This window comes from Actinomadura nitritigenes (assembly GCF_017573545.1).
GTDB lineage: Bacteria > Actinomycetota > Actinomycetes > Streptosporangiales > Streptosporangiaceae > Spirillospora > Spirillospora nitritigenes.
On the sequence record NZ_JAGEOK010000011.1, the window covers coordinates 56,382 to 110,931 of the forward strand.

The 54,550-nt window shown below is 74.1% G+C and carries 56 protein-coding genes, 1 pseudogene and 1 riboswitch (2 of these 58 only partly in view); of the genes and pseudogenes, 36 read left to right on the top strand and 21 right to left on the bottom strand.

Annotation, left to right across the window (positions count from 1 at the left end; translation table 11 throughout):
- Positions 1-709 carry the 3' portion of a DNA-binding protein WhiA gene (gene whiA, locus J4557_RS18265; protein WP_151542670.1) on the top strand. 272 nt of this gene lie to the left of the window's left edge, so only the last 709 of its 981 coding nucleotides appear in the window; its start codon lies beyond the left edge, outside the window; it ends in the stop codon at positions 707-709.
- 202 nt (positions 710-911) lie between these two features.
- Here whiA and J4557_RS18270 read toward each other — a convergent pair whose 3' ends face one another.
- From J4557_RS18270 to J4557_RS18280, 3 genes are read right to left on the bottom strand one after another with little or no spacing between them, the layout of a single operon-like run.
- Positions 912-2,126 carry a hypothetical protein gene (locus J4557_RS18270; RefSeq protein WP_208267926.1) on the bottom strand — a complete coding sequence of 405 codons (1,215 nt, stop codon included), beginning with the start codon at positions 2,124-2,126 and terminating at the stop codon, positions 912-914.
- Positions 2,116-3,420 (bottom strand): hypothetical protein, encoded by a 1,305-nt coding sequence (locus J4557_RS18275; protein ID WP_208267927.1) that lies wholly within the window; start codon positions 3,418-3,420, stop codon positions 2,116-2,118. The genes J4557_RS18270 and J4557_RS18275 overlap by 11 nt, the downstream gene beginning before the upstream one ends.
- A complete protein-coding gene (locus J4557_RS18280) occupies positions 3,417-4,202 on the bottom strand; it encodes a hypothetical protein (protein ID WP_208267928.1) in 786 nt (261 codons plus the stop codon). Before J4557_RS18280 ends, J4557_RS18275 begins: the two co-directional genes overlap by 4 nt.
- 221 nt (positions 4,203-4,423) lie before the next feature.
- Here J4557_RS18280 and gap point away from each other — a divergent pair, with 221 nt between their 5' ends.
- From gap to J4557_RS18305, 5 genes are all read left to right on the top strand, one after another.
- Entirely contained in the window at positions 4,424-5,431 is a 1,008-nt protein-coding gene (gene gap / locus J4557_RS18285; RefSeq protein WP_208267929.1) for a type I glyceraldehyde-3-phosphate dehydrogenase, read from the top strand.
- Between the two features lie 84 nt (positions 5,432-5,515).
- On the top strand, positions 5,516-6,703 hold the full coding sequence (locus tag J4557_RS18290) for a phosphoglycerate kinase (RefSeq protein WP_243775973.1): 1,188 nt from the start codon (positions 5,516-5,518) through the stop codon (positions 6,701-6,703).
- Between the two features lie 3 nt (positions 6,704-6,706).
- The gene (gene tpiA, locus J4557_RS18295) at positions 6,707-7,501 is read left to right on the top strand and encodes a triose-phosphate isomerase (RefSeq protein ID WP_208267930.1); all 795 of its coding nucleotides are present in this window, start codon (positions 6,707-6,709) and stop codon (positions 7,499-7,501) included.
- A gap of 161 nt (positions 7,502-7,662) precedes the next feature.
- Complete coding sequence (gene secG / locus J4557_RS18300; RefSeq protein ID WP_173093730.1) at positions 7,663-7,905, top strand: preprotein translocase subunit SecG; 243 nt, start codon at positions 7,663-7,665, stop codon at positions 7,903-7,905.
- Positions 7,906-7,988: 83 nt separating this feature from the next.
- The gene (locus tag J4557_RS18305) at positions 7,989-8,363 is read left to right on the top strand and encodes an RNA polymerase-binding protein RbpA (protein ID WP_190856304.1); all 375 of its coding nucleotides are present in this window, start codon (positions 7,989-7,991) and stop codon (positions 8,361-8,363) included.
- Positions 8,364-8,480: 117 nt separating this feature from the next.
- Here the strand turns inward: J4557_RS18305 and J4557_RS18310 are convergent, their stop codons facing one another.
- Positions 8,481-10,157 (bottom strand): substrate-binding and VWA domain-containing protein, encoded by a 1,677-nt coding sequence (locus J4557_RS18310; RefSeq protein WP_208267931.1) that lies wholly within the window; start codon positions 10,155-10,157, stop codon positions 8,481-8,483.
- Between the two features lie 220 nt (positions 10,158-10,377).
- On the opposite strand from J4557_RS18310, the gene J4557_RS18315 reads away from it, so the two are divergent.
- From J4557_RS18315 to glyA, 3 genes and pseudogenes are all read left to right on the top strand, one after another.
- The gene (locus tag J4557_RS18315; protein WP_208267932.1) at positions 10,378-10,869 is read left to right on the top strand and encodes an Lrp/AsnC family transcriptional regulator; all 492 of its coding nucleotides are present in this window, start codon (positions 10,378-10,380) and stop codon (positions 10,867-10,869) included.
- A 109-nt stretch (positions 10,870-10,978) separates the two neighbouring features.
- Positions 10,979-11,845 (top strand): annotated as a pseudogene (locus tag J4557_RS52185) (DMT family transporter); the annotation flags it as partial.
- Between the two features lie 74 nt (positions 11,846-11,919).
- A riboswitch (ZMP/ZTP riboswitch) is annotated at positions 11,920-12,006 on the top strand.
- Positions 12,007-12,061: 55 nt separating this feature from the next.
- Entirely contained in the window at positions 12,062-13,333 is a 1,272-nt protein-coding gene (gene glyA, locus J4557_RS18325) for a serine hydroxymethyltransferase (protein ID WP_208267934.1), read from the top strand.
- On the opposite strand, the gene J4557_RS18330 is transcribed toward glyA, so the two are convergent.
- Together J4557_RS18330 and J4557_RS18335 are read right to left on the bottom strand one after the other, a co-directional pair.
- On the bottom strand, positions 13,334-14,128 hold the full coding sequence (locus J4557_RS18330; protein WP_208267935.1) for a class I SAM-dependent methyltransferase: 795 nt from the start codon (positions 14,126-14,128) through the stop codon (positions 13,334-13,336).
- Positions 14,112-15,182: a GNAT family N-acetyltransferase gene (locus tag J4557_RS18335; protein ID WP_208267936.1), complete on the bottom strand. Its 1,071-nt coding sequence runs from the start codon at positions 15,180-15,182 to the stop codon at positions 14,112-14,114. The genes J4557_RS18330 and J4557_RS18335 overlap by 17 nt, the downstream gene beginning before the upstream one ends.
- Positions 15,183-15,365: 183 nt before the next feature.
- Between J4557_RS18335 and J4557_RS18340 the strand changes: the two genes are divergently transcribed.
- From J4557_RS18340 to J4557_RS18350, 3 genes are read left to right on the top strand one after another with little or no spacing between them, the layout of a single operon-like run.
- Positions 15,366-16,076, top strand: coding sequence for a carboxymuconolactone decarboxylase family protein (locus J4557_RS18340; RefSeq protein WP_208267937.1), 711 nt, complete (start codon positions 15,366-15,368; stop codon positions 16,074-16,076).
- 7 nt (positions 16,077-16,083) lie between these two features.
- Complete coding sequence (locus J4557_RS18345; protein ID WP_208267938.1) at positions 16,084-16,671, top strand: GNAT family N-acetyltransferase; 588 nt, start codon at positions 16,084-16,086, stop codon at positions 16,669-16,671.
- A gap of 50 nt (positions 16,672-16,721) precedes the next feature.
- The gene (locus J4557_RS18350; protein ID WP_208267939.1) at positions 16,722-18,158 is read left to right on the top strand and encodes an NAD(P)/FAD-dependent oxidoreductase; all 1,437 of its coding nucleotides are present in this window, start codon (positions 16,722-16,724) and stop codon (positions 18,156-18,158) included.
- A gap of 4 nt (positions 18,159-18,162) precedes the next feature.
- Here J4557_RS18350 and J4557_RS18355 read toward each other — a convergent pair whose 3' ends face one another.
- Genes J4557_RS18355 through J4557_RS18365 form a run of 3 tightly spaced genes read right to left on the bottom strand, consistent with a single transcriptional unit; the run spans position 18,163 to position 20,292 of the window.
- Positions 18,163-18,945: an isocitrate lyase/PEP mutase family protein gene (locus tag J4557_RS18355; protein WP_208267940.1), complete on the bottom strand. Its 783-nt coding sequence runs from the start codon at positions 18,943-18,945 to the stop codon at positions 18,163-18,165.
- Positions 18,942-19,787 carry a cytochrome P450 gene (locus J4557_RS49665; RefSeq protein ID WP_243775974.1) on the bottom strand — a complete coding sequence of 282 codons (846 nt, stop codon included), beginning with the start codon at positions 19,785-19,787 and terminating at the stop codon, positions 18,942-18,944. Before J4557_RS49665 ends, J4557_RS18355 begins: the two co-directional genes overlap by 4 nt.
- A 10-nt stretch (positions 19,788-19,797) precedes the next feature.
- Positions 19,798-20,292, bottom strand: coding sequence for a MarR family winged helix-turn-helix transcriptional regulator (locus J4557_RS18365; RefSeq protein WP_208267941.1), 495 nt, complete (start codon positions 20,290-20,292; stop codon positions 19,798-19,800).
- A gap of 93 nt (positions 20,293-20,385) precedes the next feature.
- Between J4557_RS18365 and J4557_RS18370 the strand changes: the two genes are divergently transcribed.
- Entirely contained in the window at positions 20,386-21,474 is a 1,089-nt protein-coding gene (locus J4557_RS18370) for an amidohydrolase family protein (RefSeq protein WP_208267942.1), read from the top strand.
- A gap of 10 nt (positions 21,475-21,484) precedes the next feature.
- Here J4557_RS18370 and J4557_RS18375 read toward each other — a convergent pair whose 3' ends face one another.
- Complete coding sequence (locus tag J4557_RS18375; protein WP_208267943.1) at positions 21,485-22,216, bottom strand: aspartate/glutamate racemase family protein; 732 nt, start codon at positions 22,214-22,216, stop codon at positions 21,485-21,487.
- A gap of 97 nt (positions 22,217-22,313) precedes the next feature.
- Here J4557_RS18375 and J4557_RS18380 point away from each other — a divergent pair, with 97 nt between their 5' ends.
- On the top strand, positions 22,314-22,868 hold the full coding sequence (locus tag J4557_RS18380) for a helix-turn-helix domain-containing protein (protein ID WP_307799958.1): 555 nt from the start codon (positions 22,314-22,316) through the stop codon (positions 22,866-22,868).
- A gap of 7 nt (positions 22,869-22,875) precedes the next feature.
- On the opposite strand, the gene J4557_RS18385 is transcribed toward J4557_RS18380, so the two are convergent.
- Genes J4557_RS18385 through J4557_RS18400 form a run of 4 tightly spaced genes read right to left on the bottom strand, consistent with a single transcriptional unit; the run spans position 22,876 to position 27,183 of the window.
- Positions 22,876-24,297 carry an MmgE/PrpD family protein gene (locus J4557_RS18385; RefSeq protein ID WP_243775975.1) on the bottom strand — a complete coding sequence of 474 codons (1,422 nt, stop codon included), beginning with the start codon at positions 24,295-24,297 and terminating at the stop codon, positions 22,876-22,878.
- Positions 24,294-25,112, bottom strand: a complete 819-nt coding sequence (locus J4557_RS18390) for a cyclase family protein (protein ID WP_208267945.1) — start codon at positions 25,110-25,112, stop codon at positions 24,294-24,296. Before J4557_RS18390 ends, J4557_RS18385 begins: the two co-directional genes overlap by 4 nt.
- On the bottom strand, positions 25,109-25,999 hold the full coding sequence (locus tag J4557_RS18395; protein WP_208267946.1) for an HpcH/HpaI aldolase/citrate lyase family protein: 891 nt from the start codon (positions 25,997-25,999) through the stop codon (positions 25,109-25,111). Before J4557_RS18395 ends, J4557_RS18390 begins: the two co-directional genes overlap by 4 nt.
- On the bottom strand, positions 25,996-27,183 hold the full coding sequence (locus J4557_RS18400; protein WP_208267947.1) for a CaiB/BaiF CoA transferase family protein: 1,188 nt from the start codon (positions 27,181-27,183) through the stop codon (positions 25,996-25,998). Before J4557_RS18400 ends, J4557_RS18395 begins: the two co-directional genes overlap by 4 nt.
- Before the next feature lie 237 nt (positions 27,184-27,420).
- Here J4557_RS18400 and J4557_RS18405 point away from each other — a divergent pair, with 237 nt between their 5' ends.
- The 10 genes from J4557_RS18405 to J4557_RS51680 are packed head-to-tail and all read left to right on the top strand — an operon-like array spanning position 27,421 to position 37,814.
- Positions 27,421-28,674, top strand: a complete 1,254-nt coding sequence (locus J4557_RS18405; protein WP_208267948.1) for an ABC transporter substrate-binding protein — start codon at positions 27,421-27,423, stop codon at positions 28,672-28,674.
- On the top strand, positions 28,671-29,654 hold the full coding sequence (locus J4557_RS18410) for a branched-chain amino acid ABC transporter permease (RefSeq protein ID WP_208267949.1): 984 nt from the start codon (positions 28,671-28,673) through the stop codon (positions 29,652-29,654). The genes J4557_RS18405 and J4557_RS18410 overlap by 4 nt, the downstream gene beginning before the upstream one ends.
- Positions 29,651-30,712: a branched-chain amino acid ABC transporter permease gene (locus J4557_RS18415; RefSeq protein ID WP_208267950.1), complete on the top strand. Its 1,062-nt coding sequence runs from the start codon at positions 29,651-29,653 to the stop codon at positions 30,710-30,712. Before J4557_RS18410 ends, J4557_RS18415 begins: the two co-directional genes overlap by 4 nt.
- Positions 30,709-31,443 carry an ABC transporter ATP-binding protein gene (locus J4557_RS18420; RefSeq protein WP_208267951.1) on the top strand — a complete coding sequence of 245 codons (735 nt, stop codon included), beginning with the start codon at positions 30,709-30,711 and terminating at the stop codon, positions 31,441-31,443. The genes J4557_RS18415 and J4557_RS18420 overlap by 4 nt, the downstream gene beginning before the upstream one ends.
- Positions 31,430-32,131, top strand: a complete 702-nt coding sequence (locus J4557_RS18425) for an ABC transporter ATP-binding protein (protein WP_208267952.1) — start codon at positions 31,430-31,432, stop codon at positions 32,129-32,131. Before J4557_RS18420 ends, J4557_RS18425 begins: the two co-directional genes overlap by 14 nt.
- On the top strand, positions 32,128-33,489 hold the full coding sequence (locus J4557_RS51675; protein ID WP_208267953.1) for an MmgE/PrpD family protein: 1,362 nt from the start codon (positions 32,128-32,130) through the stop codon (positions 33,487-33,489). Before J4557_RS18425 ends, J4557_RS51675 begins: the two co-directional genes overlap by 4 nt.
- Positions 33,489-34,136: an aspartate/glutamate racemase family protein gene (locus J4557_RS18435; protein ID WP_208267954.1), complete on the top strand. Its 648-nt coding sequence runs from the start codon at positions 33,489-33,491 to the stop codon at positions 34,134-34,136. The genes J4557_RS51675 and J4557_RS18435 overlap by 1 nt, the downstream gene beginning before the upstream one ends.
- Positions 34,133-35,503, top strand: a complete 1,371-nt coding sequence (locus J4557_RS18440) for an FAD-dependent oxidoreductase (RefSeq protein WP_243775976.1) — start codon at positions 34,133-34,135, stop codon at positions 35,501-35,503. The genes J4557_RS18435 and J4557_RS18440 overlap by 4 nt, the downstream gene beginning before the upstream one ends.
- Positions 35,504-35,547: 44 nt before the next feature.
- Positions 35,548-37,017, top strand: coding sequence for a dihydroorotase (locus J4557_RS18445; protein WP_208267955.1), 1,470 nt, complete (start codon positions 35,548-35,550; stop codon positions 37,015-37,017).
- Between the two features lie 20 nt (positions 37,018-37,037).
- Entirely contained in the window at positions 37,038-37,814 is a 777-nt protein-coding gene (locus J4557_RS51680) for an IclR family transcriptional regulator (protein ID WP_208267956.1), read from the top strand.
- Here the strand turns inward: J4557_RS51680 and J4557_RS18455 are convergent.
- Positions 37,786-38,538, bottom strand: a complete 753-nt coding sequence (locus J4557_RS18455) for a metallophosphoesterase (protein ID WP_208267957.1) — start codon at positions 38,536-38,538, stop codon at positions 37,786-37,788. The genes J4557_RS51680 and J4557_RS18455 overlap by 29 nt on opposite strands.
- A 46-nt stretch (positions 38,539-38,584) precedes the next feature.
- On the opposite strand from J4557_RS18455, the gene pdxR reads away from it, so the two are divergent.
- Complete coding sequence (gene pdxR, locus J4557_RS18465; protein ID WP_243775977.1) at positions 38,585-40,126, top strand: MocR-like pyridoxine biosynthesis transcription factor PdxR; 1,542 nt, start codon at positions 38,585-38,587, stop codon at positions 40,124-40,126.
- Positions 40,127-40,189: 63 nt separating this feature from the next.
- Positions 40,190-41,251: a biotin synthase BioB gene (gene bioB / locus J4557_RS18470; RefSeq protein WP_208267958.1), complete on the top strand. Its 1,062-nt coding sequence runs from the start codon at positions 40,190-40,192 to the stop codon at positions 41,249-41,251.
- A gap of 18 nt (positions 41,252-41,269) precedes the next feature.
- Here bioB and J4557_RS18475 read toward each other — a convergent pair whose 3' ends face one another.
- On the bottom strand, positions 41,270-42,832 hold the full coding sequence (locus J4557_RS18475) for a GMC oxidoreductase (protein WP_208267959.1): 1,563 nt from the start codon (positions 42,830-42,832) through the stop codon (positions 41,270-41,272).
- A 160-nt stretch (positions 42,833-42,992) separates the two neighbouring features.
- Here J4557_RS18475 and J4557_RS18480 point away from each other — a divergent pair, with 160 nt between their 5' ends.
- Positions 42,993-43,952 (top strand): phosphotransferase family protein, encoded by a 960-nt coding sequence (locus J4557_RS18480; protein ID WP_208267960.1) that lies wholly within the window; start codon positions 42,993-42,995, stop codon positions 43,950-43,952.
- Positions 43,953-43,970: 18 nt separating this feature from the next.
- Here J4557_RS18480 and J4557_RS18485 read toward each other — a convergent pair whose 3' ends face one another.
- Positions 43,971-44,846, bottom strand: coding sequence for an SDR family NAD(P)-dependent oxidoreductase (locus tag J4557_RS18485; RefSeq protein WP_243775978.1), 876 nt, complete (start codon positions 44,844-44,846; stop codon positions 43,971-43,973).
- An 89-nt stretch (positions 44,847-44,935) separates the two neighbouring features.
- Here J4557_RS18485 and J4557_RS50960 point away from each other — a divergent pair, with 89 nt between their 5' ends.
- On the top strand, positions 44,936-45,526 hold the full coding sequence (locus J4557_RS50960; RefSeq protein ID WP_208267961.1) for a TetR family transcriptional regulator: 591 nt from the start codon (positions 44,936-44,938) through the stop codon (positions 45,524-45,526).
- Positions 45,527-45,538: 12 nt separating this feature from the next.
- On the opposite strand, the gene J4557_RS18495 is transcribed toward J4557_RS50960, so the two are convergent.
- A complete protein-coding gene (locus J4557_RS18495; RefSeq protein ID WP_307799962.1) occupies positions 45,539-46,192 on the bottom strand; it encodes an ATP-binding protein in 654 nt (217 codons plus the stop codon).
- 26 nt (positions 46,193-46,218) lie between these two features.
- On the opposite strand from J4557_RS18495, the gene J4557_RS18500 reads away from it, so the two are divergent.
- From J4557_RS18500 to J4557_RS49680, 3 genes are read left to right on the top strand one after another with little or no spacing between them, the layout of a single operon-like run.
- Positions 46,219-47,079: a helix-turn-helix domain-containing protein gene (locus J4557_RS18500; RefSeq protein ID WP_208267963.1), complete on the top strand. Its 861-nt coding sequence runs from the start codon at positions 46,219-46,221 to the stop codon at positions 47,077-47,079.
- A complete protein-coding gene (locus J4557_RS18505; RefSeq protein WP_208267964.1) occupies positions 47,076-47,288 on the top strand; it encodes a DUF397 domain-containing protein in 213 nt (70 codons plus the stop codon). Before J4557_RS18500 ends, J4557_RS18505 begins: the two co-directional genes overlap by 4 nt.
- Entirely contained in the window at positions 47,285-47,491 is a 207-nt protein-coding gene (locus tag J4557_RS49680) for a DUF397 domain-containing protein (RefSeq protein ID WP_208267965.1), read from the top strand. The genes J4557_RS18505 and J4557_RS49680 overlap by 4 nt, the downstream gene beginning before the upstream one ends.
- 35 nt (positions 47,492-47,526) lie before the next feature.
- Here the strand turns inward: J4557_RS49680 and J4557_RS18515 are convergent, their stop codons facing one another.
- Positions 47,527-48,600 (bottom strand): LacI family DNA-binding transcriptional regulator, encoded by a 1,074-nt coding sequence (locus J4557_RS18515; RefSeq protein WP_208267966.1) that lies wholly within the window; start codon positions 48,598-48,600, stop codon positions 47,527-47,529.
- Between the two features lie 37 nt (positions 48,601-48,637).
- Here J4557_RS18515 and J4557_RS18520 point away from each other — a divergent pair, with 37 nt between their 5' ends.
- Positions 48,638-49,828 (top strand): MFS transporter, encoded by a 1,191-nt coding sequence (locus tag J4557_RS18520; RefSeq protein ID WP_208267967.1) that lies wholly within the window; start codon positions 48,638-48,640, stop codon positions 49,826-49,828.
- Positions 49,829-49,879: 51 nt separating this feature from the next.
- Here the strand turns inward: J4557_RS18520 and J4557_RS18525 are convergent, their stop codons facing one another.
- Positions 49,880-50,473 (bottom strand): TetR/AcrR family transcriptional regulator, encoded by a 594-nt coding sequence (locus J4557_RS18525; RefSeq protein WP_208267968.1) that lies wholly within the window; start codon positions 50,471-50,473, stop codon positions 49,880-49,882.
- A 50-nt stretch (positions 50,474-50,523) separates the two neighbouring features.
- Between J4557_RS18525 and J4557_RS18530 the strand changes: the two genes are divergently transcribed.
- From J4557_RS18530 to J4557_RS18545, 4 genes are all read left to right on the top strand, one after another.
- Complete coding sequence (locus tag J4557_RS18530; RefSeq protein ID WP_208267969.1) at positions 50,524-51,354, top strand: class I SAM-dependent methyltransferase; 831 nt, start codon at positions 50,524-50,526, stop codon at positions 51,352-51,354.
- A gap of 328 nt (positions 51,355-51,682) precedes the next feature.
- Positions 51,683-52,540, top strand: a complete 858-nt coding sequence (locus tag J4557_RS18535; RefSeq protein ID WP_208267970.1) for a hypothetical protein — start codon at positions 51,683-51,685, stop codon at positions 52,538-52,540.
- A 78-nt stretch (positions 52,541-52,618) separates the two neighbouring features.
- The gene (locus J4557_RS18540) at positions 52,619-53,173 is read left to right on the top strand and encodes a PadR family transcriptional regulator (RefSeq protein WP_208267971.1); all 555 of its coding nucleotides are present in this window, start codon (positions 52,619-52,621) and stop codon (positions 53,171-53,173) included.
- Entirely contained in the window at positions 53,173-53,943 is a 771-nt protein-coding gene (locus J4557_RS18545; RefSeq protein WP_208267972.1) for an SGNH/GDSL hydrolase family protein, read from the top strand. Before J4557_RS18540 ends, J4557_RS18545 begins: the two co-directional genes overlap by 1 nt.
- A gap of 2 nt (positions 53,944-53,945) precedes the next feature.
- Here J4557_RS18545 and J4557_RS18550 read toward each other — a convergent pair whose 3' ends face one another.
- On the bottom strand, positions 53,946-54,550 hold the 3' portion of the coding sequence (locus tag J4557_RS18550; protein WP_208267973.1) for a TetR/AcrR family transcriptional regulator. Its footprint extends 22 nt past the window's final position; 605 of the gene's 627 nt are visible here — the last part of the coding sequence; the start codon falls outside the window, past its right edge; it ends in the stop codon at positions 53,946-53,948.

Sequence of the window (54,550 nt, forward strand, 5' to 3'; positions counted from 1 at the left end):
CCGGGACGGCGAGTCGCTCGCCCGGCAGACCGGCCTCATCGACAACAACGGGCGCCCCGTCCGCGGCCTGCCCCGGCACGTCGTCGCCGGCGCCGCCTGCGACGCCGAGTCCGCCTGGCGCGGCGCGTTCCTCGCGCACGGCTCGCTCACCGAGCCCGGCCGCTCCATGTCCCTCGAGGTGACCTGCCCCGGCCCGGAGGCCGCGCTCGCCCTCGTCGGCGCCGCCCGCCGCCTGAAGATCCACGCCAAGGCCCGCGAGGTCCGTGGCGTCGACCGGGTCGTCGTCCGCGACGGCGACGCGATCAGCGCGCTGCTCACCCGGCTTGGCGCGCACGGCGCCGTGCTCGCCTGGGAGGAGCGCCGGATGCGCCGCGAGGTCCGCGCCACCGCCAACCGGCTCGCCAACTTCGACGACGCCAACCTGCGCCGCTCCGCCCGCGCCGCCGTGGCCGCGGGCGCCCGCGTCGCCCGCGCCCTGGAGATCCTCGGCGACGACGCCCCCGAGCACCTCGTCAACGCGGGCCGCCTCCGCCTGGAGCACAAGCAGGCCTCCCTGGAGGAGCTCGGCCAGCTCGCCGACCCGCCCCTCACCAAGGACGCCATCGCCGGCCGTATAAGGCGTCTGCTCGCCATGGCCGACAAGCGCGCCGGCGACCAGGGCATCCCCGGCACCGAGGCCAACCTCACGGCCGACATGCTGGCGCCGTGATTCCCAGGGGGGCGACCCCCTGGAACCCCCGTCACGACGGATAAGGCTTTTCCCGCTCCGCTGGCGCTCCGCGGGAAAAGCCTTATCCGTCGGCGGGCAGGCCCGCTCCGCTCGCCAGGGCTCGCTCCGCGTGCATGCCCGTGGCCGGTGGCTGGGGTCCGGTCTTTCGGACGGGTGTTCAGCCGGGTCTTTCGCGGAGGTGTCACCTCTTGTTGAGGTCGCCTCTGAGGATGCGGTGGATCAGGTCGTCGCGGAGCTGGCCGTAGCCGGTCTCGGCCCAGACGCTGCGGGCCGGGTCGGCCTCGAAGTAGGGGACGTCCCGGCCGTCGCGGCGGTCCATGAGCATGTCGGGGGTCTCGCGGGCGCGGGCGGCGCGCGCGCAGGCGCGGCAGGCGTGCACGTGGAGGCGGCGGCGGGAGCCGAGCGGCCGCCAGTCGACCTCGTCGGGTCCGTCGCCGTGCAGCGGGTTGAAGAAGCACAGCGGGCTCGGCGGCACCTCGCCCTTGCCCTCGGAGAGCGCACGGGCGGAGGCGAGGGCGTCGCGGCCCTGGTCGAGCAGGACGAGCACGCCGGCGAGGTCCGGGACGCCCTTGGCACCGTCGAGCGTCTTCGCCGCGGCCTGGTAGGCGTCGAGGGCCCGGGTCATGAGGGCCCCGGCGCGCTCGCCGTCGGGGGCCGTCGAGCCGTCCAGCAGCTCGCCGAAGGCGATGACCTCGCGGGACGCCTGCTCGCGCAGTTGGTCCTCGCTCGCCTTGCCGGCGGTGGCGAACACGGTGCGCGGCAGCAGCAGGCCCTCGCCGGCGGTGCGTCGCACGGCGGCCATGCGGCGGCGCCGCCACAGCAGGACGCCCGCGACGGCGGCGACCGCGACGCCGGCACCGCCCGCGGCGAGCGGCAGCGCGAGGCCGGCGCCGCCGTCGTCCTTCGCCGGTCTCGGGGCGGACGACTTCAGGTGCGCCTGGTACTTGCGGTCGATCTCCGCGGACTCCTGCTGGTAGACCTTCGTCGCGGTGCCGGAGGCGATCAGGTCGGTCAAGCGGGTGAGCCGCGCCGCGAGGGACGCGCCGTCCAGCGAGTCGTCCCAGTTCACGGCCCAGGCGGCGTCGTCGGCGGCGTGGTCGCCGCCCCACTCGTGGCCCATCAGCTCGTCGGTGGACTCGTGGAAGGTGACGAAGATCCCGTCGCGTCCGAGGCGGCTGTGCACGACGGTCGCGAGCTGCTTGTCGTCGTTCCACGTGCCGCCCTGGACCAGCGGCACCAGCACGATGAAGGTCGGTACCGGCATCTTCTTCAGCCGGGCCGCCAGGCGCCGCCGGTCCGCGGCGGGCAGCGCCGACGCGTACGACGGGTCGACGTAGATCGGGAAGCGGCGCAGCGCGGCGGCGATGCGCGCGCCGGGGGAGGGCTTACTCGACACCGAGGTACTCCATCACGCGTTTGACGAGGTCGTTTCCGCGGGACCCCCACGCCGCGTCCCGCCACACCCCGGGGACCGCGTAGTGCGGCGCGAGGCCGTCCGGGCCCTGGACGCGCAGGACCCGGTCGGCGATCTCCTTGCCGGAAGCGCCGGAGCAGGGCCCGCACAGCGGCTGCCGGCGGGGCTTTCCGCCGGCGGGGTCTCCGGGCAGCGGGACGGTCTTGCGGCGGGTGGAGTCGCCGTGCAGGGGGTTCAGGAAGCACGGGGGCGGCGGGGCGGTCATCTGCCCGGCGAGCGCGCGCCGCCCCTGCCGGGCCAGGACGATCACGCCGACGAGGTCGAGGGCGTGGCCGGGGTCGTCGTGGACGTCGTCGTAGAGGATCTGGGCGGCGTCGAACGCGGCCAGGGCGAAGGCGCGGCCCCGGTTGCCGGACGCGTCGGGCAGCCGGTCGCGCAGCCGGTCCAGCTCGGCGGACGCGGTGCGCCGCAGCCACCGGTCCGAGGGCCTGGCCGGCGCGCCGGGATGCTCCTCGGCCTGCGCCGCCAGGCCCGTGACGGCACCCCGGGTCCCGCCGCGGCGGAACCAGCGGCGGCCGGCTGCGGCCGAGCCGATCCCGGCCCAGTACAGCGCGACCGCCGACAGCGGGCCCACGATGAAGAATCCCCGCAGGAAGTGGTCCTTCACCGTGGGGTCGTCGGGCACCAGCGGATGGCGGTCCTCCTGCCCGAACGGCACCGGGGGGCTGAGGAGCGCGGGCGACGAGGTGGGCGGCGCGGCGGGCGCGGCGGCCCAGGCGTCCACCCGCTTGACCAGCCGGTCGGCGAGGCCGCTGAACGGCCGGTGGATGTCGGGCGGCTCGTAGTCGGGGAGGTCGTCCTGCGCCACGATGTCCAGGTCGATCTCGCGCGGCACGTTCCAGCCCTGGCCGAGCATGTAGCCGTCGCCGTCCACCATCAGGTAGAGGCCGTCGCGGTGCGTGACGCCGTGCAGGGCGGACAGGAAGGCGTCGTCCTTGCCCTGCGACTCCGATTCGGTCGGGTTGGGGGCCACGATGACCAGGATCGGGACCGCGACCCGCTTGGCGGCGGCGCGGATCGCCGTGCCGACGCGGGCGCGGTCGGCGGCGCCGAGCGCGACGTCCACGTCCGGGTCGACGAAGAGCGGGTCCTTGGCCAGCGCGGCCGCGACCCGGTCGAGGCGGTGGCCCGAGTAGCGCGGGTCCGGGGCCGCCGACGCGGCGGCGGGCCACAGCGCGAGGGCGGCCGCCGTGAGGGCGAGGACGCCGCGCCTCATCGCTTCCCTCCCCGCCCGGCGGGCCGCTTCCCGCGGACCTGTGCGCCCCGGCCCTGTGCTCCGCCGAGCGCCGGCCGCCTGCCGCGCCGTATCCGGCGCCCCACCAGCAGGCCCAGGACGATCAGCCCGCCGAGCCCGGCGCCGACGCCGAACGCGGTGCCGTTCTCGACCGCGGCCCGGTGGTTGCCGCGGTCGTAGGCGTCCAGTTCCCGCCGCGTCGCGGACTCGGGCCTCGGCGACGGATGGAGGGCGCGCTCCTTCGCCCGGCCGGAGAGGGCGATCTCCACGAACCGGTCGAGGACGCTCAGCAGGCCCGCCTCGTAGGGCAGCTCCGACGTCGCGGCCTGGTAGGCGTGCTCGACGTCGATCCGGCGCGTCCCGCCGAACTGCTGCACGTCGCCGAGGCCGCCGCCGGGATCGACGACGAGGTAGACGCCGTCCTTGCCGAGCCGGTCGTGGAGCACGGGCACCATCGCCTCCAGGTCGGACGGGGCCTGCGAGTCGTCCTCGCGGTACCGGGCGGGCAGCGTCACCACGACGTAGACGGGCACGCCGAGCCTCCCGACCAGCGCCTTGATCTTCCCGGCGGTGCCGGGCGGCAGCAGCCGGGGCACCTGGTCGGTGACGTAGACGGGGTCGCGCCTGAGCGCGTCGGTGATGGCGCCGATCCGCGTCCGCACCGCGGGCGGTTTCGCCGGACGGACGGGCCCGGCCCACGCCGGTGCGGCGATGCAGCAGGCGAGCAGCCCACCGATGACAAGGACGAACCACCCGCGCCGCATGGCGGGAGTCTACTGATGATCGTCCCGGCCGGGCCGGTCGGCGGCGGCCCGGCGGACGGTCCCCCGGACGGGGGAGGGCGGGTCACCCGCAAATCCACCGCCGCCGGTGTCGGGCTACCCGCGGGTCATTGGATAGGGTCGACAGCGGGGGAAGACCCCGGTAGACCGCAGTTGACAGCCTGGTGACACCGGGCGACACGACGTACGAGGAGAGCCGTTCCGTGACCATCCGAGTAGGCATCAACGGGTTCGGCCGGATCGGCCGCAACTTCTACCGCGCCGTCAAGGCGAGCGGAGCCGACATCGAGATCGTGGCGGTCAACGACCTGACCGACAACGCCACGCTCGCCCAGCTGCTCAAGTACGACAGCATCCTCGGCCGCTTCCCCGAGGACGTGCGCGCCACCGCGGACGAGATCGTCGTCGGCGGCAAGGCGATCAAGGCCTTCGAGGAGCGCGACCCCGCGAACCTCAAGTGGAGTGACGTCGGCGCCGACATCGTGGTGGAGTCCACCGGCTTCTTCACCGACGCCACCAAGGCCAAGGTGCACGCCGACAACGGCGCCAAGAAGGTCATCATCTCGGCTCCGGCCAAGAACGAGGACCTCACCGTCGTGCTGGGCGTCAACGAGGACAAGTACGACCCGGCGAACCACACCGTGATCTCCAACGCGTCCTGCACCACCAACTGCCTGGCCCCGCTGGCGAAGGTGCTGCACGACAACTTCGTCATCGAGAAGGGCCTGATGACGACGATCCACGCCTACACCCAGGACCAGAACCTGCAGGACGCGCCGCACAAGGACCTGCGCCGCGCCCGTGCCGCCGCGCTGAACGTGGTGCCGACCTCCACCGGCGCCGCCAAGGCCATCGGCCTGGTGCTGCCGGAGCTGAACGGAAAGCTGGACGGCTACGCGCTGCGCGTGCCGGTGCCGACCGGCTCGGCCACGGACCTCACCGCGACCCTGTCCCGCGAGGTCAGCGCCGAGGAGGTCAACGAGGCGTTCCGGAAGGCCGCCGAGGAGGGCCCGCTGAAGGGCTACCTCACCTACACCGAGGACCCGATCGTCTCCAGCGACATCGTGACCGACCCGTCGTCCTGCATCTTCGACTCCGGGCTGACCAAGGTCATCGGCGACCAGGTCAAGGTCGTCGGCTGGTACGACAACGAGTGGGGCTACTCCAACCGCCTCGTCGACCTCGTCAAGCTCGTCGGCTCGCAGCTCTGACCGAGACGAGAGTCCCGTTCCCGCCGTGGCCGCGCCGTGCGCGCGGCCACGGCGGGGCCGTATCCGGAAGGACACCGCATCCCGATGCGCACCATTGACGATCTGGACGTCGCCGGCCGGAAGGTGCTGGTCCGCGCGGATCTGAACGTCCCGCTGCAGGACGGCAGGATCACCGACGACGGGCGGATCCGGGCCAGCCTGCCCACGATCGAGACGCTGATGGCCAAGGGCGCCAAGGTCATCGTCTGCGCCCACCTCGGCCGCCCGAAGGGCGAGGTCAAGCCCGAGTTCTCGCTCGCGCCCGTCGCGGGCCGGCTCGGCGAGCTGCTCGGCGTCCGCGTGGTGTTCGCCGACGACGTGGTCGGCGCGTCCGCGCACGCCGCGGTCGGCGGGCTCGGCGACGGCGACGTGGCGCTGCTGGAGAACCTGCGCTTCGAGCCGGGCGAGACCAGCAAGGACGACGCCGAGCGCGGCGCGTTCGCCGACAAGCTGGCCGCCCACGCCGACGTCTACGTCGGCGACGGGTTCGGTGCCGTGCACCGCAAGCACGCGAGCGTCTACGACGTGCCGAAGCGGCTCCCGCACGCCGCCGGCGACCTGATCGCCACCGAGGTCTCGGTGCTGGAGAAGCTCACCGAGCGGGTCGAGCGGCCCTACGCGGTGGTCCTCGGCGGCTCCAAGGTCTCCGACAAGCTCGGCGTGATCGACAACCTGCTCGGCAAGGCCGACCGCATCCTGATCGGCGGCGGCATGGTCTTCACCTTCCTCAAGGCGCAGGGCCACGAGGTCGGCAAGAGCCTCCTCGAAGAGGACCAGCTGGACACCGTCCGCGAGTACCTGCGGCGGGCCGAGGAGACCGGCGTCGAGTTCGTGCTGCCGGTGGACGTCGTCGCCGCGACCGCGTTCGCCGCGGACGCCGACCACGACGTGGTCGCCGCCGACGCGATCCCCGCCGACCGGCTCGGCCTCGACATCGGCCCCGAGTCCGGCAAGCTGTTCGCCGCGCGCCTCGCCGGCGCGAAGACGGTGTTCTGGAACGGCCCGATGGGCGTCTTCGAGATGGAGCCCTACGCGAACGGCACCCGCGCCGTCGCGCAGGGCCTGATCGACTCGGGCGCGTTCACCGTCGTCGGCGGCGGGGACTCCGCCGCGGCCGTCCGGCAGCTCGGCTTCGACGAGGCCGCCTTCTCGCACATCTCGACCGGCGGCGGCGCCAGCCTCGAATACCTCGAGGGCAAGACGCTGCCCGGCCTGCAGGCACTGGAGGACTGACCGATGGCCGCCGCGACCCCCGCCCGCAAGCCGCTGATGGCGGGCAACTGGAAGATGAACAAGAACCACCTGGACGCGCTGCTGCTCGTCCAGAAGATGGCGTTCGCGCTGAAGGAGCCCGACTTCGAGGCCGTCGACGTCGTCGTGTGCCCGCCGTTCACCGACCTGCGCACGGTGCAGACGGTGATCGCGGCCGACAACTACGCCATCCAGTACGGCGCCCAGGACGTCTCGCAGCACGCCTCGGGCGCCTACACCGGCGAGATCGCGGCGTCGATGCTGGCGAAGCTGGGCTGCTCCTACGTGATCGTGGGGCACTCCGAGCGGCGCGAGTACCACGCCGAGGACGACGCGCTCGTCAACGCCAAGGCCAAGGCGGTCCTCGGCGCGGACATGAGCCCGATCGTCTGCATCGGCGAGGGCCTGCACGTCCGGCGGGCCGGCGAGCACGTCGCGCACTGCATGACGCAGCTGGACGGCGCGCTGGAGAAGATCCCCGCCGAGCAGGTCCGCCGCACGGTGATCGCCTACGAGCCGGTCTGGGCGATCGGCACCGGCGAGGTCGCCACGCCGCAGGACGCGCAGGAGGTCTGCGGGGCGATCCGCACCCGGCTCGCCGAGCTGTACGACGGCGGAGTGGCCGACCAGGTGCGTATCCTGTACGGCGGCTCGGTGAAGGGCGACAACATCGCCAGGCTGATGGCGCAGGCCGACGTGGACGGCGCGTTGGTCGGTGGTGCCAGCCTGGACCCGGGCGAGTTCGTCAAGATCTGCCGGTACCGGGATCTCCCGGCCTGATCAAAACTGATCAATTCCGCGTGACATGGGGGTTCTTGCCGAACCAGCCGGTAGTTCGTCGTACCCTTCGTAGCTGACGGGTAAACCGCCCGGCTCGATCCTCCGTCCCTACAGACGAGGCCCCGCACCGCGGGGCCGGCCAGAGAAGGCGCTGAAGAACTGTGATCATCGCAACGTCCATCGTGCTCATCGTCACGAGCCTGCTGATGGTGGTCCTCGTCCTGATGCACAAGGGCAAGGGCGGGGGACTGTCCGACATGTTCGGCGGCGGCATCTCGTCGTCGCTCGGCGGCTCGTCGGTGGTGGAGCGCAACCTGGACCGGCTGACGATCGGCGTCGGGGTGGTCTGGTTCGCCTCGATCATCGTGCTCGGGCTGCTGTTCAAGCACAAGGGCGTCGGCTGAGCCGCCCCGTCCAACACGTTCGAGCGCCGCGCCGTCCTCGGAGGTCCCCTGGCGGCGGCGGCACACAAAGCGAGGAGTAGTCCGTGGGTAGTGGCAACGCGATTCGGGGCAGCCGCGTCGGGGCCGGTCCAATGGGAGAGGCGGAGCGCGGCGACGCCGCCCCCCGCGTCTGGGTGACCTTCTACTGCGCCAACCGGCACGAGACCCGCCCCAGCTTCGCGACGGACGTCGCGGTCCCGGAGACGTGGGACTGCCCGCGCTGCGGGTTCCCGGCCGGGCAGGACGCGGAGAACCCGCCGGCGCCGCCGAAGACCGAGCCCTACAAGACGCATCTGGCGTACGTGAAGGAGCGGCGCAGCGACGAGGACGGCGAGGCCATCCTCGAGGAGGCGCTCGCCAAGCTGCGCGAGAAGCGCGCCGCGGTGAAGAGGGCCCTGGAGGCCGCCGGCCGGAGCTGACCCTCCGCCCGCATCGCATCGAGCCATGGCCCGGTCCCCGGCGAGGGGGCCGGGCCGTGGTCTTTCCACGCGGCGGCCGGACGGGGCCTGGACGGCCCTCAGCGGGACGGGGCGCCCTCAGCAGGCCGGGGCGCAGAGCCGCCGCGCGGTGGCCTCGCCGAAGATCCGCAGGATGTCCTGCGGGGCGCGGGCGGTGTAGACGCTGCCGCCGGTGGCGTCGGCGAGCCGCCGCAGCTCGGCGGTGTCGACGTCGGGGCCGAAGCCGATCACGATGATCTGCACCGGGCGGGTCTCGTCGCGCCCGGCGCGCAGCGCGGCGACGGTGCGGTCCAGGGTCGGCCCGCCGGGGTCCTCGTCGCGGCCGTCGGTGAACACCAGCACCGTGTTGACCATCTCCGGCCGGTAGGTGCGCCGCATGTACCGGACGGCGTCGAGGACCGTGTCGTACAGGCCGGTCGCGCCGTCCGGCTTCGGGCGCAGCCCCGCCAGCGCGCTGAGGATGCGCCGGCGCCGCGTGACCGACCCGATCCGCCCGCCGAGCGGGCCCATGGGGACGGTCTGCCGCCAGTCGCGGTCGCCGTCCAGCCGGGTGGAGAAGATCCACTGGCCGAGGTCGGTGTCGTCGGGCTGCAGGGCGAGCCCCTCCTGGGACGCCTGCGCGATCGCCTGGAGCCGCGTCAGCCGGGACCCGGGCACCGGCAGCGCCATCGACCCCGAGACGTCGATCACCGAGAGCATCCGGGAGCCCAGCGTCAGCCGGGCCCACTCCTGCGCCGTCCGCCGGACCAGGGCGGGGCCGGGTTCGGCGAGGACGGCGGGCGGGGAGGCGGCCAGGCCGGCCGTCCGGGCGAAGGCGCCCGGCGCGCGCCCGGCGGGATCGCGGAAGCCCGCCGCCCGGAAGCGGCCGAGGGCCTCCCCGCCGCGCAGCGCGCGCTCGAACAGCCGCGTGCCGGGCCGGTCGTCGATGATCGTGAACGGATAGTCCAGGGACAGGGTTCCGTCCTGCGGGTAGACGGCCTGGACGGCGGCGGCGGGGTCCTTCCGGTTGTGCTCCCACACCGCCTGCTCGGGGACGGCCAGGACGGGCGCCGGACGCGCCGCGGTCCCGGCGAGCGCGCCGAACTCGCCGGCGACGTCCGGTGCGGTGCTCTCGCGCACCGACCGCGCGAACGCCGCGAACGAGGCGTCCCCCTCGCGTTCCCGTGCGATCAGCAGGGACGCGATCCCGGCCCCGGTGCGGGACGGGTCGGCCAGGGTGAGCCGGACGGCCCGGGAGCGCCGCTCGTCGGGCTCCGCCGCGTCCAGCAGGCCCTTCCAGGTGCCGGGCGTCCCGGAGGCCCGCGAGCGCGGGACGGCGGCGACCAGCGGTGAGCGCGCCAGCGGGCCGCCCACCGCGCGCGGCGGCCGCGCGAGCATCCGCAGCCACAGCGAGGAGTCGGGCACCCACACGTCCGGGCGGCGCACGCCCGCGCCGGCGGGGATCTGCCCGGACAGCAGCGCCGCCACGCCCGCCGGACCCGCCGCCCGCACGGTGACCCGGACGCACTTCCCGCGCGCCCGGTGGTCCGCGCCGTTGAAGGCGCCGGCGGCGGCCGAGACGGCCGGCGCCAGCTCCGGCGCGACGGCCGCGTCGACGGTCGTCACACCGCCGGAGCACGCCGTGATCGCCGAGAGCGCGTACACCGACGTGCCGAGCACCGCCGCGATCGCCATGCACACGACCGCCACGGCCCGGCGCGCGCGCCGGGTCCGCCGCCGCGCGCGCCGTCCCGTTTCCCGATGCGCCCCGCTCACGATGACCTCGACTCCCCGTGGGGCTGCCCGTGCCGCCCGCTGTGGGCCGCCAATTGTCGGCGCCCGGCCGGACCGGAGGCATCGGCGAAATCACCGGTCCCTCCCGTCCCGCGCTGGAGCCCGGCGGGCAACGCCGAATATTCTTCGGATGTCAGCGCGCCGCGGCGCATCTTCCGCGCGGGAGTTCGGGACGCGGCGGCGAGTTCGGGAGGGGAGTCCCATGGACGCGGTCGACCAGGCGATCCTGCGGCGGTTGCAGCGGGACGGGCGGCAGACCAACAGGGAACTGGCCGAGGCGGTCGGCATCGCTCCGTCCACGGCGCTGGAGCGGACGCGTGCGCTGCGCTCGCGCGGGGTCATCACCGGCTTCCACGCGGCGGTCGACTTCGAGGGGCTCGGCCGCGGCGTGCAGGCGCTGATCTCGATCCGGATCCGTCCGCAGTCGCGCGAGGCGATCGAGTCGGCGCGCGACAGCATGGCCGCGATGCCCGAGGCCGTGGGCGTCTTCGTCGTGACGGGCAACGAGGACCTGTTCGTCCACGTGGCGGTGCCCAGCACGACGTACCTGCGGGACTTCGTGCTCGACCGGCTCGCCCGCCGCAAGGAGTTCGTGGACGTCCGCACCCTCGTGGTGTACGACTACGTCCAGCCGAAGGAGCAGGGCGAACTTCCGGTGGCCGACGGCCGGATCGGGCGAATGCCGTACGCCTGAGACCGCGTTGGCCGCTTCGAAAGCGAAGAACCGGCGGGTCATGGCCTCAGATCCGAACGTATGACGGTTGAGCACGCCGACAACCGCATGCCTGCCTAGCTTCGGAGGCATGGACCGACGAAACAACCCGTCCGCCGTGCTGCTGGTGCTGGCCGCCGGAGTCCTGTGGGGGACGGTGGGCCCGGCGCAGGTGCTGGCGGGCTCCGCCGCGAACCCGGTCGCGGTCGGCGGCGCGCGGATCCTCTCCGGCGGGGTGATCCTCGCCGCGCTGGTGCTCGCGGCCGATCCGCGGGCGTTCCGGACGCTGTCACGGCGCACGTGGCCGCCGGTGGCCGCCGCGTCCGCCGCCACCGGGGTCTTCCAGGCGTCGTTCTTCAGCGCGGTCGGCCGGACGGGCGCCGCGGTCGCGACCGCCGTGGTGTTCGGGCTCGCGCCCGTCTCGACGGGGCTGTGCGAGCGGCTGGTGCTCCGGACGCGGCTCGGCGGGCGCTGGTGGGCGGGGACGGCCTGCGCGATCGGCGGCGTCGCGCTGCTGACGGCGCCGGGCCCCGACGCCCGCGTCGACCTGCTCGGCGTCGGGCTCAGCCTGGTCGCCGGGACGTGCTTCGGCGTCTACACGGTGTCGGCGAAGGTCCTGACCGGCCGGAGCGGGCCGGGCGGCGGCGCCACGGGGATGGCGGCGGCGGTGTCGGTGACGCTGCTGGCCGGCGGGTCGGTGCTGCTGCCCTGGACGCTCGCGGACCTGCCCGCGCTCGCCGCGCCGCGGTCGGCGGCCCTGGTGGCGTGGCTCGGCGTCGCCGCGACCGCCGCCGCCTACATGTTCTTCGTCACCGGCCTGAACCGGGTGAGCGCCGCGACGGCCGGGACGCTGAGCCTCGCGGAGCCGCTGGTGGCGGCCGTGCTGGCCGTGGCGGTCCTGGGGGAGCGGATGTCGGGGCGCGTCGCGGCCGGGGCTGTGCTGCTGCTCGGCGGGCTGGTCGTGGTGTCGCTTCCCGCGCGGACCCGCCCGGACCGCCGGACCCGGCGGGAGCCGGAGGCGGCTCGCTATGATGGGGCGAACGCGACTGGCGCAGTCAAGGTGGAGACGACCACCGGGGAGCGAAACTAGTCCGCACACCGCGCGCCTGGGTGTACGGGTCCCCTGGCCGGGGCGCCCGCAGCGCGTTCCGGCGCGAGCAGCGCGGAGGTAGTCGTGCACGAGCCCGCCGTCCCCCATCTGCAGGCCGAGGACCCCGAGATCGCCGGGCTGGTCGAGGCGGAGGCCCGCCGCCAGTTCGAGAAGATCCGGCTGATCGCCTCGGAGAACTACGTGTCGCCGGCGGTGCTGGAGGCCACCGGCTCCGTCCTGACCAACAAGTACTCCGAGGGGTACGCCGGCAAGCGGTACTACGAGGGCCAGCAGAACGTCGACCCGATCGAGCTGGCCGCCGTCGCCCGGGCCGAGGAGCTGTTCGGCGTCGAGCACGCCAACGTCCAGCCGTACTCCGGTTCGCCCGCGAACCTCGCCGTCTACATGGCGTTCCTCGACCCCGGCGACCCGGTCATGGGCCTGTCGCTGCCGATGGGCGGCCACCTGACGCACGGCTGGTCGGTGTCGGCGACGGGCAGGTGGTTCACGCCCGTCCGGTACGAGGTCCGCGCCGACACCGGGCGCGTCGACATGGACGAGGTCCGCGACCTCGCGCTCAAGGAGCGGCCGAAGCTGATCTGGTGCGGCGGGACGGCGGTGCCCCGCACCATCGACTTCCCGGCGTTCGCGGAGATCGCCCGCGAGGTCGGGGCGGTGCTGGCCGCCGACATCGCGCACATCGCCGGCCTGGTCGCCGGCGGCGCGCACCCCTCCCCGGTGGGCCACGCCGACGTGATCACCACGACCACGCACAAGACGCTGCGCGGCCCGCGCGGCGCGATGATCATGTCGACGGCCGAGCACGCGAAGGCGGTCGACAAGGCCGTGTTCCCCGGCCTGCAGGGCGGCCCGCACAACCACACCACCGCCGCGATCGCCGTCGCGCTGAAGGAGGCCGCGGCGCCGGACTTCTCCCGGTACGCCCACCAGGTCGTGGCGAACGCGAAGGCGCTCGCGGCGGCGCTGCTGGAGCGCGGCTACGACCTGATCTCCGGCGGCACCGACAACCACCTGATCCTCATCGACCTGACGAACAAGGGCGTCGCGGGCAAGCCCGCCGCGCAGGCCCTCGACCGCGCCGGCATCGAGCTGAACTACAACGCGGTCCCGTTCGACCCGCGCAAGCCGTTCGACCCGTCGGGGCTGCGGCTCGGCACCGGCGCGATCACCACCCGCGGGCTGGACGAGGCGCGGATGCCGCGGATCGCGGCCTGGATCGACGAGGTCGTGCGCGCCGCCGCCCGGGGGGACGAGACGGCCGTCGAGCGGATCGCGGGCGAGGTCCGCGAGATGCTGGCCGGCTACCCGATGCCGGGGTGGGCGCCCACCCCGTGATCAGGACGCGCGCAGGATCGTGATCATGCGCCAGGCCTCGGGATCGGTGAGGGCCACCGCGTCCGCGCCGGTCCCGAAGTCGCCGTACCGGGCGGCGACGTCCAGCCCGCCCGCGAGCCGGATCGCCGCGTCCAGCTCGGTCGCGGTCCAGAACCGGTAGGGGACGACGTCCTCGATGACGCGGGTCGCGCCGTCCGCCTCGATCGTCATCGTCACGCGGTCGTCGGCGATCTGGGTGACGGGATCGAGCCGGTCGGTGGGCTCGCCCCACCGGACGGTGGCGCGCACGCCGTCGCGCTCGACCGTCCAGCCGGTGCTGACGCTCGGGTCGTCCGAGAGCCGGTCGCGCGGGTGCGACATCTCGATCACGTACAGCCCGCCGGGCGCCAGGTGCGCGGCGACCCGGCGCAGGTGCGCGACGAACGCGTCCAGCGTCATCAGGTGGGACGTGGAGTCCAGCATGGTCAGCACCAGGTCGAACCGGCGGCCGAGGTCGAACGCCGTCATGTCGTCCCGGACGACCTCGACCGCGACCCCGGCGCGCCCGGCCTCGCGCGCCGCGTACGCGCACATCGCCGGACTGAGGTCCAGCGCGGTCGCGGTCAGGCCGCGGCGGGCCAGCTCGCGGGCGTGCTCGGCGGGCCCGGCGGCCAGCTCCAGCACCGTCCGGACCGGGCCCGCCGCGCCCGGGCGGTGCTCGGCGCACCAGCCGAGCAGCACGCCGGTCTCGGCGCCCACGTCGCGGAACGAGCAGGCCAGCTCGTAGGCCCAGGGGTCGTCATAGATGCCGGTCACCCCGCCATCCTGCCAGCGCGCCGGGGGCGGGGCGGCCGTCCGCCCGCAGCCTGATCTCCACGATGGACGGCTCCTCGGTGCGCCGGGTCCGCCCGCCGAGCGAGGTCAGCAGGCGCCGCATCCGCACGTTCTCGCTCAGCGCGGTCGCGCGCAGCTCCACCAGGCCGCGCTCGCGGGCCAGCGTCAGCAGCAGCTCGGCGAGCGCGCGGCCGAGGCCGCGGCCCTGCCAGCCGTCCTCGACCAGGAACGCCAGCTCCGCGACGCCCGGATCGAGCACGTGGATCAGGTGCGCGAGCGCGAGCAGCGACCCGTCCGGGCCCTCGGCGACGAGTGTCAGGCCGTGCGCCGGGTCGCAGAACCGCTCGATCGCCCGCGGCGGCGGGTACGGCTTCGGGCTGAAGTAGCGCATCCGGCGGCTGTCCAGCGAGCATCGCTCGTGCAGCGCGCGGATCGCGCCGGCGTCGCGGCGCTCGATCGGCCGGACGGTGACGTGCGTCCCGTCGCGCAGCGGCAGCCGGCGGGACGCCGGGCGCGGCGGCTCGGCGGGCAGCGCCGCGCGGACGAGGGCGTCGGCGCGCGCCGCCTCCGTCGCGGTGAACGGCAGGCCGTACCGCCGGAGCCGGACGGCCCGCCCGTGCCCCAGCGGGACGGTCAGGACGTGCTCGTCGCCCGCGTCCGCGTGGTCGGAGGGACGCGCCCAGGCGGACTCGTCGGCCCGCAGCAGCTCGGCGAGGACCTCCGGGACCGCGTGCGGCTCGGCGCGCAGCCGGGAGGCCAGCACCAGCGCCCGCGTCGGCTCGTCCACGAGCTCGTGCGGCCGGGCCGGGCGGACGGCCGTGCGCGCGCCGCCCGCCGCGGCGAGCGCCTCGGCCAGCTCCCGCGGCCCGGCGGCGCCGGACGGGACGTCCACGAGGAACTCGTCGACCACGCCGCAGGTGTCCACCTGGACGGACAGGGAGAGGATGTTGGCGCCGCGGCCGGCCAGCGCGGCGGTCAGCAGGGCCAGCCGGCCCGGCCGGTCCTCGATCTCGGTGCGGATGCGGAACAGCGGCATGGAACGTTCCCTTCGCGGGCCGCCGGCCGGGTCGCGTGCGATCCGGGTCCGGCCGGTGTCCGGTGCGGACGTGGCCACTCTGGTCCACGGCTGTTACGCGGGCGCTACGTCATCGTGAGCGCGCGGTTTCACATTCCGGACGAGGGCTTGAGAGGCCCGACGCGACGGCCTAGCGTGCGGTGAGTGATCGACCCCGTGAGCGGTGAGCACGTCAACGACCCACCCCGGCACGGGCCGCTCGCGGCCCGCCTGCCCCTGCTGTCCCCCGACTCGCTCGGCGCCGAGCAGCAGGCCGTGTACCAGGCCCTGACCGGCGGTCCCCGCGCGGCCGGCGGCGACGACCCTCCGGGCTCCCGGGCGAAGGCCCGTGCGCTGGGGTTCATGGACGGCGAGGGCCGCCTCCTCGGACCGTTCAACGCGATGCTGTACAGCCCGGCCGTCGGGATGCCGCTGCAGGACCTCGGCGCCGCCCTGCGGTTCCGCACCGCCTTCACCAAGCGCGAGCGGGAGATCGCGACCCTCGTCGTCGCCGCGCACCTGCGCTCGGACTACGAGTGGTACGCGCACGAGCGGCTCGGCCGCCGCGCGGGCCTGCGCGAGGACGAGCTGGACGCGCTGCGCGAGGGCCGCGCGCCGATGCTCGCCGACGCCCGCGAACGCCTCGTCCACGAGGCCGCCCGGCAGCTCGTCGCCGAGAACGACCTCGCCGACGCCGTCTACACCGAGGCGGTCGCGACCCTCGGCCGGCCCGCCCTCGTCGAGCTCGTCACGCTCGTCGGCTACTACGCGGCGCTGGCGACGCAGCTGCGGGTGTTCCGGGTCGGCGTGCCCGACGGGGAGCCCGCCCCGCACTGGCCCGAGCCCGCCGCCGGCGGCCGGGCGCCCGACGAGTGAGGCCGCGATGACCGAGACGCTGCTGACGAGACGGCTCGCCCTGCACCCCATCGGCATGCCCGACCACCACGCGCTGCTCACGCACTGGACCGGCCCGGTCGTCCGCCGGCACCTGTTCGACGGCGCGTCGATCTCGCCCGTCCAGGTCACCGAGATCATCGAGACCAGCGAGCGGGACTTCGCCACCGAGGGCTACGGCCTGTGGGCGCTGCGGCCCCTCCGCCGGGGGCTCGCGCCCGCGGAGCCGCGGCCGGGCGCGCCGCTGATCGGGGTGGCCGGGCTGCGCGGCCACGAGGGCCCGTTCGACCGGGGGGTGGACGTGGAGATCCTCTACAGCCTCGAACCGGACCGGTGGGGGCAGGGGCTGGCGGCCGAGGCGTCCCGCGCGGTGCTGGACTACGCGTTCGGGGTGGTCGGGCTGCGCCGGGTCACCGCCGAGTTCGACCCCGACAGCGCGGTGTCCGCCGAGGTCGCCGCGAGCCTCGGGATGCGGCCGTGGCGCGGCGGCGCGGACGGCCCCGACGGCGTGTCCTACTATGCCGCCGACCGGTCCGGATGGCTCGGATCCCGTCGTGGGATCGACGCTGTGCCATAGAATCCGTTGCCCCCTACCATTCGGACTGTCGGATACAGCAGTATGAGCGGATGAGCTCCTCGTCCGGCCGGGCGCCGCTGGCGCCCGGCTTCGCCAACGGCGGCGTCTCCCACTGGTACCGGCGGACCGGCCGTCCCGAACCGGGCCCCCGGCTGCCCGGCCCGCGCGCCGCCGACGTCTGCGTGGTCGGCGCCGGCTACACCGGCCTCTGGACGGCCTACTACCTCAAGCGCGCCCGCCCCGAGCTGGAGATCGTCGTGCTGGAGCGCGAGTTCGCCGGGTTCGGGGCGTCCGGCCGCAACGGCGGCTGGGTGCTGGGGGAGATCGCCGGATCGCGGGAGCGGTACGCCGCCCGGCACGGGCGCTTCGCCGCCGTCGCGCTGCAGCACGCGATGTTCGACGCGGTCGACGAGGTGATCCGGGTCGCCGCCGCGGAGGGTATCGACGCCGACCTGGTCAAGAGCGGGGTGCTGCACGTCGCCCGCAACGCGGCGCAGCGGGCCCGGCTCGCCGCGATGGTCGCCGCGTCCCGCGACTGGGGCTGGACGGAGGAGGACCTCGTCCCGCTGCCCGCCGCCGAGCGCGACGAGCGGCTGCGCGTCGCGGGCGCGACGGCCGCCGCGTGGAGCCCGCACTGCGCCCGCGTGCAGCCCGCCAAGCTCGTCCGGGGCCTGGCGGAGGCGGTCCGCGGCCTCGGCGTCCACGTCTACGAGCGGACGCCGGTGGTCCGGATCGTGCCGCGGCGCGGCGCGGTCCCGGCCGCCGCCGTCACCCCGAACGGCACCGTGACCGCCGAGTACGTGCTGCGGGCGACCGAGGGGTTCACCGCCGAGGTCGGCGGCCACCACCGCGACTGGCTGCCGATGAACAGCTCCATGATCGTCACGACGCCGCTGCCGCCCGCCGTGTGGGACGCGATCGGCTGGGACCGCCGCGAGCTGCTCGGCGACCTCGCGCACTACTACATGTACGCGCAGCGGACCGCCGACGACCGCATCGCGTTCGGCGGCCGCGGCCGGCCGTACCGCTACGCGTCCCGGGTGGACGACGGCGGCCGGACGGAGCCCGCGACCGTCGCCGAGCTGTGGTCGATGCTCGCCGCGATGTTCCCGGCGGCCGCCGGGCACGGGCGGGTCGCGCACGCCTGGTCCGGCGTCCTCGGCGTGCCCCGCGACTGGTGCTCGACCGTCGTGGTGGACCACGCGTCCGGGCTCGGGCACGCGGGCGGCTACACCGGCCACGGCGTCGCCACGGCGAACCTCGCCGGGCGGACGCTGCGCGACCTCGTGCTGCGCGAGGACACCGAGCTGACCGCGCTGCCGTGGGTGGACCGGCGCGTCCGCCGCTGGGAGCCGGAGCCGCTGCGCTGGCTCGGCGTCCACGCGATGTACGCGCTCTACCGGGCCGCGGACGCCCGCGAGTCCGCGACCTCGTCGCCGCGGACGTCCGCGCTGGCCCGCCTCGCCGACGCGATCACGGGCCACTGACGCCTCAGCGTGCGACCAGGGCCTGGACGTCGCCGTAGGAGAAGGCGGGGGCCTCGGCGGTGGCGCCGGTGACGTCCAGGGCGGACGCGACCGCGGCCTGGAGCGCCTTGCGGAACAGCAGCGATCCCGTGCTGACCCGGCGGACGCCCAGGTCGGCGAGCCGCGCGACATCGGTCCTGCCCGGCGTGAAGAGCACGTTCAGCGGCACGTCGACCGCGTCGACGACGGCGCGGACGTCGTCGTCGGCGGTGATGCCGGGGACGAACACGCCGTCCGCGCCCGCCTCGGCGAACGCCCGCACCCGGCGCAGCGTCTCGTCCATGTCGGGTTTGCCCTCGGCCAGCCAGAACGTGTCGGTACGGGCGTTCAGGAACACCTGCGGCGCGGCCCGCTTGACCGCCGCGATGAGCGCGGTCTGGTGGTCGAGCGGGGCGAGCGTCCCGTCGGAGCGGCCGTCCTCCAGGTTCACGCCGGCGATCCCGTACGAGGCCAGTTCCGTCGCGAGCCCGGCCACGTCGGAGACCCCCGCGGAGAAGCCGCCCTCGATGTCGACGGTGACCGGGACGGGCAGCCGGGCGAGGCTCCGCGCCAGCGCGACGGTCTCGTCCCGCGCGTCGCCGGTCGCGTCGCTCTTCCCGGCCGCGGCGGCGACGCCGAGACTGGTCGTCCCGACGGCGGGGAACCCCGCCTCCGCCAGCGCCGCCCCGCTCGCGAAGTCCCACGCGTTGGGCAGGAGGAGCGGGCCGTCGCCGTGGTGCAGGTCCCGGAACGTCTGCGGATGGTTCATCGGACGGACTCCAGGTCGTTGAGGGCCTCGACCGCGCCCGCCGCCAGCTGCACGGCGTGGTCGGCGGCCGGGCAGGGCCGGCGGCCGGTCCCGAAGGTCAGGTGACGGGATTCCCCGCGCCCCGGATCGAAACGGTCCGGCTCGGCGAACACCGCCGGGTCCCGGTTGGCCGCGCGCAGGTCGAGGGTGACGGTGGCGCCCTCGGAGATCTCGCGTCCGCCGAAGGCGAGGGCCGTGCGGGTGACGCGGCGCATCGCCGGGACGGGCGGGTCGAAGCGCAGCGTCTCGGCGATGACGGCCTCCATCGGGAACCCGCGCGCCTCGGGGCGCCGCGACGCCGGGAGGACCGCGCGGACGAGCCCGGCGGTGGCCTCGTACGCCTGCATGTAGACGGCGATGCGGTTGGCGACCTCCTCGTCCGGACCCGGTCCGAGCAGCCGGGCGAGGGCCGCGACGGCCGCGTCCGCGCCGTCCCGCCCGGCCCCGGTCAGGTAGCCGGACGCGGCGGCGGGCAGGGCGGCGGTGAGCGCGTCCAGGTCCGTGACGCCGAGCGCCTCGCCGAGCGCGGAGATCGGCGCGAGGTCCGGCGCCTCTCCGGCCAGGATCCGCTCGCGCGTGCGCCGCCGCAGGCGGGCCGGGTCGGCCTCGTCCAGGGACCGTGCCACGACGGCCAGCCGCCGGCCGTGCTCGGCGCCCTCGCTGAACCGGCAGACGGCGCCACGCAGCCAGGTCAGCGACCCGCGCGGCGCCCCGCCTTCCGCAGCGGGAACGACGAAGCGCTCGTCGGCGAGGATGGTGCTCACCTCGGCGTGCCGGGTGATGACCAGGTCGGTGTTCGCCATGCCCCCGAATCTAGGGAGGGATCGTTTCGCCACCGGTCGAAATGTCGCCGGCGCGGTCGGCGATCCCGGTGAGGAGCTCGACGAGCCGGGCGCGGTCGCCGGGGGCGAGGACGCCGAAGAGGCGGGCGCCGACGGCGGCGGCCGTCTCCGCGGACGCCCGGGCGCGCCGCCGTCCCTCGTCCGTCAGCTCGATCGCGTAGGCGCGGCGGTCGTGGGCGGCGCGCTCGCGCCTGGCGAGGCCGGCGTGCTCCAGCTCGTCCATGATCCGGACGACGGCGGACTTGTCCAGACCGAGCAGAGCGCCGAGGCGCCGCTGGCTGGTGGGCCCGAGCCGGTCGAGCGCGGCCAGCACCGCGTGGTGCTTGGTCTCGATGCCGAGCGGCCGCAGCTCGCCGCCCAGGGCGCCGCGCGCGGCGCGGTGGGCCGAGGCGAGCAGCAGGCCGAGCGCGGTGTCGTCGGTGCGCGGGTCGCCGAGCGGGGCCCGGTCCGGAGGTTCGGTCTGCACATCCGCGATTTTAGTCGCCGACGATATGGTCTCAATTGAGACGTTCTTACATGCTTCTATTTGGGCGGCTCCGGCGGGAGCAGGGAGAGACGCATGCGTGCGGAGGACGGCCGGCTGACCGGAGGGCCGAGCAGGCGGCGGGTGATGACGGCGGCGGCGGCGACGGCCGCCGCCCTCACGGGAGCGGGGACGGGCACGGCCTCCGCCCGTCCCGGCGGGGGCGGCCGGCGGGAGGGACGGATCGACACCCATCACCACGCGCTGCCTCCGGACATGAGGGAGTGGGCCGTCGAGCACGGGCTTCTGCCACGCGAGGGCGGCCCCGACTGGGGCCGGTGGGATCTGAACGAGACCCTCGACACCATGGACGCCCTGGGGATCGCGGCGGGCGTCGCGTCGGCGCCCGCGCCGTCCGAGGCGTTCCGCGACCGCGCGCTCGCCGTCTCGGGCACGCGGGTGTTCAACGAGTCGCTGGCCGGTCTCGTGCGGGACCACCCTGCCCGGTTCGGCTTCTTCGCCTACCTGCCCCTGCTCCACGTCGACGTCGCGATCCAGGAGGCGGCCTACGCGCTGGACGAGCTGGGTGCCGACGGCGTCCTGCTGATGGCCAACGCGGGCGGGCGCTACCTGGGCGACCCCGCGTTCGAACCGCTGTTCGCCGAGCTGGACCGGCGCGGCGCGGTCGCGTTCGTCCACCCGGCGGGGCTCGCGGACGTGCGTCCCGTCCCGGGCGTCGAGGAGTGGATCGCCGACTTCATGCTCGACACGACCCGCACCGCCCTCAGCCTCGTCAACGCGGGCACCCTGGACCGGCACAGGCGCCTGTCGGTGATCCTCGCCCATGCCGGCGGCTTCCTGCCCTATCTGGGCGGACGCGTCGAGCACGCGGGCCGTCAAGGCGAGGGGCCGAACCCCGCGGCGTTCCGGCGGGCGGTGCGGCGCTTCCACTACGACACCGCCATGCCGATGTCGCCCTACGCGACGCCGTCCCTGCTGGCCGCAGCGGGCGCCGGGCGCCTGCTGTTCGGCACCGACTGGCCGCAGGTCACCCGTCCCGAGGTGGACAGGACGACGGCGCTGCTCGACCGCGACCCGTCCCTGGATCGGCAGGCGCACGCCGCCGTGAACCGGGAGAACGCTCTCCGGCTGTTCCCGGCGCTGGCCCGCCGGCTCAGGCGGTGACGGCGGGCCCTCAGGCGGTGGTGGTCGGACCGCCGCGCCAGGACGGCATCGGGCGGCGGCCCGCCGCGACCTCGAACGCGGCGCGGGCGAGCAGCCGCGTCGAGTCCAGCGTCGGCAGCGGCGACGCCTCCGGGGTGACCAATAGCGGGATCTCGGTGCAGACCAGGGCGACGGCGTCGCAGCCGCGCTCGGCGAGCCGCTCGATGATCCGCGCGTAGGCGCGGCGGGACTCCTCGGTCACGACGCCGTTCACCAGCTCGCCGAAGATGATCTCGTGCACGCGGTCGCGGTCGGCGGCGTCCGGCACCTCGGCCGCGATGCCGCGGGCGGCGAGTTCGCGCGGGTAGACCGGGCCGTCCATGGTGTAGCGGGTGCCGAGGACGCCGACGCGGGTCCGGCCGTCGCGGGCGGCCCGGTCGGCGACGACCTCGGCGATGTGCAGACCGGGAAGCGCCAGGTCGTCGCCGGGACGCTCCAGCGCCATGTGGGCGGTGTTGTCCGGGCAGGCGAAGAACGTCGCCCCGGCGGCGGCCAAGCGCCGGACGCTCTCGGCGAGGACGGCGCGGACGGCGTCGTGGTTGCCCGCCTCCCAGTACGGCATGCTGCGCGCGAGCGCGATCAGGTCGAGGGTGACGTCGGGATGGTCGTCGGGGCCCAGCTCGCGGAAGCCCTCGTGGCAGAAGGCGCGGAAGCACAGCGCGGCGCCCTCCGCGCTGTGGGCGAGGATGCCGAGATGCTCCATGACCGCTCCAGTCCGTTATGGCGAACAACTGTCCATTAGAATGAACAACCATCGTCGCGTTCGTCAAACTGAACACTCGGACGTCTGGAGCGAACACGTGGGCAACCTCGACCTGATCGCGCTGATCGCCGCCTCGATCCGGCGGGAGCGCGCCCGCGCCGGGCTGACCCAGAGCGGGCTGGCCCGGCGCGCCGGCATCGCCAAGTCGACGCTGTCCCAGCTGGAGGCGGGCACCGGCAACCCGAGCGTCGAGACGCTGTGGGCGCTCGGCGGCGCGCTCGGCGTGCCCTTCAGCCGCCTCGTCGACCCGCCCCGGGCGGGCGTGCGGGTCGTCCGCGCCGGCGAAGGGCCCGCCACCCGCTCGGAGCAGGCGGACTACACGGCGACCCTGCTGGCGTCCTGCCCGCCCCACGCCCGCCGCGACGTCTACCGCGTCGCGGCGGAACCGGGGGAGCCGCACCTGTCCGACCCGCACCTGCCCGGCACGACCGAGCACGTGATCCTCAGCACCGGCCGCGCCCTGGCCGGCCCCGCCGACGATCCGGTCGAGCTGGCGCCGGGCGACTACGTCGCCTACCCCGGCGACGCCCCCCACGTCTTCCGCGCCCTGGCCCCTGGCACGACCGCCACCTTCATCATGGAGCACACCTGACGGAGGATCAGACGAGGAGGGCGGTCAGGGTGCGGAGGTCGGCGAGGTCGGCGAGGCCGTAGACCAGGTCGGTGATCCGCTCGGCCTGGTCGGGGGAGACGCGGCGGGCCGCGTTGAGGCGGAACTTGGTCGCCAGCTCCTCCGCCGACAGCGGGTTGCCGGGGCCGCCGCGGTTGGCGTCGACGCGCTCCTCCAGGACGGCCCCGTCGCGGGTCGTCACGCGCAGCACGGCCGGGAACTGGTGCGGGAAGATCTCGTCGCAGCGGGCGTCGGGCACGCACCGGACCTTCGCGGCCAGCGCGAGCCGCTCCGGGTCGGCGGCGGCCGCGTCGGTGAAGTCCTCGTGGAAGACGCCGAGCCCGCCGCCGCCGAGCAGCGCCGCCGCGACCGTGTACGGGCCGGAGAACGCGGCGTGGTACCCCGACTCAGGACGGATCTTGTCCTCGCGGGGCTCGCCGATCGTGCGGAGCACCGCCGTGGGCGCGCCCAGTTCGATGCCTTCGATGTCGGACGGGTCGAGCCCCCGCGCGCGGAGCCGCAGCGCGGCGTCGATGCCGGCGTGGGTGAAGTGGTTGCACGGGTACGGCTTGAAGAAGATCCCGGGCAGTTCCCAGTGCTCGCCGAGCCGGTCGGTGAGGGCGTCCAGGTCGACCTGGTCGCCGCACCACGCCTGAAGGAACCCGAACCGTCCCTCGAACACGGTCGGCGGGCCGGTGATGCCGGTGCGGGCGAGGCCGGCGGCGGTGACGGCGGCGTGCGCGGCCCAGCCGCAGTGGATCCGCTTGACGGTGCCGCCGGTCCGGTTGGCCTCCAGGATCCCGGAGCCCATGCTGGCGGCGATGCCCATCGCGTCGGCGATCCCGCCGGCGTCCAGCCCCGAGAGCATCGCGGCGGACGCCGCCGCCCCGACGGCGCCGCAGATCGCGGTGGCGTGCTGCCCGCGCTCGAAGAACACCGAGTTCCCCAGCTCCCGGTCGTATCCGGCCATGCCGAGCCGGACGGTGATCTCCACGCCGACGCCCACCGCGTCCAGCAGCGCCGCGCCGGTGGCGCCGCGCGCCTCGGCGACCGCGAGCGCGGCGGGCACGACCGACGCGGACGGGTGCAGTACCGACGGCAGGTGCGTGTCGTCGAAGTCCAGGGAGTGGGCGAGGGTGCCGTTGAGCAGGGCGGCGCTGGGCTCGGGCAGCCGGGTGCCGGTGCCGATCGCGGTGGCGCGTCCCGCGCCGCCCCACTCGGCGACCAGGGCGCCGACCGCGCGGGCCGGTGCCTCGCCGGTCGCGCCGAGGCTGTTGCCGAGGGCGTCCAGGACGCGGCGCGCGGCGTCGGCGCGCAGGTCGGCGGGCAGCCCGTCCGCGCGCACCGACGCGGCGAGCGCGGCGAGCCGCTGCACGGGGGTGGGCGCGGTCATGCCGACACCGCCGGTCATGCCGACACCGCCGCGAGCGGGCGGACGGGGGAGCCGGTGCCGCCCTTGATCCGCAGCGGGGCGAGCAGGAACGCGAACTCGTGCAGCCCGGACTCGGCGAGCGCCTCCAGGTTCAGGTGCTCCATGATGAAGATCCCCGACTCGACCAGCAGGATCCGGTGCACGGGCAGCACCGCGTGGCCCGCGCCCGCCGGGATCTGCTCGTAGGCGGTGGTGTCGGCGCCGGTCGCGACGATCCCGCGGTCCGCCAGCCAGCGGGCCGCCTCCGGTGTCGCGCCGGGCACGCCCGTCTCCTTGCCGAGGTAGGCGGTGGTGTCGCCGAAGTTGCGGGACCAGCCGGTGCGGACCAGCGCGACGTCGCCCTCGCCTGGCTCGGCCCCGGTGCGCTTCGCGGCCAGGTCCAGGTCCTCGGCGGTGACCCCGTAACCGGGCGGCAGCGTCGGGACGCCGTGCACGGCGGCGACGTCCAGCAGGACGCCGCGGCGCAGCAGGCCCGGCAGGTTCTCGGCCCCGTGGCTGGTGAACGCCCCGCCGCGCTGCGCCTCGGCGGCGTCGATCCCGCCGTGCAGCTCGCCGTCGTGGCTGACGTGCGACAGCGCGTCGATGTGGGTGCCGACGTGCCCGCCGGTCACGATGATCTCGTTGGCGGCCGAGCCGCCGTCCGCGCGCTCCATGTCGCCGTGCCGGCGGATCAGCGTCATCCGGAACCCGGGGTGGTTGGGGGAGCACGGCATGCCGGTGAAGAACGGCTGGCCGAGCTCGATCAGCCGGACGCCGCGGGCGACCGCCGCGAGCAGCGGATCCTGGGTGGTCATGACGGGGAGCCTTCCTTCTCTGGTGCATCGGGGCGGTGGGCGGACGCGGCGACGGCGAGGATCCAGGAGGCGCGCTCGACGACCGCCTTGTCCACGAACCGGCCGGCGGAGTCGATCCACGCGGCCTGCCGCTCACCGGCGGAGCCGTCGCGCCCGGTGAGACGGTCCATGAGGTCGCGCGCCCAGGCGACGTCGCCGGGATCGGGCGCGCACGCCGCGTGCACGACGGGGATCTGCGCGGGGTGGATCACCGACCGGCCGAAGAAGCCGGCCCGGTGCCCCGCGGCGGTGTCGGCGCGCAGGCCGTCCAGGTCGCGGACGGCGGTCCACACGCTCTGCGGCGGGGACGGGAGCCCGGCGGCGCGCGCGGCGACGACCACCCGCGAGCGCGGCCATGCCAGCGCGTCGCCGCCGGTCACCCGCAGGTCGGCGGACAGGTCGGCCTCGCCGAGCGAGATCCCCGCGACCAGCGGGTGCGCGGTGGCGAGGGTCAGGGCGTTCTCCACGCCGAGCGCCGACTCCAGGACGGGGAACACCGGCACGCCGAGCGCGTCGGCGACGCGGCGCAGCGTGTCCGGGTCCTCGCACTTGGGGATCCGGACCCCGGCGAGCGCGCCGGGCGCGGAGGCCAGCAGCCCGATGTCGGCGGTGCCGTCCGGGGTGCCGGGCGCGTTGATCCGCACGTAGGTCGGGCGCCGTCCGGTCCGTCCCTCGGCGAGCACGCCCGCGACGGTGCGGCGGGCGGTCTCCTTGGAGCCCGGGGCGACGGCGTCCTCCAGGTCGAGGACGACCGCGTCCGCGGCGGAGTCCAGGGCCTTGCCGATGCGGTCGGGACGGTCGCCGGGGACGTACAGCCAGGTCCGGTGCGGATGCTCCGGCCCGGTCACTTGACCACCCCCTTGGCGCGCAGCTCGTCCAGCTCCGCCTCGCCTACCCCGTAGCGGCCGAGGATCTCGGCGGTGTGCGCGCCGAGCGGTGGCCCGGCCGAGTCGATGTGCCCGGGCGTCCGCGAGAGCCGGAACAGCACGTTCTGCATCTTCACCGGGCCCAGTTCGTCGTCGGGGACGGTGGCGATGGTGCCGAGCGCGGCGAACTGCGGGTCGGTCATGACGTCGGCGGCGGTGTAGATCGGCGCGACGGCGGCCTCGGCCTCCTCGAACGCCTTCACGACCTCGTCGCGGTCGCGCTGCGCGATCCACGAGCCGACGGCCTCGTCGAGCTCGTCGGCGTGCTCGGCGCGCTCGGCGCCGGTGGCGAACCACGGCTCGTCGATGAACTCGGGCCGGCCGACCAGCCGCATCACCCGCTCGGCGATGGACTGGGCGCTGGTGGAGATCGCGACCCAGCCGCCGTCGCGGGTCCGGTAGGTGTTGCGCGGCGCGTTGTTGTGCGACCGGTTGCCGGTGCGGGCCTGCAGCTCGCCGAGCTGGTCGTAGGTGATGATCTGCGGGCCGAGCAGGGTGAGGATCGGCTCGATGATCGCCAGGTCGACGACCTGGCCCTCGCCGGTCGCCTCCCGCGCGCGCAGCGCCGTCATCACCGCGAACGCGGTGGTCAGCGCGGCGATCCCGTCGGCGAGGCCGAACGGCGGCAGGGTCGGCGGCCCGTCCGGCTCGCCGGTGATCGCGGCGAACCCGCTCATCGCCTCGGCGAGCGTGCCGAAGCCCGGCCGCCGCGAGTACGGGCCGGTCTGCCCGAATCCGGTGACCCGGGCCAGCACCAGCCGCGGGTTGATCCTCTTGAGCTCGTCGTAGCCGAGGCCCCAGCGCTCCAGCGTGCCCGGCCGGAAGTTCTCGATCACCACGTCGGCGTCGGCGGCGAGCCGGCGGAAGATCTCCTGGCCCTCGGGCGAGCCGAGGTAGAGGGTGATCGCCTTCTTGTTGCGGCCGAGCATCTTCCACCACAGCCCGACGCCGTCGCGGCGGGCGCCGTGGCTGCGCACCGGGTCGCCCTTCGGGTGCTCGATCTTGACGACCTCGGCCCCGAAGTCGCCGAGCAGCGTGGCCGCCAGCGGTCCGGCGAACAGCGTGGCCGCGTCGAGCACGCGGACTCCGGACAGGGCGTCGGGCATGGGCGGTACCGCCTTCGGTTCTGATCGTTTCTCTTAGCGGAACAATGTTAAGTCCATGTTCCGGCGCCGTGCCGGCTCCGGATGTCTTCAAGTTGGCACCGGCTGTCGAGTTCCGTCAAGTTCCACCTAGATATTGACCAGGTCACGTGATGGATGCCACGATGACGCATCAGTGGCCCGGTGTTCCTCTAAGCGGAACGATCGTCAAGGGTGGCGCCGGGCAGGCAGGAGAGGTGAATGTCGGCTCGAAAGCTCGCCGCCGGGCTCGGCGCGTGCGCGGCCCTGCTGGCCGCCACCGCCGGCTGCGGCGGCTCGGCGCCCTCGGGCGCCGCCGGGGCCGCGGCCGGCCGCGACAGCGGCCCGGTGAGGATCGGCGCCCTGCACCCGGTCAGCGGCGCGAACGCGGTCGACGGCCAGCAGATGCGGCGCGGCGCCCAGATGGCGGTCGACGCCATCAACGCCGCCGGAGGCATCACGTCCCTCGGCGGCCGCAAGGTGAAGCTGGAGACCGGCGACACCCAGGGCAAGGCGGAGGTCGGCCAGAGCGAGGCGCAGCGGCTGATCTCCGAGGGCGCGGTCGGCCTCGTCGGCACCTACCAGAGCGCGGTCAGCACGAACGTGTCCGTGGTCGCCGAACGCAACCGCGTCCCCTTCGTCATGGACGTCACCGCGTCGGACGCGATCTTCTCGCACGGCTACCGGTACTCGTTCCGGGTGCAGCCGGGCAGCGCGGCGATCGCGGACGCGGCGGCCCGCTACCTCAAGGAGGTCTCGGAGAAGGCGGGCAGGCCCGTCAGGAAGGTGGCGTTCCTGCATGAGCAGACCGACTTCGGCAGCGGCGCCGCCGAGGCGTTCGCCAAGGCCGCGAAGAGGCTCGGCATCCAGGTCGGCCCGAACATCAGCTACGACGCGGTGACCGCGTCCGACCTCACCGCGCAGATCACCCAGGTCAAGGCGTCCGGCGCGGACGTGCTGGCCGTCGCCGGCTACTACCGCGACGGGCTCCTCGCCGCCAAGGCGATCAACGCGGTCAAGCCGAACCTGAACGCGGTGTGGGGCGTGTCGGACGGCGCGTTCGACCAGCCGAAGTTCGTCAGCGACGTCGGCGCGCTCGGCGAGCGGTACTTCAGCACCAACTACCACTACGACGCGAAGAACCCCGCGACGGTGAAGCTGCGCGCCGAGTACCAGAAGCGGTACGGCGCGCCGATGCGGACCGGCGCCGTCCTTGCCTACGACGCGGTCCAGGTGATCGCGCAGGGCGTGGAGCGGGCGGCGAGCACCGACCCGGAGAAGGTCCGCGCCGCGATCGCCGGATCGCAGGTCCAGCCGCTGACGGTCGGCACCGGGCCGATCGCCTTCGCGCCCAACGGCGACGACAAGAACGCGCTGCCCGTCCTGATGCAGGTGCAGAACGGGCAGATCAAGCAGGTCTATCCCCAGGACAAGGCCGAATCCCAGCCCAACTACTCGGTGACGTGGCGGCCATGAGCGACACAACTGCGAACCTCAGAGCGGCGGCCCTGCGCGGCCCCGTCCTCAAGCGCGCCGCCCTCACCGGCGGCCTGGTCGCGATCGCCATCGCGGTCGCGCTGATCCGGTCCGGCAGCGGCCTGGTCGTCTGGCAGTCGGTGGTGACCGGCCTGCTGACCGGCGGGCTGTACGGGCTGATCGCGATGGGCCTCACGCTGATCTTCGGCGTGCTGGACATCGTCAACTTCGCGCACGGCGCGCTGCTGGCCGTCGCGATGTTCATCGCCTTCGGGGTGGTGCAGGGCACGGGCCTGCACCCCTACCTCACCCTCCTCATCGCGGTGCCCGCGCTGTTCCTCATCGGCGCGGTCGTGCACCGCGGCCTGCTCGGCGGCTCGGGCGGCGCGACGCTGGAGAACCAGCTGCTGATCACCCTCGGGCTGTCGCTGCTGCTGGAGAACGGGCTGCTGATGTTCTTCGGCGCCGAGCCGAAGACCGTCCCGCTGCCCGGCGACTTCCAGTTCTCGCTGTTCGGCGCGGTGGTGACCGGCGGCCGGCTGTACGCCTTCATCGGCGCGATCCTGATCGGCGCGGTGCTGTTCCACCTGCTGCGCCGCACCCGGTTCGGCACCGCCATCCGCGCGGTCGCCGCGAACGGGCAGGGCGCCGAGCTGGTCGGCGTGAACGTCCGCCGCGTCCACACCCTCACGTTCGCGATCGGCACCGCCTGCGCCGGCGCCGCCGCCGTGCTGGCGGCGCCGCTGGTCACCGTCACGCCGACGCTCGGCGACCAGTTCAACATCACCGCGTTCGTGGTGGTGGTGCTCGGCGGCATGGGCAACGTCGCGGGCGCGCTGGTCGGCGGACTGCTGATCGGCCTGGTCGAGCAGCTCACCACCATCTACATGGGCGGGCAGAGCTCGCTGCTCGGGGTGTTCGTCGTGTTCCTGGTCGTGCTGTTCCTGCGGCCCGAGGGCCTCTTCGGGAGGAAGTCATGAGCAGCGGCATCACCATCGCCGGCGGCCGCGAGACGGGCGGCGCGCTCCGCCCGGTCAAGGCGCCGCCGCTGCGCCCGCAGAACCGGCAGCTGGCCGTCCTCGCGGTGCTGCTGGTCGTCGCGATCCCACTGCCGCTGGTACTGCCGCCCGCGATGGGCGCGGTCGCGGTCCGCATCCTGATCTTCCTGCTGATGGCCATCGGCTGGAACGTGATGAGCGGGTTCGGCGGGATGTTCAGCTTCGGGCACGCGGCGTTCTTCGGCCTCGGCGCCTACACCAGCGCGTACCTGCTGGTGAAGCACGACGTGTCGCCGTGGATCGGGATGCTCGCCGGGATGGCGGTCGCCGCCGCCGTCGCCGTCGTCATCGGGTACTTCGCGTTCCGCTACAGGCTGCGCGGCGCCTACTTCGCGCTCGCGACGTTCGCGTTCGCCGAGATGCTCCGGCTGATCGCCACCACCACCGACTTCACCAACAAGGCCGTCGGGTTCAGCGTCCCGCTGATCCAGGGCTCCTCGCTCTGGAAGATCCAGTTCGCCGCGGACTCGCCCGCCTACTTCTGGGTCGCGCTCGCGCTCGCCGGGATCGCCGCGCTGGTCAGCATCCTGTTCCTGCACTCGCGGACGGGACGCTACGTCACCGCGATCCGCGACGACGAGGTGGCGGCCGCCGCCCTCGGCACCCCGGTGATGCGCTACAAGCTGGTCACCGTCGCGCTGTCGGCGGCGATCACCGCGGTCGCCGGCGCCTTCTACACGCAGTACTACCTGTTCGTGAACCCGGACCTGGCGTTCGGCTCCTCGGTGTCGATCCAGGCGATCGCGACCGTGGTGATCGGCGGGATCGGCACGGTCTGGGGCCCGGTGGTCGGCGCGATCATCCTGGGGTCGCTGTCGGACCTGACGGCGACGCTGCTGCGCACGCCGCCCGACTTCCTGAACTTCCTGCAGGGCCGCAGCGGCCTGGACGTCGCGCTCTACGCGGTCCTGCTGATCCTCATCGTCCGGGTGCTGCCGAAGGGCATCGTCGGCACGATCCAAGCGAGGTGGCGGCGGTGAAGCTGCTGGACGTCGACGGCGTCGGCAAGGACTTCCGGGGCCTGCGCGCCCTGTCGGAGGTCGGGTTCGAGGTGGAGCCGGGGGAGATCCTCGGGATCATCGGCCCGAACGGCGCCGGGAAGACCACCCTGTTCAACGTGATCAGCGGCGCGATCGCGCCCGACAGCGGCCGGGTCGTGTTCGGCCGCAGGGACGTCACCGGCACGGCGCCGCACCGGATCGCCCGCGCCGGCATGGTCCGCACGTTCCAGCTGATGCGCCCGTTCGGGAGCATGAGCGTCCTGGAGAACGTCGGTCTGGCCGCGCAGCACCGCCGGGGGCCGCTGCGCAGGCTGCGCGGCGAGGCGATGGAGGTGGTGGAGCGGGTCGGGCTCGGCCCGTGGGCGCACCGTCCCGCGACGGAGCTGCCGACCGCCGGCCTCAAGCGCCTCGAACTGGCCCGCGCCCTCGCGATGCGGCCGAAGGTGCTGCTGCTCGACGAGGTGCTCGCCGGCCTCGTCCCCGCCGAGCGCGAGCCCGTCCTGGACCTGCTCGCCGCGCTGCGCGAGGAGGACGGCACGACGCTGCTGTTCATCGAGCACATCATGGCCGCCGTGATGCGGCTGTCGGACCGGGTGCTGGTCCTCGACCAGGGGCGGGTGCTGGCCACCGGCTCCGCCGAGCAGGTCACCTCCGATCCCCGGGTCATCGAGGCGTATCTCGGAGAGGAGCCCGGCGATGCTGAGGATTGACAAGCTCTGCGCCGGCTACGGCCGGATGCAGATCCTGCACGAGATCGACCTGGAGGTCGGCGCGGGCGAGATCGTCGCGCTCGTCGGCGCGAACGGCGCGGGCAAGACGACGACGCTGCGGGCCGTCTGCGGGCAGCTGCGCGCGACGTCCGGGACGATCACCTTCGGCGGCGCGCCCACCGCGGGCCGCCGCCCCGACCAGCTCGTCCGCGACGGCCTGGTGCACGTCCCGGAGGACCGGGCGCTGTTCGGGACGCTCACCGTCGAGGAGAACCTGCGGATGGGCGCCTGGACGCGGCCCGCCGCCGAGATCGACGAGGACATGCGCGCGGTGTTCGCGCTGTTCCCGGTGCTCGCCGAGCGCCGCTCCACGATCGCGCAGACGTTCTCCGGCGGGCAGCAGCAGATGCTCGCGATCGGCCGCGCGCTGATGGCCCGCCCGAAGCTGCTCATGCTGGACGAGCCGTCCACCGGCCTGTCGCCCAAGCTGACCTGGGCCGTGCTCGACGCGGTCAAGGCGATCCGCGACTCCGGGGTGTCGGTGCTGCTCGTCGAGCAGAACGCCAAGCAGGCGCTCGGCATCGCCGACCGCGCCTACGTGCTGGAGAGCGGCTCGACCGTGCTGCACGGGACGGGCGCCGAGCTGGCCGGATCCGCCGAGGTCAGAAAGGCCTACCTGGGACTGTGAACGAGGAGGCGAAGCAGGCGGCGGCGCGGCTCGGGGACTGGGTCGCCGCCCTGGACACCGCGGACGTGCCGCGCCCCGTGCTCGACCGGCTGTCGCTGGTCCTGCTGGACGCCCTCGGAGTGACCGCGCTCGGCGCGGCGCTGGACGAGCACGCCGCGCTGCGGTCGGCGTGGAACGCTCCGGACGGCCCCGCCCCGCTGATCGGCGCGGGCCGGGCCGTCACCGTCGACGCCGCCGCCTGGCTGAACGCGATGGCGCTGGTCTCGCTGGAGCTGGACGAGGGCAACAAGTACGCCAAGGGGCACCCGGCGGCGCACGGGTTCCCCGCCGTGCTGGCGCTGGCGTCCGAGCTCGACGCGACGGGCCCGGACACGGCCGCCGCGCTGCTGGCCGCCTACGAGGTCGCGTCCCGGTTCGGGCGGGCGACCTCGCTGCGGCCCGGCGCGCACCCGCACGGCAGCTGGGGCGTCGCCGGCGCCGCCGCCGGCTGCGCCCGGCTGCTGCGGCTCGGCCCGGAGGCCACCGCCGCCGCGATCGACACCGGAGCCGGGCTGCCCGTCGCGGGGCACTTCTCGTCCGCCACGGACGGGAACCCGGTCCGCGACGCGTGGATGGGCGCGTCCAACCTGTCCGGGCTGGTCGCGGCGCGGATGGCGGCCGCCGGGCTGGCCCGCAACACCGGCACGGCGGGCGGCTCGCTCGGCGACCTGCTCGGCGGCTTCGACGCCGCCGGGCTGACGGACGGGCTCGGCGAGCGGTGGGACGTCACGCGCGGCTACTTCAAGCGGCACGCGTCGTGCTCGTTCACCCACCCGGCCGCCGACGCGGTGCTCCCGCTGCGCGCGGGCCTCGACCCGTCCAGGATCAGCCGGATCCTCGTCGAGACGCACGCGCTCGGCGCCGGGCTCGGGTCGCCCGAGTGGGACAACCGGCTGTCGGCGATGTTCTCCACGCCGTTCGTGGTCGCGACCGCGCTGCTGGACGGCGAGGTCGGGCCGCGCGCCTCCGACGCCGCCCGGCTCGGCGACCCGGCGCTGCGGGCCCTGGCCCGCCGCGTCCGCCTCGTCGCGTCCGGCGACCTGACCGCGCGGCTGCCCGCCGAGCGCGCCGCCCGCGTGACGATCGAGCTGGACGACGGCACGTCCCTCACCCGCGAGCAGCCGAACCCGGTCGGCGACGCCGACCACGAGCCGCTCACCGGGCCGGACGTGGTCCGGATGCTGAAGGCGTGGCTGCCGGGCCGCGCCGCCCTGGTCGACCGCGCCGCCGAGGTCGCCCGCGATCTTCCCGCACTGCCCCGCGTCGGCGGCGCGCTGCGCGGGCTGGCCGACGACACCGCCGAGAAGGAGCCGAGTTGATGCGCGCACTGTCCGTGACGCCGATCCACCTGCCGCCGGAGGAGATCACGCGGCGGCAGGCCCGCTACGACCGGCTCGCCCCCGCCGGGCTGAGCATCGAGCTGCGCGACGTCGGGCCGGGCGCCCCGGGGTCGCTGGACGACGAGGAGTCGATCCGGGTCTCCGAGCGCGAGGTCGCCGCCGCCGTGGCCGCCGCCGTGGCCGAGCCGGGCGGGGACTGGGACGTGGTCGTCCCCGACTGCGTCCTCGACCCGGCCGTCCCGGACGGGCCCGCTGACCAGCGCGTTCCGGTCAACGGGCTCCTGAGGCTGAGTAGCATGACGCTTGCTGCGAAGAATGTCCGTTTCGGGGCCGTGGTGCGGAACGAGGCGATCGGCGCGGAGCTGGGCCGCCGCCTCAAGGCCTACGGGCTGGACGCCTACGTCGCCGGCATCGCCGTCCTGGAACTGCCGTTCGACGCCGTCGCCGAGGGCGAGACGTGGAACGCCGCGCTCGGCGCGGCGGTCGACGCGCTCGCCGCGCAGGGCGCCGCCGCCGTGATCAACGGCTGCTCCGCCGTGGACGTGGAGGAGGGCCGGTTCGGGGCGGAGGTCGTCGACCCGACCGCCCTCGCACTGCAGGTGCTCGTCGCCGGGAGGGCGTCTTGACCGACATCGACCTCGTCGTGGCGGGCGCCGGCGGCGGCCTCGCCGGGGCGCTGCGCGCCGCCGAGCTGGGCCTGACCGTGGTCGTCGTGGAGTCCAGCGAGCATTTCCGGCGCGGCAACAACACCTCGATGTCCACGGCGATGTTCCCCGGCGCCGGGTCGCGCTGGCAGGCCGAGCAGGGCGTGGACGACTCCCCGGACCGGTTCGTCGCCGACATCGAGGCCAAGACCAAGGGCCGCGCCGACGCCCGGCTCGCCCGCACCCTCGCGGAGGTCAGCGCCCCGCTCGTCGAGTGGCTCGCCGACTCGGTGGAGCTGCCGCTCGACCTGGTCACCGACTTCAACTACCCGGGCCACTCCGTCACGCGCTGCCACTCCGTCCCCGGGCGGCACGGCTCTAGCGTGATCGACCACCTGGCCCGCCGCGCCCGGGCGCACCCGAACATCGACCTGCTCGTCCCCGCGAAGCTCGTCGACGTGACGACGGGCGGGGACGGCGCCGTCCGCGCGGCCGTCGTGCGGTACCCCGACGGGACGGAGGAGGAGATCCCGACCCGGGCCGTGCTGCTGGCCACCAACGGGTTCGGCGCGGACAGGGACCTCGTCCGCCGCCACCTCCCGGAGATCGCCGACGCCCTCTACCAGGGCAGCGACCAGTCGCTCGGCGACGCGCTGCGGATCGGCGGCGGCCTCGGCGCGGCCACCGGCTACCTCGACGCCTACCAGGGCCACGGCGCCGTCGCCGCTGGCGCCGGCACCCTCGTCGGCTGGGCGACGATCATCCACGGCGCGATCATGGTGGACCGGGAGGGGCGCCGGTTCGGCAACGAGACCCGCGGCTACTCCGAGTACGCCGCCGAACTCGCCGCCCGTCCCGGCGCGACCGGCTGGATCGTCCTGGACGAGACGATCTTCCACCAGTGCGAGCCGTTCAAGGACTTCCGCGACACCGTCGAGTCGGGCGTGCTGGTCTGGGCCGACGACGCCGACGGCCTCGCCGAGGCCACCGGGCTGCCCGCCGGGGCCCTCGCCGCCGAGCTGGAGACCGCCGCCGCCGTCGCGCGCGGCGAGCGCGCCGACGAGCACGGCCGGGCCAACTGGGAGCGTCCGCTCGCCGCGCCGTACGCGGCCGTCCGGGTCGTCCCGGCGCTGTTCCACACCCAGGGCGGCCTGATCGTCAACGAGGACGCCGCGGTCGTCGACCACGACGGCCGCCCCATCCCCGGCCTCTACGCGGCGGGCGGCGCGGCGGCCGGGATCTCCGGCCACGGCGCCGACGGCTACCTGCCCGGCAACGGCCTGCTGCCCGCCTTCGGGCTCGCCTACCTGGCGGCCGGCGACGTCGCGCGCCGCCGCCCCACCCCCTGACCTTTTCGGACACCGACCGCCCCACGACACTGAGGAGAGATGAATTGGCCACGACCGAGCTGCTGCTGAAGAACGTGCGGGTGGTCCGTCCCGACGCTCCCGAGGGCGCCGAGCCCGAGCGCCTCGACATCGCCGTCAACGACGGCACCATCGTCCGCCTTGCTCCCGGTCTCCCCGATGACGACGCCGCGACGGTGGTCGACGGCGGCGGCAAGCTGGCGTTCCCCGGCGTGGTGGACGCGCACCAGCACTGGGGCATCTACAACGAGCTGGCGGCCGACACCCGCTCGGAGAGCCGCGCCAGCGCCCAGGGCGGCGTCACCACCTCGCTGACCTACATGCGGACCGGGCAGTACTACCTGAACAAGGGCGGCCCGTACCGCGAGTTCTTCCCCGAGGTGCTGAGCGCCGCGAGCGGCAACGCCTATGTCGACTACGCGTTCCACCTCGCGCCGATGATGGCCGAGCACATCGAGGAGATCCCGTACCTCGTCGAGGAGCACGGCGTCACCTCGTTCAAGATCTTCATGTTCTACGGAAGCCACGGGCTGCACGGCCGCTCCACCAGCCAGAGCGAGTTCCTGATGACGCCGCCGGACGAGCGGTACGACATCGCGCACTTCGAGTTCGTCATGCGCGGCATCCAGAAGGCCCGCGAGCAGCTGTCCGACTACGCCGACCACATCTCGCTGTCGCTGCACTGCGAGACCGCCGAGATCATGACGGCGTACACCAAGATGGTCGAGAAGGAGGGCGAGCTCACCGGCCTGCGCGCCTACAGCGCCTCGCGCCCGCCGCACTCGGAGGGCCTCGCCGTCACCATCGCCTCCTACCTCGCGCACGAGACGGGCCTGCCGAACATCAACCTGCTGCACCTGTCGTCGGAGAAGGCGCTGTCGGCGGCGCTGACCATGGCGTCGGCGTTCCCGCACATCGACTTCCGCCGCGAGGTCACCATCGGGCACCTGCTCGCCGACGTCGACACCGCGCACGGCCTCGGCGGCAAGGTCAACCCGCCGCTGCGCGACCGCGAGGACGTCGAGGCGCTCTGGCGGCACGTCCTCGCCGGAGAGGTCGACTGGGTCGTCAGCGACCACGCCTGCTGCCGCGACGAGATGAAGTTCGGCGCCGACCGCGACGACGTCTTCCTCGCCAAGTCCGGGTTCGGCGGCGCCGAGTACCTGCTGCCCGGCCTGGTCGGCGAGGGCGTCAAGCGGGGGCTGCCGCTCCAGCAGGTCGCGCGGCTGACCTCGTGGAACCCGGCCCGCCGCTACGGCCTGCTCACCAAGGGGACCATCGCCGAGGGCTACGACGCCGACATCGCGCTGGTCGACCCGGACGTGTCCTGGACGGTCCGCGCCGCCGACTCCGAGTCCACGCAGGAGTACACCCCGTTCGAGGGCTTCCCGATGACGGCGAAGGTCACCGACACGTTCGTGCGCGGCAACCACGTGTACTCCGGCGGGAAGGTGCTCGGCGACCCGGTCGGCAAGTACCTGCGGCGCGGCCGCTGACGGCTCCCTAGGATCATCGGGTGACCAACCAGACCGCAGAACGGCAGTCGTCCGGCACCGAGGTGGCCGGCCGGGTCGCCGACGTGCTGCTGCTGTTCGCCGGGGGGCCGCAGTACCTCGGCGTCAGCGCGATCAGCCGGGAGCTCGGCATCTCCAAGGCCGTCGTGCACCGCATCCTGCGGTCGCTGGTGTCGCGGGAGATGCTGGAGGCCGACCCCGGCGGGTACCGGCTCGGGCCCGCCGCCGTCGCGCTCGGCGTCAGCGCGCTGCGCCGGTTCAACGTCCGCAACGCCGCCGCGCCGGTGCTGCGCCGGCTGCGCGACGAGACCGGCGAGACGACGACGCTGTCCGGGCTGGTCGCCGACGAGCGGGTCTACCTCGACCAGTTCGAGAGCCCGCACGAGGTCAAGATGACCGTCGAGGTCGGCCGCCGGTTCCCGCTGCACGCGGGCTCCTCGGGCAAGGTGATCCTCGCCTTCCTGCCCGAGGAGCGCCGCGAGGCGCTGCTGGCCCGCCCGCTGGCCGCGCTGACCCCCGGCACCGTCACCGACGTGGCGGCGCTGCGCGCCCAGCTCGCCGAGACGGCCCGCGAGGGCGTCGGCGTCTCGCTGGGGGAGCGGCAGGCCGACGCCGGATCGGTCGCCGCGCCGCTGTTCGGCCCGGACGGCGGGGTGCACGGCTCGATCAGCGTCTGCGGCCCCCGGCACCGCTTCACCCCGGAGGCCGTGGAGCGGTACCGGTCGCTCGTCCGCGACGCGGCGGAGGAGATCACGCGGACGTGGACGACCCACCGGTGACCGCCCGGTAGTGGGTCGTGAGGCGCCGCTCGTCGTCCAGCGTGTGGAACGCGACGCCGGGCGGCGCCTCGTGGTCGGCGACGGCGCCGGCCTGCCCGGGGAGCCGGATCGTGGAGACGACCCCCGGCGCCACCAGCAGCGGCCGCCCGGCGAACGTGGTGGCCGCGGCCGTGTGCGCGTGCCCGCACAGCACGGCCACCACCTGCGGGTGCCGGTCGAGCACGGCGGCGAGCCGGTCCTCCCCGAACAGCCGGATCCCGTCCACGTACGGGACGCCGAGCGTCACCGGCGGATGGTGGAGGCAGACGAACGCCGGGGCGCCGGGACGGTCGCCGAGCACGCCGTCCAGCCAGCCGAGCGTCTCGTCGGCGAGGTACCCGTGGTCCTCCCCGGGGACGGACGAGTCGCACATGGCGAAGACCGCGCCCCCGACCTCGTGCACCCGGTCGACGGGCCCGCCGGACGGCTCCTCGCCGAGCAGCACCTTCCGGAACGCCTCCCGCCGGTCGTGGTTGCCGGGGCAGGTCAGCACGGGGTGCGGAGACCGGAGGACCTCCCGGGCCTCCTCGTACTCGGCGGGCGCGCCGTGGTCGGCGACGTCCCCGGTGACGAGGACGGCGTCGAGCGGCAGGCCGTCCAGGTGGCGCATGACGCGGCGGGCGCGTTCGCCGGCGCGTTCCCCGCCGTCGAGATGGGTGTCGCTGAGCTGCGCGAAAGTGATCATGCCGCGAATCTAGGCGGCGACCGGACCAACCTTAAGATCCAGTTCCATGGCGGAAGACTGGACCAGTTCGAGCGTCGACCTGCACCTGGAGCTCGGCCCGGCCGGCGGGCGCCGGGACGCCCTCGAACGCGCCCTCCGCGACGCGATCAGGTGCGGGCGCCTCGCGCCGGGCGCGGTCGTCCCGTCGACGCGCGCCCTCGCCGCCCAGCTCGGCGTCTCGCGCGGCACCGTGACGGCCGCCTACGACCAGCTGATCGCCGAGGGCTACCTGACGGCCCGCCAGGGCGCCGCGACCCGTGTCGCCGAGATCCGTTCCGCCGAGACCCGTTCCGAGGAGATCCGTTCCGCCGAGACCCGTTCCGAGGAGATCCGTTCCGCCGAGACCCGTTCCGCGGAGATCCGTTCTGCGGAGACCGGGCAGCCCGCGCCCGGGAGGCCCGCGCCCGCGCCGGCACCGCCCGGCGGTCCCGTCTGGGCCGGTTCGTGGGCGACCGCCGGAACGGTCGCGCACGACCTGCGGCCCGGCCGTCCCGACCTCGGCACCTTCCCCGCGTCGGCCTGGCTGCGCTCGACGCGCCGCGTGCTGACCGCGGCGGGGCCGGAGGCGCACGCGCTCAGTGACCCGCGCGGGCGGCCCGAACTGCGCGACGCCCTCGCCGGCTACCTGCGGCGCGTCCGGGGCGTCGAGGCCGATCCGGGCCGGATCGTGATCACGTCCGGGTACGCGCAGGGGCTCGGCCTGCTCGCCCGCGTCCTCGGCGACGCCGGGACGTCCGCGGTCGCCATGGAGGAGCCGGGCCATCCGTACCACCGCATGATCGTCGACCGCGCCGGCCTCCGGGTCGTCCCGCTGCCGGTGGACGGCCTCGGCGCCCGCACGGACCTGCCCGTGGACGCCGGCGCCGCGGTGCTGACCCCGGCGCACCAGTACCCGTCCGGGGCCACGCTCGCCCCGGAACGCCGCCGCGCCGCGGCCGCATGGGCGCGCGACACCGGCGGGCTCGTCGTCGAGGACGACTACGACGGGGAGTTCCGCTACGACCGCCAGCCCGTCGGCTCCCTGCAGGGCACCGCGCCGGGCCGCGTCGTCTACGCGGGCACCGCCTCCAAGACCCTCGCACCGGCGCTGCGGCTGGCCTGGCTGGTGCTGCCCGCCGCCCTGGTCGAGCCGGTCGCGGAGGCCAAGCGCCTCGCCGACGCGCACACCCCGTCGCTCGGGCAGCTCGTCCTCGCCGACCTGATCAGCGGCCACGCCTACGACCGGCACGTGCGCGCCGCCCGGCTGCGCTACCGGCGCCGGCGGGACGAACTGGTCGCGGCGCTGCGGCGGCGGGCGCCGCACGTGCGGGTGCTGGGCGTCGCGGCCGGGCTGCACGCCCTCGTCCTGCTCCCGGACGACGGCCCCGGCGAGACCGAGATCATGGCGCGGGCGGCGGCCCGCGGCCTCGCTCTCCAGCCGCTCGGCGAGTTCTGGCAGCGGCCGGACGGGCGCCCGCCCGGCCTCGTCGTCGGCTACAGCACCCCGCTGCGGTCCGGGTACCCCGCCGCGCTCGAGGCGCTCTGCTCCGTCCTGCGATACAAAGCCTGATCGGTCCGGTTTGTCGGCCCTGCTCATCAACACCGCGGGGCGCTTCTGCGAGGATCCTCTGTCATGAGCCTTCTCGAGACCCTGGCCGGCAAGGGACTGCGGCGCGAGCCGCCGACGCGGGACGAGGCGCTGGCGGTGCTGGCGACGTCCGACGACGACATCCTCGACGTGGTGGCCGCCGCCGGCCGCGTCCGCCGGCACTGGTTCGGCCGCCGTGTCAAGCTGAACTACCTGGTCAACCTCAAGTCCGGGCTGTGCCCCGAGGACTGCTCGTACTGCTCGCAGCGGCTCGGCTCCCAGGCCGACGTCCTCAAGTACACGTGGCTGAAGCCCGAGGAGGCCGCCGACGCGGCCGCCGCCGGGATGGCGGCGGGCGCCAAGCGGGTCTGCCTGGTCGCCAGCGGCCGCGGCCCCACCGACCGCGACGTCGAGCGCGTCGCCGACACCATCGCCGCGATCAAGGAGCGCGGCGACGTGGAGATCTGCGCCTGCCTCGGCCTGCTCCGCGACGGCCAGGGCGAGCGCCTCGCCGAGGCCGGCGCGCACGCCTACAACCACAACCTCAACACCTCCGAGGGCGTGTACGGCGACATCTGCACCACCCACGACTTCAGCGACCGGCAGGACACCGTCCAGAAGTCGAAGGACGCCGGCCTGTCCCCGTGCTCGGGCCTCATCGCCGGGATGGGGGAGACCGACGAGGACCTCGTCGACGTCGCGTTCGCGCTCCGGGACCTCGGCGTGGACTCGGTCCCCGTCAACTTCCTGATCCCGTTCGACGGCACGCCCCTCGCCGAGCGGTGGGCGCTCACCCCGCAGCGCTGCCTGCGCATCCTCGCGATGGTCCGGTTCGTCCACCCGGACGTGGAGGTCCGGCTCGCCGGCGGCCGCGAGATCCACCTGCGCAGCCTGCAGCCGCTCGCCCTGCACGTCGTCAACTCGATCTTCCTGGGCGACTACCTGACCAGCGAGGGCCAGGCCGGCAAGGCCGACCTGGAGATGATCGAGGACCTCGGCTTCGAGGTGGAGGGCGCCGACACGCCCAGCATGCCGGAGCACCGCCGCGCCGAGACGGTGTCCGTCCGCCGCCGCGGCGCCGGCACGGCGCTGCCGCCGAACGCCTGACCGGGGACCCGGGCGGCGTCAGCCGGCCTTGGCGATGATGTCGGCGATGCCGCGCTCGGCGAGCGCGGCGATCGTGAACGACGGATTCGCGCCGCCGACGCTGCCCGGGACCATCGACCCGTCCAGCGCGTACAGGCCCTTGTAGCCCTTCACCCGCCCGTACAGGTCGGACGAGGTGCCGAGCACGCACCCGCCCAGCGGATGCGCGGTCAGCGTCGCCGGCCACGTCACCGCGATCGGGACGGCGTCGGAGTTGGCGTGCATCACCTTGTTCACCCAGTCCGTCGCCGACTTCGCCGCCGCGTCCGCCTTGCCCGCCCAGTCCGACAGCTTCACCGTCCCGCTCGCCTTGTCGTAGCCGAACGCCGCGCGGTTCTCCAGGTCGGCGGTCATCACCAGTGTCTGCACGATCGGCAGGCCCTGCGCCTCGATGAGCTGCCAGCTCTCCACCCGCATCGGCAGCTCGAACTCCCCGTCCACGAAGACGGTGGACGCGCTCGGCGCGCCCTGGCTCGGCCCCGCCGGGCCCGCGTAGCTGTACCCCGCGTACTGGTCGCCGTTGTCGCCGAACCCCGTCCCCACCGACGCGTCCAGGTCGGGCAGCGCGCCCGTCTCCCGCGCCGCGACGAGCAGCCGGTTGGTGTTGAGCGTCCCGGCGCACAGGAAGAGCATGTCGCAGGTGTACTCGACGGTGTCGAGGGTCTTGCCCGCGGTGTCGAGATGCCGGACGGCCAGCCGGTACCTGCCGTCCGTCCCGATGCCGATGGACTTCACTTCGCTCATCGTCTGGAACCGCACCTTCCCGGTGGCCTTCGCCGCCGGGATGTAGTTCACCGTCAGGCTGTTCTTGGCGCCGTCGCTGCACCCGAAGTCGGCCTCGCCCGCGATGGCGGACGGACGCACCGTCCCGGCCAGTTCGCTGCGCAGGACGTCCCAGTTGAACATCGACATCAGCTTCTCGGACGTGTAGCCGGCCTTCGCGACGTGCTGGTCCCACACCCGCGAATGCGTGAACGGCGCCGACCCGTAGACGTCGTCCGGCATCACGGTCGGCTTCAGCACCGACCGCACCTTCGGATACCACGTCGACGCCATCTCCTGATAGGTGATGTCCGCCGGGAACAGCTTCTCGAAGTACTTCTGCGGCGGCGCCACCGTCGCGCACGTGTACACCAGCGATCCGCCGCCGAGCCCCGCGCCGCACGCGATGTTCAGGTTCTTCTCGTTCGAGACCTCCATGACGCCCGCGTAGGGCGTCATCGGGAACGGCAGGACCATCGGCCAGTCCGCGTAATTGCGGAACCAGAACATCTTCTCGCTGTAGTTCAGCTGCGACCCGAAGACCGCCTTCTGCGGGTCCGTCGCCCATTCCTGCCCGCGTTCGAGGACGAGCGTGTCCACGCCGGCCTGGCCGAGGCGGCACGCGCTGATCGATCCGCCGAAGCCGGACCCCACCACGATCGCCTTGTAGTCGGTCCTCTCCGCCGCCGACGCTGGGCGCCCGAGCGCCCCGCCCAGCGCGACGGCCAGCCCGCTTCCGGCGGACACCTGCAGGAACGAACGGCGACTGAGCGTGCTCATGGGAAGACCTCCGGCCTCGGGGTGGTTGCCGGAAACTGTCGCCCACGCCCGGCGATCGCGTAATGAACCTCGCCGCCAACTTCCGCGCGGGTCGTTGTGAGCCGCCTGACAGAAACAAATGCCGTTGCGCCCGTCCGGGCGTCCTCGGCAGCATGCTCGGATGACACCACCACCCGCGACCGGTCGCCGCCTGCCCTGGGAGGCGATCCCCGCCGCGCTGCGCGCGGACGTCGAGAAGCACCTCGGCGGCGGCGTGGTGGAGGCCGCCACGCAGCCCGGCGGGTTCTCCCCGGGCGTCGCCGCCCGCCTCCGCCTCGCCGACGGCCGCCGCGCGTTCGTCAAGGCCGTCGGCCCGGCGCCGAACCCCGACAGCCCCGCCATCCACCGCGCCGAGGCGGCCATCGCCGCCGCCCTCCCGGACGACGCGCCCACGCCCGCCTTCCTCGGCTCGTTCGACCGCGACGGCTGGGTCGTCCTGCTGTTCGAGGACATCGACGGCACCCCGCCCGCCCAGCCATGGGTCCCCGACGAGCTGGCCCGCACCCTGGACGCCGTCGCCGACCTGGCCCGCACCCTGACGCCCGCGCCCCTCCCCGCGCCGCCCGCCGAGGAGCGCTTCGCGGACGAGTTCCAGGGCTGGCGGCACCTCCTCGCCGCCCACCGCCGGGGCGACGACGACCTGGCCGGGCTCGAACTGTGGGCGGCGCGGCACCTCCCGACCCTCGCCGCCGCCGAGCCCGGCTGGCCCGCAGCCGTCTCCGGCACCACCCTCGCCCACGCCGACCTGCGCGCGGACAACCTGCTCCTCACCCCGGACCGCGTGGTCGTCGTCGACTGGCCGTGGGCGTGCCGCGCGGCGCCGTGGTTCGACCTGATGCTCTTCCTCCCCAGCGTCCGCATGCAGGGCGGCCCGCCCTGCGAGGACCTCTTCGCCGCCCACCCGGTCGCCCGCCGCGCCGATGCCGACGCGGTGACGACCGCCCTCGTCGCCTGGTCCGGCTTCCTCATCGGGAACGGCCGCCGCCCACCACCGCCCGGCCTGCCCACCCTCCGCGACTTCCAGACCGCCCAGGGCACCGCCGCCCTCGAATGGCTCAGAACCCGGACGAACTGGCTCTGAGAGCGGTTCGGACGCCGTTCACGGCGCGATGCCGCTGTGCCGTTCGCACCGGTCCCAGACGGCGTCGCACACGGATTCGTCGAGGACGCTCGCGGGCCAGGGCGTGCGCTCAGCCTTGGCGTTGACGTAGACGCCGGTGACGTTCCGCATCTCCGGGCTGGTGGCCAGGTGAACGGTGGAACGGGTGGGCCTGGCCATATCGTTCATCAGGCGCGGACCCAGGAAGCGCAGCAACGGCACCAGGGGCCGGTAGACGAAGGGGAACGCGGCGGCGGTCATGGCCCGGTTGCCCGGGGTGTAGGCGTGTCCGGGGTAGGCCACGTTGACGGTGACGCCTTCATCGGCGACGCGGGCGGCGAAACGGCGACTCATCGCCATCAGCGCGGTCTTGGCCTGGTTGTACTGGGAGAACGTCCAACCGACAAAGCGCTTCTCCGCCTCGAGATTGGACGGGTCGACCGGTCCACCGGGGATCCCGCCGGTCAGGTTCACCACGCGCGCGTCAGAGGCGGCGCGCAGGAGGGGCAGGAGCAGGCAGGTCAACGCGTACGGTGCGAGGACGTTCACGGCGAAGGTCGCCTCCACCCCGTCTTCGGTGAGCGTGCGCGGCGCGACGACGCCGCCCAGATTGTTGACGAGCACGTCCAGGCGGTCGTGTCGCGCCCTCATCTCGTCCGCGAGCGCGTGCAGTCCGGCGAGACGCGACAGATCCGCGGTCACACTGCTCACCCCCGTGCCGTTGCCGCCGAGTTCGCGGGCGGCGGCTTCCGCGCGCACGCGATCGCGCCCGACCACGACGACCCGCGCGCCCATCGCGACGAGCGCCCGCGCGGTCTCCTTGCCGATCCCTCCCGTGCCGCCCGTGACCAGGACGGTCTTGCTGTGCATCGTCATCGCTCTCCTTCACCGCCGTGCAGGTGACCTGCATCGTATGTCACCGAGTGACATGTATGACATTGCACGCCAGAAACTATCCTTGGTGCATGGACGACGCGGAACGGGCGGGGTTGCGGGAACGGACGAGGCGCGCGGTGCGGGCCGAACTGGCGGAGCTCGCGCTGCGCCTGTTCGTCGAACGCGGCTATGAGGAGACGACGGTCGACGACATCGCGGTGGCCGCCGGACTCTCCAAGCGCAGCTTCTTCCGCTATTTCCCGTCCAAGGAGGACGTGGTCTTCGGTGACGTCGAGGAACTGGCCGGCCGGGTCGCCGAGGCCGTCCGCGCGCGCCCGGCGGAAGAGCCGCCCTGGGCGGTGCTCCGGGCCGTCCTGCGCGAGTGGGGAGAGCGAATCCAATCCGCGCAGGGGGATGCGGCGGTACTGCGGCTGATCGAGTCCAGCCCGGCGTTGCGCGCGCGCCTGAACCAGCGGCGCGACGCGATGCGGGACCGGGTCGCCATCGCGCTGTGCGAGCGGCCCGACTCCGGGCTCGACGCGTTCACGGCCGACCTGCTCACCGGCTGCGCCGCAGTGGCGCTGGACGCCGCGAACCGCGAATGGCTCCGCTGCGACGGGGCCGCCGACCGCACCGACTTGATCGACCGGGCGTTCGACGTGATGGCCCCCGCGTCCTGACGGAAGCGCCGATCACGTGAGCGGGCGCGGGCCGCCCGCCGTCGCGCGGACCCCCGATCCCCGGTCGGCCGGGAACTCGGCCCACACCGTCGTGCCGGGGCCGTCCGGGCGGTGGCCCCACGTATGCGCGAGCGCGGCGACGATGTGCAGGCCGCGCCCGCTCTCGCCGTCCGGCTCGCTCCGCACGACCGGCCGCGCGCCGCCCGCGCCGTCATCGGTCACCTCGGCGCGCAGGACCCCGCGTCCCGCCCACAGCGCGATCGTGATCTTCCCGCCCTTCCCGGACGCGGTGTGCCGGATGCCGTTGGCCGCCAGCTCGTCCACCACCAGCGCCATGTCCGCGAGCAATTCCGACCCCGGGGAGATGTGCCCGGGAACCAGCGTGTCCCGCAGAAAAAGCCGAGCATAAGGGACGGAACGGTCAACTCCGGGAAGCGTGAGCGCCCCCAGAAGCTCCATGCCGTTCTCCGTGCCCGTCCATGCATATCGAGCCTTGCCGGATGCCATCGTTTCCTTCCTCTCTTCGACACCCGCAAGAGTCACGGCACCCCACCGTCTCAGCAAGATGCTTCCGGCAGATGAGAGGTATTCGAAGGGCCGCCCATAGAGAAGGTGAACGTGCGAAGAACGAATATTTCTAACTTCTCGCTGGAGCGAGGCGATCATGTACGCAGTGTGACAACGTGCGGGTCATGGGATACGACCGGCAGACCTACCGCCGCCGGAAGATCGGCGACTCGCTGCGCATGTTCCGGGAAAGCCTCGGCCTGACCCAGACCGCCGCGTGCCGACTCCTCGACCGCTCGCAGGCATCGCTCAGCGCTTACGAGAACGGCCACCGCGCCATTCGCCCCCGCGACCTCAAACACATTCTGGACGTTTACGGCGTCACGGACGACCTCGTCCGCAGCCGGCTCCTCTCCCTCGCCGCCCAGGGCCGCCAGGACGGCTGGTGGCACGACTTCGACGAACGCCTCGCCCCGGGGGTCGTCGACTTCGCCTCCCTCGAAGCCGACTCGGCGACCGTCTACGGCTTCGAGCCCTACCTGGTTCACGGGCTGGTGCAGACCGTGGGCTACGCCCGAGCGGCCATAGGCGGCTCGGGTACAGCGCTCCGACGCAAGCCGCCAGAGATCGAAACTGACGTCAGGTTCCGTATGAACCGACAGAAAGTTCATTACCGCGCTTGCCCTCCGGAGATCATCGTCGTGCTCGGCGAGGCGGCACTCCGACAGCGCATGGGTGGCCTCCAGGTCATGCGCGACCAACTCTTCAAGCTGATCGAGACGGCGGAACTGCCTCACATCGAACTCCGGATCCTCCCTTTCTCAGTGGAGAGCCATCCAGGGTTGGACGGTGCTTTCACGATCATGGGTGTAGGTCCGGAGGGATTGCTGGAAGTGGTCGCTCTACACAGTTTGACCCGCACTTGGTACGTGGACGAGCCCGCGGACGTCGAGCACTACAAGCGCACCTTCGACCTCCTACGTGAGGCATCTCTGCCCAAAAAAGATTCCAGGGCGCTGATCAAACGGATAGTGTCCGAACTATGAGGGAGCAGACCGTCCGCGTCGATAAATGGCGGACCAGCAGTTACAGTGGTGGCTCAGGAACTGCATGTGTACAGGTGGGAGCCTTGAGGTGGAAGCGTACTGTTGCTGCACGTGACTCAAAGGATCCGTCCGGACCGGTGTTGACGTTCGGTCCGGGGGAGTGGCGGGCGTTCCTAGATGACGTGAAGCGGGGTGCTCACGACCTGTGAGCGGGCAGGAGACGTCCACAGCGCGGTGGCGCACCAGCAGTCATAACTCCGGTCAGGGAACTGAGTGCGTCGAGGTCGGGGGCATGGCGCAGCGGGTAGTGGCGCGGGACTCGAAGGATCCGTCAGGGCCTGTGCTGGCTTTCAGCACGGGAGAGTGGGCGCTGTTCCTCGGGGACGTCAAGCGTGGCCGGTACGACGCTTAGCGGACGTGGTCTGACCGCGAGGCGGAAGCAGTCCCTCAGGAGGGCGCCGCCGCCTCCTCTCCAGGGCGGGTGCTGGTCCGGCGGACGATGGACCACGTCGCGGCCTCAGGGTCGGGTTCCTCGCCCAGTGCCGCTCGCGCGCAGGCCGCGCCCTGCTCGCGCAGCGATTGCGCGACGGTCGTCAGCCCCAGCCGGGCCGCCACCGCCGCGTCGTCCCACCCGGTCACCGCCACGTCCCCGGGGACGGTGCGGCCGGCCGCGCGGACCGCGTGCACGACCCCGGCCGCCTGCTGGTCGCTCATCGCGGCGATCGCGTCGGGCGGCTCGGGGGAGGCCAGCAGGGCCGCCGCGAGCCGCTCGGCTTCGGCCCCGTCGTTGCGCGAGCAAACCGCGACGGTCACGTCCTGCCAGGCGATACCGGCGTCCTCGGCCGCGCGCCGGTAGCCCTCCAGCCGCTCGCGCGTCACGGGGAACAGCACGTCCGCCGGATCGGTGCCCGTGGTGATCGTGCTGATCCGGTCCCGGGAGAGCGGGAAGCTCACCACCGCCGGACGTTCCGCGCCCGCGAACGCGATCGCGCCGACCGCGCGGGCCGCCGCGCGGTTGTCGATGCCCACCAGCCCGATCCCGGGGACCGCCGGGCCTCCGTGCACCACCGCGGGACGCTTCACGGCCTGGACGGCCGACAGGACCGGGTCGTCGTCGGAGGTGGTCCAGACGACGAACCCGTCCACGGCGGCCTCGGCGATCCGCCGGCCGTCGTCGGCGGCGCCCGTGATCGGCAGGATCGTCATGCCGTACCCGCGGTCGGCGCAGACGTCGGCGATCCCCGCGAGGAAGGACGCCGCCTCCGGGTCCTCGAAGGCGTAGCTCAGATGCTCGCCCATGACGACGCCGAGCGTGCGAGTGCTGCCGCGGCGCAGCGACCGGGCGCTCGGGTCGGGACCGGCGTACCCGAGCCGCGCCGCCGCGTCGAGCACCTTCGACCGCGCCAGCTCCGACACGCGCTCCGGCCGGTTGTAGGCGTAGGAGGCGGTCATGACCGACACGCCGGCCAGCTCGGCCACCTGCGCGAGCGTCACCCGCTTCGAACCCGCCGACGATTCCATGGCGACCAGCCTAACCAGGCTGTGTATCGTTACACACATGTCGGATACGCCCGCTTGGTCGCCTCGCCGCCTGATCGCTGCGGCGATCGTGGCCTTCGCGGCGTTCGGCGCGTTCTGGGGAGTGTGGGGCGCCTCCGTGCCGCGCGTGCAGCGGCAGGCCGGGCTCGACGACGGCGGGCTCGGCTTCGCGCTGCTGTTCGTCGGCGCGGGCGCCCTCCCGTCGATGCTGCTCATGGGCAGGGCGCTCGATCGATGGGGGCCGAGGATCGCGGGCGTGGCCATCGCCGCCCTCGGCTGCGCCGGCGCCGGGATGGTGCTGACCGCGGTGAACCTGGCGTCCCTGTGCGCCGGGCTCGCCGTCGTCGGCGCCACCAGCGGAGCGGCGGACGTGGCCATGAACGCGGTCGCGGGCCGCGCCGAGAGGACGGCCGGCCGTCCCGTCATCACCCGCGCCCACGGAGTCTTCTCGGGCCTCGTGGTCCTGGCGAGCCTCGCGACCGGGTCGGTCGCGTCGCTGCCGGTCGCGGTGCCGTTCGCGGCCGTGGCCGTCGTCTCTCTGGCGGCGGGAGCCGCCCTGGTCAGAGCCTTGGGGGCCGGGAGCGCCGGTCAGGCGCGCGAGCACGTCGCCGAAGCGGAACCGGCTCCTTCCGGACGGGCCCGGCTCGTCCCGTTCGTGCTCATCGGGACGCTGGGCGCGCTCGGATTCGCCGCTGAGAACGCCCACGAGAGCTGGAGCGCGGTCTTCGCCCACGACGAACTCCATTCGGGCGCCGGGCTGAGCGCCGTCGCACCCGCCGTGTTCGCCGGAGTGGTCGCGGTCACCCGGTTCGCCATCGGCGGGCTCGGGGCCGCCCATGCCCGCGCCGTCCTCCTCGGCGGCGCGACGGCCGCCGCGATCGGCGCGGCCCTCATCGCGGCGGCGCCCACGCTGCTCGTCGCGGCGGCGGGGCTCGCGGTGGCCGCCGCCGGCACCGCGGTGCTGTTCCCCACCCTGCTCGGCATCGTCGCCCGCGACGTCCGGGAATCCGGCCGCGGCCGCGCGACGTCCGTCGTCTCGACCGTGTCCTACCTCGGATTCCTCCTCGGCCCGGTCTACGTCGGGCTGTGGGCCGACGCGGTGGGACTGCGCGGAGCGATGCTCGCGATCGCGGCCCTGGCCGCCGCCCTGCTCGTCCTCACCCCGGCGCTCCTGCGTGTGAGCGGCCTCGGTCACCGCGCGGCTCGTTGAGTTCTGCGGTGTCGCCCTTCTCTCCGGCCGCGTGAGGCGGGACGCCGCGCCTCATCGGTCGCGGACGACCCCGGCGACGGTCGTGGCGACGACCTTGCGGACGGCCTCCGGGCTCGGGCGGGGGCCGGTCCGGTCGGCGAACACCAGGTGCCCCGCGCCGACCAGCATCGGCGCGAGGGTGTCCACGTCGGCGTCGGCGGCGATGCGCCCGAGGCCGCGTTCGGCGGCGAGATAGGACGCGATCATGGTGACCGCCTCGGTGGCCAGCGGGACCCCCGTCGGCCTGGTCGCGCGGAGCTTCGCGCGCAGCTCGTCCCGCGACGTGATGAGGGCGACGATCGCGACGGCGACCGTCTCGAACACCTCGGTCAGGGCCTCGGCGAGGTTGCCGACGACGGTCCCGGTCCCGGCCCGCTCGCACAGGTCCGCCTCCTGGGCCCGGACGCGCGCGATGCGGTCCTCGACGAGCTCGGCGAGGAAGGTGTCGAAGTCGCTGAAGTGCCGGTGCAGCACGCCCTTGGCGCATCCGGCCTCGGTGGTGACGGCACGGCTGGTCAGCGCGTTCGGCCCGTCGCGGAGCAGGACGCGCTCGGCCGCGTCGAACAGTTGCTGCCGCGCGTCCCGCAGGGCCACCCCGGTCGGCACAGTGCACCTCTCCTTGACTTAGTGGGCGGTCGCCCACTTATAGTGGGCGCATGACCACTCTACCGCCGGAGCCCCCGCGTCCCGCCCCTCACCAGTACCGGGAGGTGGCCGAGTCGTTCGGCGCCGACACCGAGCGCTACGACCGCACCCGCCCCCGCTACCCGGACGCCCTGATCGAGCGGATCGTCGCGGACAGCCCCGGCCGCGACGTCCTCGACGTCGGCTGCGGCACCGGCATCGAGGCGCGGCAACTCCAGGCGGCCGGGTGCCGGGTGCTCGGCGTGGAGCCCGACGCGCGGATGGCCGCGTTCGCGCGCGGCACCGGCGTCGAGGTCGAGGTGGCCACGATCGAGGACTGGGACCCGGCCGGCCGGACGTTCGACGCGGTCGTCGCCGGAACCGCCTGGCACTGGGTCGACCCGGTCGCCGGCGCCGCGAAGGCCGCCCGCGTGCTGCGGCCCGGCGGCCGCCTCGCCGTGTTCTGGCACGTGTTCCAGCTGCCGGCCGAGGTCACCGAGGCGTTCGCCGCGGCCTACCAGCGCGTGGCGCCGGACTCGCCGTTCGACATGCAGGCGGCCAGGCGCGCGGCGAGGCAGGGGCTGGACGCCTACCAGCCGATGCTCGACAAGGCCGCCGCCGGGTTCGAGGAGGCGGGTGGATTCGCCGCCCCCGAACAGTGGCGCTTCGAGTGGGAGCGCACCTACACCCGCGACGAGTGGCTGGACCAGATGCCGACCCAGGGCACCCTCACCCGGCTTTCCGCGGACCAGGTCGCTGAGGTGCTGGACGGCGTCGGCGCCGCCATCGACGCGCTGGGCGGCGCCTTCACCATGCCCTACGCCACCGTCGCCGCCACCGCCGTCCGCCGCCCGCTCGGATAAACGGCTTGCCGGGGCATGCCATTCTGGGACCCATGATCGAGAGAATCGAGTCCTCCGCCCGCCGGTGAGCGAGCGCACCGAGCCGGGACCGCTCGGAGACCAGTGCAGCCTGTACGATCACGCCCTCCGCCTTCACCGGCTGGATCCAGACGCGCCACTGCCTCGCGACGGGATGCCGTATCCCGACGAGGACCGGCATGGGCGACGGCGCCCTCGGAGTTCCGCGAAGGATCAACGCGGTCGCGGCAGGGCGGCGGCCGCGATCCTCGACGCGTATCTCGCCCGGCCGGACGCCCCTCCCGAGGACCTGGTCCGGGCCTTCCACGAGGTGGACGTCCCGATCCACCGCAACGAGCACATCAGTGCGGCCGCGCTGCGCGCCGATCCGCGGCTCGTCCGGCGGACCGGGCGATGGCTCGTCAGGCACGGCCCGGACCGTTGCTCGGTGCTGATCGGCCTGGCACTGCTGGCGACGGACCGGGCGGAGGAGGACATCCCGCTCGTCCGCACCATCGGCCTGCTCTCCGACACCTTCGGGGCCCTGGCCGCCGACGCGCTCGAACGCCGGAGGGGCGGCACCGCCGCCCTCCTCTGGCTCGCCGAACGCGTCGGCGGCTGGGGGCGCGTGTACGTCGTCGAGGCGCTCTGCCGCCGGGCCGGGGCCGAGGTCCGCTCCTGGCTGCTGAGGCGAGCGTGCGACGGCGACTTCCTGAACGGGTACTTCGCGGGCCGTGTCGCCACCGCCGCCCACCTCCACGAGGCGATCACCGGTGACGCGCCGGACGACGAGCTCATCGACCACACCGGCCGCCTGCTGGCGATCATGGCCGGCTGCGAGGGCATGGGCATGACCTGGGACGGCTACCCGCCGGTTCGCCATGTCCTGGCGGCTCATGCCGAACATCTCGCTGGTCAGCGGCCGTCCTGGGTGCGCTACTCGCACGCCGCGCACATCGGCGATCACCTGGCGGTCGGCGACCCCGGCCGCTTCGGGCTCGCGTCCGGGCAGCGGGACGACCTCCTCGCTCGCTATCTGGACGTGCTCCGCGACCCCGCATGGTCCGCGGCGGCGCGGGCCGCGGTGGACCACGACGCCCCCTACTTCGCGTGGTTCGCCTCGACCATCGCCGCGCGGCTGTGCCTGCCGGCCTTCGCCGATCCCGGCGGACCGGAGGACGGCGGGTGAGCGCCGGGGGAGCGTGGTGATGATCACATCTGCGGGTACTCAACAATTTGAGTAATCGCGCGGGGTTATGGTCAGGGCATGTCGTTGCGTCATGCGGTGATGGCCGCGCTGCTGGAGGGCGAGGCGTCGGGGTACGACCTGGCCAAGGGATTCGACGCGTCGGTGGCCAACTTCTGGATGGCCACCCCGCAGCAGCTGTACCGGGAGCTCGACCGGATGCGCGAGGACGGCCTGGTCGAGGCGCGGGTCGTCGAGCAGGAGCGGCGGCCGAACAAGCGGCTGTTCTCGCTGACCGAGGAGGGGCGGCGGGAGCTGCGGGAGTTCACCGCCGGGCCGCCGCGCCCCGGGGCGATCCGCGACGAGATGATGGTCATGGTGCAGGCCGTCGACGCCGGGGACGCCGAGGGCGTGCGCACCGCCGTCGAGGAGCGGGTGGAGTGGGCGCGGGCGAAGATCGCCCGGTTCGAGCGGCTGCGGGCGAGGCTGCTGGGCGGCCGCACCGAGGAGGAGTTCCTCGCGCACGCCGAGCGCGTCGGGCCCTACCTGACGCTGATGCGCGGCCTGGCGTTCGAGCGCGAGAACGAGCGGTGGGGCGAGTGGGCCCTGGCCGTATTGAGGCAGCGGGTCGGCTGATGGGGTACCTCCGGTACGTCGCGGTGGGGGACAGCCAGACCGAGGGCCTCAACGACGGTGACGAGCTGACCGGGTACCGGGGATGGGCGGACCGGCTCGCGGAGCTGCTCGCCGCGCAGGACGCCGGTGTCCGCTACGCCAACCTCGCGGTGCGCGGGCGGCTCGCGGCGGGGGTGCGGGCGGAGCAGACCGAGGCGGCGCTCGCCCTGCGACCGGACCTGGTCACCGTCATGGCGGGGATGAACGACCTGGTCCGGCCCGGTTTCGACGCACGGGCCGTGGCCGCCGAGCTGGAGGCGATGCTGGCGGCGTTCACCGGGGCCGGGGCGCGGGTGGTCACGTTCACCTTCCCCGACGTCGCGAAGATCGCGCCGCTGGTGCGGCACCTGCGGCCGCGGGTGGTGGACCTCAACGAGCGCATCCGGACGGCCGCCGGCCGGCACGGCGCGCTGGTGGTGGACACGTTCCCGCATCCCGTGACGACGGACCCGCGGCTGTGGAGCCCCGACCGCATCCACGCGAGCCCGCTCGGGCACGCGCGCATCGCCGCGGCGGCCGCGCACGCGCTGGGCCTGCCGGGCGGCGACACGTCCTGGTCCGCCGCGCTCCCGCCGCTGCCGCCCGTCCCGCCGTTGCGCCGGGCGGGCACGGAGGCCGCCTGGGCGGGCCGGTTCCTGGGGCCGTGGGTCGTCCGGCGGCTGCGCGGACGCTCCTCGGGCGACGGCCGCACCGCGAAGCGGCCCCGGCTCGAACCGGTCGTCCTGCCCTGAGGTCAGCGGTCCGCCCCGTCGGGCAGGGTGAGCATCCGTTCCAGGAGCGTGTGCAGGTGGGCGCGGAAACGCTCCAGCTCGTCCGGTGAGATGTTCCGGTAGGGGCCGTCGGTGTCGGACTCCGCCCCCGTGCGCGTGCCGAGCGCCCGCTGGCTGAGGAAACCGGAGATGACCCAGGGGAACGTCCAGATCGTCAGGTCGAGGTCGATGTCGCCGGGGACCGCCTCCCGCAGCGCCTCGGCGACCCCGCCGAGCCGCGGCCGGACGTACAGCTCGTCCAGGTCGGCGGTGTCGGCGGCGTCGCCGGTCCGGCGGTGCAGCCACAGGCCGAGGTACTCGGGGTGCGCGGCGTAGAAGTCGAGGTACCGGTCCACCAGCCGCTCGACGCCCTGCCGGGTCGGTGTGAAGTCGCCGACGGCGCCGCCGACCGCCCGCTTCTCGGCGTCGGTGGCCCGGCGCATCACCTTCCGGTACAGCTCGGTCTTGCCACCGGTCAGGCGGTCGACGGTGGCGGGGTCGACCCCCGCCGCGTCCGCGATCAGGCGCGGCGACGTCCCGTCGAACCCGAGTTCGGCGAACAGCCGGGTGGCGGCGTCGATGATCCGAT

What these genes read in the sequence shown, in the direction of transcription:
- J4557_RS49665 (WP_243775974.1), bottom strand. Translation starts at nt 19,787, where the DNA reads ATGGCGAACACCGACCTGGTCATCACCCGGCACGCCGAGGTGAGCACC.
- J4557_RS18385 (WP_243775975.1), bottom strand. Translation starts at nt 24,297, where the DNA reads ATGACCGGCGGTGTCGGCATGACCGCGCCCACCCCCGTGCAGCGGCTC.
- tpiA (WP_208267930.1), top strand. Translation starts at nt 6,707, where the DNA reads ATGGCCGCCGCGACCCCCGCCCGCAAGCCGCTGATGGCGGGCAACTGG.
- J4557_RS18390 (WP_208267945.1), bottom strand. Translation starts at nt 25,112, where the DNA reads ATGACCACCCAGGATCCGCTGCTCGCGGCGGTCGCCCGCGGCGTCCGG.
- J4557_RS18415 (WP_208267950.1), top strand. Translation starts at nt 29,651, where the DNA reads ATGAGCAGCGGCATCACCATCGCCGGCGGCCGCGAGACGGGCGGCGCG.
- J4557_RS18495 (WP_307799962.1), bottom strand. Translation starts at nt 46,192, where the DNA reads ATGATCGCCTCGCTCCAGCGAGAAGTTAGAAATATTCGTTCTTCGCAC.
- J4557_RS18345 (WP_208267938.1), top strand. Translation starts at nt 16,084, where the DNA reads ATGACCGAGACGCTGCTGACGAGACGGCTCGCCCTGCACCCCATCGGC.
- bioB (WP_208267958.1), top strand. Translation starts at nt 40,190, where the DNA reads ATGAGCCTTCTCGAGACCCTGGCCGGCAAGGGACTGCGGCGCGAGCCG.
- J4557_RS18530 (WP_208267969.1), top strand. Translation starts at nt 50,524, where the DNA reads ATGACCACTCTACCGCCGGAGCCCCCGCGTCCCGCCCCTCACCAGTAC.
- J4557_RS18290 (WP_243775973.1), top strand. Translation starts at nt 5,516, where the DNA reads ATGCGCACCATTGACGATCTGGACGTCGCCGGCCGGAAGGTGCTGGTC.
- J4557_RS18425 (WP_208267952.1), top strand. Translation starts at nt 31,430, where the DNA reads ATGCTGAGGATTGACAAGCTCTGCGCCGGCTACGGCCGGATGCAGATC.
- J4557_RS18410 (WP_208267949.1), top strand. Translation starts at nt 28,671, where the DNA reads ATGAGCGACACAACTGCGAACCTCAGAGCGGCGGCCCTGCGCGGCCCC.
- J4557_RS18355 (WP_208267940.1), bottom strand. Translation starts at nt 18,945, where the DNA reads ATGAACCATCCGCAGACGTTCCGGGACCTGCACCACGGCGACGGCCCG.
- J4557_RS18400 (WP_208267947.1), bottom strand. Translation starts at nt 27,183, where the DNA reads ATGCCCGACGCCCTGTCCGGAGTCCGCGTGCTCGACGCGGCCACGCTG.
- J4557_RS18435 (WP_208267954.1), top strand. Translation starts at nt 33,489, where the DNA reads ATGCGCGCACTGTCCGTGACGCCGATCCACCTGCCGCCGGAGGAGATC.
- J4557_RS18275 (WP_208267927.1), bottom strand. Translation starts at nt 3,420, where the DNA reads ATGAGGCGCGGCGTCCTCGCCCTCACGGCGGCCGCCCTCGCGCTGTGG.
- J4557_RS18545 (WP_208267972.1), top strand. Translation starts at nt 53,173, where the DNA reads ATGGGGTACCTCCGGTACGTCGCGGTGGGGGACAGCCAGACCGAGGGC.
- J4557_RS18480 (WP_208267960.1), top strand. Translation starts at nt 42,993, where the DNA reads ATGACACCACCACCCGCGACCGGTCGCCGCCTGCCCTGGGAGGCGATC.
- J4557_RS18505 (WP_208267964.1), top strand. Translation starts at nt 47,076, where the DNA reads ATGAGGGAGCAGACCGTCCGCGTCGATAAATGGCGGACCAGCAGTTAC.
- J4557_RS18335 (WP_208267936.1), bottom strand. Translation starts at nt 15,182, where the DNA reads ATGCCGCTGTTCCGCATCCGCACCGAGATCGAGGACCGGCCGGGCCGG.
- J4557_RS18370 (WP_208267942.1), top strand. Translation starts at nt 20,386, where the DNA reads ATGCGTGCGGAGGACGGCCGGCTGACCGGAGGGCCGAGCAGGCGGCGG.
- J4557_RS18375 (WP_208267943.1), bottom strand. Translation starts at nt 22,216, where the DNA reads ATGGAGCATCTCGGCATCCTCGCCCACAGCGCGGAGGGCGCCGCGCTG.
- J4557_RS18485 (WP_243775978.1), bottom strand. Translation starts at nt 44,846, where the DNA reads ATGACGATGCACAGCAAGACCGTCCTGGTCACGGGCGGCACGGGAGGG.
- J4557_RS18500 (WP_208267963.1), top strand. Translation starts at nt 46,219, where the DNA reads ATGGGATACGACCGGCAGACCTACCGCCGCCGGAAGATCGGCGACTCG.
- J4557_RS18350 (WP_208267939.1), top strand. Translation starts at nt 16,722, where the DNA reads ATGAGCTCCTCGTCCGGCCGGGCGCCGCTGGCGCCCGGCTTCGCCAAC.
- J4557_RS18315 (WP_208267932.1), top strand. Translation starts at nt 10,378, where the DNA reads ATGGACGCGGTCGACCAGGCGATCCTGCGGCGGTTGCAGCGGGACGGG.
- J4557_RS18475 (WP_208267959.1), bottom strand. Translation starts at nt 42,832, where the DNA reads ATGAGCACGCTCAGTCGCCGTTCGTTCCTGCAGGTGTCCGCCGGAAGC.
- J4557_RS18520 (WP_208267967.1), top strand. Translation starts at nt 48,638, where the DNA reads ATGTCGGATACGCCCGCTTGGTCGCCTCGCCGCCTGATCGCTGCGGCG.
- J4557_RS50960 (WP_208267961.1), top strand. Translation starts at nt 44,936, where the DNA reads ATGGACGACGCGGAACGGGCGGGGTTGCGGGAACGGACGAGGCGCGCG.
- J4557_RS18280 (WP_208267928.1), bottom strand. Translation starts at nt 4,202, where the DNA reads ATGCGGCGCGGGTGGTTCGTCCTTGTCATCGGTGGGCTGCTCGCCTGC.
- J4557_RS18540 (WP_208267971.1), top strand. Translation starts at nt 52,619, where the DNA reads ATGTCGTTGCGTCATGCGGTGATGGCCGCGCTGCTGGAGGGCGAGGCG.
- pdxR (WP_243775977.1), top strand. Translation starts at nt 38,585, where the DNA reads ATGGCGGAAGACTGGACCAGTTCGAGCGTCGACCTGCACCTGGAGCTC.
- J4557_RS18455 (WP_208267957.1), bottom strand. Translation starts at nt 38,538, where the DNA reads ATGATCACTTTCGCGCAGCTCAGCGACACCCATCTCGACGGCGGGGAA.
- J4557_RS18515 (WP_208267966.1), bottom strand. Translation starts at nt 48,600, where the DNA reads ATGGAATCGTCGGCGGGTTCGAAGCGGGTGACGCTCGCGCAGGTGGCC.
- J4557_RS18405 (WP_208267948.1), top strand. Translation starts at nt 27,421, where the DNA reads ATGTCGGCTCGAAAGCTCGCCGCCGGGCTCGGCGCGTGCGCGGCCCTG.